Genomic DNA, 57,671 nt, shown 5'->3' with positions numbered 1-57,671 from the left:
ACAACAAGGTGGACTTTCCACCGAAGAAAAGCGTGCTGCGTTCAATGCAGTCGCACGTGATACAAGTAGTGGTTTCATCACCATCATCCGCCACTTAATGACAATTTCAGGTATCACCGCTATCGTCTTGCTGGCGACAATGTTTATCAAACCTGAGTTAGCTGATAAATTTAAGAATTTATCTCCATTTACGACACCAGAACAACTGGTCGAAGCAGAGGTTCCACCACCAAGCCTTGCAATGCTCATGGAAGCGCCTGGTAAGGCTGCCGCAGGTAACGCCCTGCACAATGCAGCATATACCGAAGAAGATGCAAAATTACTGGGCAGCGAGCGCCAGCAAAAATGGGTAACGAATTGGCTTTCCAAACGCTACCGCGTCGCTACAGATGCAACTAACATGCTGGTATCAGCCGCCTATTTGACTGCCAAGGACATCAAATTGGATCCGCTGCTGATTTTATCCGTGATGGCGATCGAATCAGGCTTAAATCCGTTCGCGGAAAGCCCAGTAGGTGCGCAAGGATTGATGCAAGTCATGTCCAAGGTACATCAGGAAAAATTCGACGAAATGGGAGGCGTTAAAGCCGCCTTAAATCCGGTTGCCAATATCAAAGTTGGAGCATTAATATTAAAAGACTACGTCTCACGTGCGGGCTCAGTCGAAGCGGGCTTAAAGATGTATGTGGGCGCAGGTGCTTTTGACAATGACTCTGGCTATGGATCTAGAGTAATGACAGAGTACAAACGCTTAAAAGACGTTTCTGCCGGTAAAAATGTTCCTACGGTATTCACCAATACCAGCCCTGCTCCGGTCGCTCGCCAGACAGAAGCTACGCATACAGTAAAAGAAGATGCGAACGAAGCGAAGGCGAAAACAGATTCTAAGGATCAAGTAGCAGCTTTATAATTTGACGTCACAAATTAAGCTTCAATTAAAAAACTGCCCGCACATCAAAATACGGGCAGTTTTTTTTCGCCTTAAGCAGGTTGCGCAAGAAATTTTCTCAACCGCACAATCGCTTCTTGTAGATTCTCCATCGAATTGGCGTACGACAATCGCACATAGGAGCTTGCCGTTGCTGGCCCAAAATCGAGACCAGGAACGATAACCACACCAGCGTCATTAAGCACTTGTTTAGCAAAGGTATCAGCATCGTTGGTGAATCGCGAACAATCCGCATATACATAAAAAGCACCATCTGGCATGACTGGAACACCGAAGCCCAGTTCACGCAGTGCCGGCACGATATAATCGCGGCGACGTTTAAACTCCGCCTTTCTTTTTTCATAGATAGTCAATGCTTCTGGGCTAAAACAAGCTAGCGCGGCATGTTGCGCAATAGATGATGGACAAATAAACAAATTCTGCGATAACTTTTCCAACTCAGGCACAATACGCTCAGGTACAACGAGCCAACCTAAGCGCCAGCCTGTCATATTAAAGTACTTGCTAAAACTATTAATGATTACCACATCATCATCCAGAGAAAGCGCAGAAAAAGGCGGAGCATCATACGACAACCCCTGGTAAATTTCGTCGACAATCGTAAAGCCCCCGCGCTCTTTGACGCTGGCGATAATTTTTACCAACTCGCCAACCGCTATCGAAGTACCGGTAGGATTCGATGGCGAAGCTAGCAAGACACCCGCAGTATCGGAGGTCCAATGTTCACGTACCATTTGATCGGAAAGTTGGAAGCGGTGCTCTGGACCACTCGCGACCAGTTTGGCCTTACCTTCAAATGCGGCAACAAAATGACGGTTACATGGGTAGCAAGGATCTGGCATGAGTACTTCGCGTCCTGCCTCTACCAGCGCCGCGCAAGCCAACAATAAGGCAGCCGATGCGCCTGCGGTCACAATGATGCGCGAAGCGGGAACATTTAAACCAAATTTTTCGGCATAATGGTTAGAAATTGCCTCACGCAATGCCGGCACACCAAGTGCTGACGTATATTGCAAACGACCATCAGCCATCGCCTTCGCAGCAGCGTCGATCACGATTTGTGGTGCTGTAAAATCAGGTTCGCCGATACCCATATGTATCAAGTGGCGACCTTGTGACTCCAGCGCAGCAGCCATCTTCATGAGCTCCATTACATGAAAAGGAGCGATATGAGCCAACCGAGACGCGAGATTATTTTCCATATTTACCTGCCAAAGACGTAAGTCAACAACTATTCTGTCGTAAAAAAACCGCCTGATTTCCTATATAGAAAAAGGCGGTTAAATTATGTTCATTCATCTGCACTTATTTTGCAGCAACCTCATTCGGGCGTAACTTTACAGCTAACTTATCCAACACGCCATTGACGTATTTATGACCATCGATACCACCAAATGACTTGGTTAATTCAACGGCTTCATTAATTACAACGCGGTAAGGAATCTCGATATGATTTTTTAACTCATATGTGCCGATCAACAAAGCGGCGTGTTCAATCGGTGACAGCTCTTTAATACCGCGATCAATCAGAGGCGCAAACTCTTCACGCAATTCGATGGAGTGATTGATAGCGCCATGCAACAGCGCGTCAAAATGTTCACGGTCAGCCTTATCGAAACCGTGTGCCTGACGGATATGGGCGTCAATCACACCGGAATCTTCATTATTGAGCAGCCATTGATACAGGCCTTGCAGCGCAAACTCACGAGCACGGTGGCGCGGAGAGCGGCTTTTACTAGGATTGGCGTGTTGCGTTTTATTATTCATATTCTTCTCTTACTTGATTTTGCTTTTTTGTGCTGTTGATGGCCTGAAATACAATGACCCCAGGCACACTTTGTTTCTTAATATCTTGAAGTTAAGCCTGAACTGGTCGTGGCTTACCTTCAACTGTGCCTAATCAGGCGTCGTAGTCGACGTCTTCGGTTGCTTCTGCTAACTCTTCGAGAGCCAATGTCAGATTCGCCATCTCAACCGCTACGCGAGCTGCATCTGCACCTTTTTCTTGCATACGGACTTCAGCTTGCTCGTCGTTTTCTGTAGTCAATATCGCATTTGCAATCGGAATGCCTGCATCCAGGCCGACGCGGGTGATGCCAGCGCCAGATTCGTTGGAGACCAATTCAAAGTGATAAGTTTCACCACGGATTACAGCCCCCAAAGCGATAAGCGCATCAAACTGATTGGTTTCAGCCATTTTTTGCAGTGCCAATGGAACTTCCAGAGCACCTGGCACAGTGACGTGCAGAATATCTTCATTCAACACGCCAAGACGTGACAATTCTGCCAAGCAGGAAGACAACAGGCCATTACCTACTGTTTCGTTAAAACGGGCTTGTACGATACCGACGCGTACGCCCGCGCCATCCAGATTTGATTCATAGTGTCCAACTGTCATGATATTCCCTCTTGCGCCAAGGCGCTCCGTCAATTCTAAAATATTCAATATTATTTGATGCTAGAAATTTTTAAAGCTTAAAAAATTCTCAGCATTTTTCACGCGATGTATTCATCACACTGCATTCCTGCTACTGCACAACAACTTACTTTAAGCTTTATTCTGCGCAGGGTTTATCCAGGTAGCCAACAACCTCGAGGTTAAAACCAGTCATGGACGGCATCTTTCGTGGATTTGCCAGAAGTTTCATTTTACCAACGCCTACGTCTTTCAATATCTGCGCACCGATACCGTAATTGCGTAAATCCATACTTGCAGCACGACCAACAGGGCGTGTTTCCGGTGCATTCAGCGCTTTAAACTGATCAAACATTTGCTCCGCAGTTTCCTCGCAATTCAATAAAACGATAACGCCCGAATCGGCTGCCTGTACCGCTTTCATTGCGGCAGCAACGTTCCATGAATGCGTCGTTGCCTTACTTTCCAGCAAATCCAGGATCGATACCGGTTGATGTACGCGAACCAAGGCTTCTTTTTCGGGCGTAATGTTTCCGTGCACCAAGGCCAAATGCGCAGAGCCACTAGGTTTATCACGATAAACAACTGCCTTAAAGCTACCATGCACGGTATGCATATCGCGCTCCGCAACGCGGTCTACGATACTCTCGGTTTGGCTACGATAGTGAATTAAATCGGCAATCGTGCCAATTTTTAAGTTATGTTCTTTGGCGAACTCAAGCAAGTCTGGCAAACGTGCCATCGTGCCGTCATCCTTCATAATTTCGCAAATCACGGATGCAGGCGTCAGACCAGCCAACTCCGCCAAATCACAACCAGCTTCAGTATGCCCTGCACGCATCAGAACGCCACCTTTTTGCGCTTTCAATGGAAACACATGACCTGGTTGAACGATATCGTTAGCAGTTGACTTTTTGCTGACCGCAACCTGCACTGTATGCGCACGGTCCGCCGCTGAAATACCGGTCGTAACACCTTCAGCTGCTTCAATAGAGACCGTAAAATTAGTGCCGTACGAAGTGCCATTACGGGTTGTCATCATTGCCAGATTCAACTCGTCGCAACGCTCTTCTGTCAAAGTCAGGCAAATCAGGCCACGGCCAAATTTTGCCATAAAGTTAATGGCTTCCGGTGTTACAAATTCTGCCGCCATAATCAGATCGCCTTCGTTTTCGCGATCTTCTTCGTCAACCAGGATGACCATGCGGCCAGCACGCAATTCTGCGACGATTTCTAGGGTATTAGACATGCTCATAGGGGGTATCCTGAAGGGTTGGGCTCCGGCGCTTAGCGCGAGCACCACCAACTGCATTTGAATGAAGCCGCTATTTTAAAGGATTTCGCCCTACACTTCCCGTGCTTTCTGCGGTTTTGAAGCGTTTTTACTAGATTTGGATCACACCACGTCCAATTTCTTGCACCTTACCACCGACTTTAATGGTCATATCTTCAAGTATATCCAGATAGAGGTGACTTGGTCTTTGCATTTGCCCACCCTGACTTATGTGCAAACTCGCAGGGACATTTCGCTTTTGCGCGATCCACCAACCACCGAGGTTGGCACATGCAGATCCAGTGGCAGGATCTTCACCTACGCCACCACCCGGACGCGCAAAAAAATAACGAGCCTTTACTTGAACTCGAGTTGCATTTGCCCGCCGAATCTGATCAAACGTAAAAAGATAGACGGTCTTACGACCCAGACTATTTTTTGGCCAACCATCAAGCAAAGCACTATTCAACTTAGCACGGTAAAGTGCGTCCTCATCCACCAATGGGACAAGCAATTGATCAGACCCAGTGTTGACCCACAGCGGCTCGCCGGAAAAATCCTTCATATCCAACCCGAGAATACGTGCAATTTCTGCACTATCTGTCTCACAAGCAGATACTTTTGGCGCTTGTGGAGCTGCAAAAGTCCACACATTTTCATGTAACTGCAAGGGCACGATGCCAGCCTTACATTCCAGCGTGAGGTGCGCCGGGGCTTTGTACAATTCCTGCACCAACTGAGCCGTACCTAAGCTTGGATGTCCTGCAAATGCCATTTCTGTATCTGGCGTAAAGATCCGCATTCTTGCAGTCGCCTTATCGGATGGCAAAATAAAACAAGTTTCAGACAAATTAAATTGTAAAGCCAAGGCCTGCATTTCGGCATCCGACAATCCATCAGCATGCTCAAAAACACATAAAGGGTTACCGCCAAAAGTAGACTCTGCGAAGACATTAAAAATACGAAAAGGATAAGATCTCATAGGACAATAAAATTTAAGAACCCACTACAAGTATTACGACTATTTCAGAATATCGCGAGGTATTGTTTTGACCTCTGCCTTTGCCTATTCAGAGGCAAAGCCATCCAAGGCATTTTGATCAAAACGGCTCCATTTCGATAAGTTTTTTCAATAAGATTTGATGTCGATTACCGACCTTCCCTGTATATCATGCATCAGTGCTAAATTAAATAAAAGCGCAATATTTTCTGTGAGTTTGAACGCAGAGCAGCGAGGCTGTAGCGCGGCGTGTCGGCTAAAACGCGCAAGTAAAGCTGTTTAACACAATGTGATTCTCTATTTCTTACGAGCATTTCAACAGGGGTAGAAACAGGGGCAGACACAATAAGCAGGGTAACATCTTGCAAAGACAGCAGATCATGCGTACGCTTAGAAAACGAAATTACTAACAATTCTGTCATGTCCCCCTGTTCGATGACATGATTAAAAACAGCAAAACGTTACGTGAATTTAAAGACGCGTAACCGGCACAGCACAAACGAAGCCAACTCAGAACAAAGCACACGCATTTTTCATCAATATCAACATACAATTGCCCCATGCCAGAACAAACTCTTAGTCCACGCCACATTCTGACAGCTAGTATCGTTATTCTTTTGTGGGGTATGAATTTCGTTGTCATCAAGATCGGGCTCAAGGGCATACCACCTTTTTTGCTGGGCGCATTGCGATTTGCAATGGTCGCTATTCCTTCGATATTTTTTATACCCAGACCCAAAGTACCCCTACGCCTTTTTATTGCCTACGCAATGACCATCAGTCTTGGGCAGTTCGCATTTTTGTTTTCAGCCATGGCGGTTGGCATGCCAGCCGGACTCGCATCGTTAGTACTGCAAGCACAGGCTTTTTTTACCGTCGGTTTCTCAGCCTTGGTTTTTGGTGAAAAATTTCGGGTAAGTAATCTCATCGGCATGCTCACGGCCAGCCTTGGACTAATTTTACTTGGCAGCGCTAGCATCAATGGCGGCGTAAGTCAGGTCACCCTCGCTGGGTTTGGATTAACAATTTGCGCCGCAGCGTCGTGGGCAACAGGGAACGTGATCAATAAAAAAATAGGTCAAACTGCCGTACTGAGTCTGGTTTCATGGAGCGCCCTGATTCCAATTATTCCATTCTTTCTTCTCTCAATTTGCTTTGAAGGAATGGATGCCATAAAACATAGCCTGATCAACATGAGCATATCCTCCGGACTAACGATCGTTTATCTGGCATTTGCTGCAACCTTGATTGGATATACCCTATGGGGGAAATTATTGTCTTCTTTGCCGACGCATACGGTAGCTCCTTTGACTTTGCTTGTACCGGTTGTTGGATTAACTGCGGCATGGATTCTTCTGGGTGAAGCGTTAAAACCACTGCAAATTATCGGTGCCATTGTGGTGATGTGCGGATTATTGATCAATGTTTTCGGTCAAAAAATTTTTCAGAAGCTGCGTTTAAGCCTCGCATGAAACTTGTCCCACACAACCAAAACACGATGCAATAGAAGAGATTGATCTAGAATTAAATGAATAATTAAACGAATATTTAAACGAATAACATCAACAAAACCACATAAAAAAACGAGAAAAAATCCAACGACCAAAGAGGGATATTGCATGCAAGCCATCAGTTTAAGTCACGATACAGGCAGTACTGAACAACCTTTGATTGAACGAACTCTGGGACAGTTTTTTGATGAAATGGTGACGCGCTTTCCGGACCAGCCAGCACTGGTCTCATGTCACGAAAATATTCGCTGGAATTACCAAGAACTACAAACCGAATCAAATCGCCTCGCAAGCGCTTTGCTAGAACTAGGGTTACAGGTCGGAGACCGGCTCGCCATTTGGTCTAACAATAATTCGCAATGGTTGCTGACCCAAATTGCCACTGCAAAGATTGGCGTAATACTGGTCAATATTAATCCGGCGTATCGGGTGTCAGAATTGGAATATGCGCTCAACAAAGTCGGCTGCAAAGCACTCATCAGCATGTGCGAATTCAAAGGCAGCGATTACCTTGGAATGATCTCTGAACTCGCGCCAGAATTAAACCAATGCCCGCCGGCACAATTAAACTCGTCCAAATTGCCACAGCTTAAAATCGCTATCCATCTGGGCGAACATCAAGTTGCAGGTATGCTGCGCTTCACCGATGTCATGGCGCTTGGACGTGCTGACGATCAGCGTATTACAAGCACAGAACAAGCTCTGCATCAGAACGATGCTATCAATATCCAATTTACCAGCGGTACAACGGGCTTTCCCAAAGGCGCTACACTCACTCACCGCAATATCCTTAACAACGGCTTTTTTGTTGGTGAGGCGATGCACCTGAGTGCTGCAGACCGCTTGTGCATTCCTGTTCCTTTGTACCATTGTTTTGGAATGGTGCTGGGCAATTTCGCGTGCCTGACGCACGGCGCTTGCATCGTCTATCCAAATGCCTCATTCGATCCACTGCTAGTGCTTGAGGCAGTACAGAACGAAAAATGTACTGGCTTACACGGTGTGCCGACGATGTTTATTGCTGAACTTGACCATCCTCGCTTTGCTGAATTTGATTTAACCAGCTTACGTACCGGAATCATGGCGGGATCGCCCTGCCCGATTGAAATCATGAAGCGCGTCGTCAAGGACATGCACATCAGTGAAATCACCATTGCCTATGGCATGACAGAAACGAGCCCGGTCAGTTGTCAGAGCAATACCCAAACCTCATTAGAAAAACGTGTTTCTACCGTTGGTCAGGTGCAACCGCATCTGCAAGTGAAAATTGTCGATCCTAATTCTGGCGAGACAGTCTCACGTGGAGAAACGGGTGAACTTTGCACCTTAGGATATTCCGTAATGAAAGGCTATTGGGGCGATGTCGAAAAAACTGCTGAGGCCATTGATACCGAAGGCTGGATGCATACAGGCGATCTGGCGACAATGGATAGCGAGGGCTATGTCAATATCGTCGGCCGTATCAAAGACATGGTGATTCGTGGCGGCGAAAACGTCTACCCACGTGAGATTGAAGAATTTTTATACCGACACCCCAAAATTCAGGACGTACAAGTCATCGGCGTACCCGATCAAAAGTACGGTGAAGAATTGTGTGCCCTGATTATCATTCGACCGGGTGAACAATTGGCAGAGCAAGAAATAAGGGACTTTTGCAAAGGTCAGATTGCCCATTACAAAGTGCCGCGTTATCTGCGTTTCGTCAGTGAATTTCCGATGACGATAACTGGCAAAGTGCAAAAATTTAAAATGCGGGAAATGATGCGCGAATTGCTGAATTTAAAGGAAAGCAAAACAGCATAAGTCTGCGTTTTCGTAGGGTGGGTGCAACCCGCGATGTGATTACAATTGCAATTACACCAGCTTAGCGGGTTGCACCAGACCCTACCGACCGACATACACAATACTACTGATTGTTTTCACAAGGGACCACATTTTCCCAGGCCATAGAAAAGGCGCCGGGATGGATCTTGGCGCAAATGTGGCCACCTTGCTGCATGCTGTCATACAACTCACGAGAAACTTTGAATGAGGTATCTCCGGGATACTCCGCATCAGAGCTACTTACATCAAGATAATTTGCCGCACCCTTCCCCGTCGTCATATGTTTACCGATCACAGTTAAACGATAGCTGGTAGATTCTTTGTGGTCCAGTTCAGCATTGAGCAAAACAGAAACACCGCCCGCATAGACGACTAATGGCGGCAGGATAGCAAAAATACCTGCCCACGTGATTTTAGCTCCGCGTGAAAAATTAATCACGAAGAGTGTCAGCAAGATGCCGCAGACCAATGCCAACACCAAAGGCTTTTGCCAATGCAAAGGCAAACTCGCCAGACCTGGGCGAATACCTAGCAATACAGGATAAAAAGCAACCGAGGAAAACATCAATAACGGCTGCAAATTCAGCTTACGCAACAAACTCGCTTTATCTAACTCGATGATCGTGAAATGCCTGGAGTACGCAAGTAGACCAATACATATTAAAGGGCCCGCCATCAGGCAAATGATCAGGATGCTCTTAGACGCAGGCATAAAGAACAGCAGTATGATCACGGCAAAATAACTATACGTCACTACATTGAGCATCTGGCGCCAACATTTTATTCTGGCAGTACGCTCTTCCGGAGTAGCGCCCAGACTGACGTCTTGTTCAATTTCTTTAGCGGCTGCCAGCTCGTCAATTTCATCCAGATTACGGAGGCCGTTGAGCCATTCGATGAACTGTGCATCATCCACATACTGTCTGGATACCGTGATCTTTTTTTGTTCAGGGCGATGCGGCAGCAAATCAATCATCGTCGCATTTTTAACTATCCGACGCCGGTAACCTAGAATCTCATGCCGATATAGTGAACGACTGCTAAACAGATTAGCCTGCTCAATTTTATCCTCATACAAAACCAGTTTCGTGCTAAGCACAAAGATTGGCAATAACAAGCCTAGCAATAAAAAAAACAGCCCAAAAGGTATGAGCGACTCAGCACCACCAAACGCTGTTGTGAGCAGCATCGCACTGAGAAAACAAAAGAAGAGTCCAAAGCCCGTAATCAGCAATCGTTGCCACACAGGTGTGCGATATGTTTTAGGGTAAAGGAAATGGTTCATAGCTTTGTCAGAATGAGGCAAGCAAAAAGTTAAGCACAGACCCAACATTTATAGGATGGGCGCAACCCGCCAAATTCATTGTCGCCGTCATTCATGAAAAAGAGCGGATCGCACCCGCCCTACGCGGTAAGCCAAAACCATCACGGGATAAAATTCACAACCCCGTTTTTTCAGCGATAAATGCCTTCATTTTCGTCACATCTGTCGACATCACTGTAAATCGCTGCGGCAAAGATTCGATGTTTTCAAAACCCACCGGACGCTCAGCATCACGTCCCAGCGCTTCTTTGATTGTCTCGTTAAACTTGGCTGGCAAAGCAGTTTCCAGCACGATCATAGGCACACCTGGTTCAGTGTGTTCTAACGCGACTTTAATACCATCTGCGGTGTGTGTATCAATTGTGATGCCATAATTTTTTTCCACTGCGCGTATAGTTTGCAGACGATCTACATGCACGGATTTTCCAGATACAAAACCGAATTGTGCGATTTTTTGAAATTCGTCACCGTCGCTACCCGGCTGACCAGATAAGTCAAATCCGCCTTGGGTTTCCACTTTGTTGAAAAGCGCTTTGACGCGAGCAGCGTCACCGCCCAATAAATCAAACACAAAACGTTCAAAATTAGAGGCTTTTGAAATATCCATCGATGGGCTGGTGGTATGCCAGGTTTCTGCCGATTTGCGCACGCGATAAATGCCGGTGCGGAAAAATTCATCAAGCACGTCATTTTCATTGGTTGCCACGACCAATTTTGCAATCGGCAACCCCATCATGCGCGCGATGTGGCCTGCACAAATATTTCCAAAATTGCCGGATGGAACAGTGAATGACACTTTTTGGTTATTACTTGTCGTTGCGCTCAGATAGCCGCGGAAATAGTAGACAACCTGCGCCACAACACGAGCCCAGTTGATGGAATTGACTGTGCCAATTTTTTGTTGCTGTTTATATCCCAAATCATTCGAGACGGCCTTGACCATATCCTGACAATCGTCAAAGACGCCTTCGACTGCGATATTAAAAATATTCGGGTCTTGCAAACTAAACATTTGCGCTGTTTGAAATGCGCTCATTTTTTTGTGCGGAGAGAGCATGAAAACGCGGATACCTTTTTTGCCACGCATCGCGTATTCAGCGGCGCTGCCGGTATCGCCGGAAGTCGCACCGAAAATATTTAACTCAGCATTGTTTTTTGCCAAGGTATATTCAAACAAATTGCCCAACAATTGCATCGCCATGTCTTTAAATGCCAGCGTTGGGCCATTTGATAAAGCCTGCAATAGCAAACTTCTTTGCTCTGATGACTCTAACACGCGCAAAGGTGTTATCTGTGCAGCATCCTCGCCAGTTCGAGCATTGCAATACACGACTGAGGTATAGGTCTTATCAGTAATTGCTTTTAAATCGACGGCAGGAATATCGGTCGCAAATTTACTCAACACTGCAAAAGCCAGATCAGCATAAGACAATTTACGCCAAGTATTGAGTTCATCAGCGCTGACCTGCGGGTACTCGCAAGGAAGATACAAGCCACCATCCGGCGCCAGCCCACCTAACAGGATTTCAGAAAAAGTTTGTTCTGCGGCATGCCCGCGAGTAGAAGCGTATTGCATAAAATGACAGAAAAAGTTTGAGTAGTTAGACGAATAATCTTTCCATTATATCGCCCTTAACAGCCTCAAACCAACGCTAATTCGGTGAAAACCCAGAAATTTATGAGTTTCGTTCGGCAATCAGGTATTACAACTACATATACACAACAGTAGCGGATTGTAGTGAGATCCTTTACCCTACGACCGAATCTATCGTCATCGAACAGACTCATCTGCCTGAGCCGCATTATCATCGCACACAGAGCGACCCCGATCTGACAAACTCAACAGCAGACGATCGTCATCCTGATGCAATAACACCCATCCCAAGCCACGCTGTCCATCGATTTCTGCGTCACCAAGATATGCCAAACAGCGCATCAGCGTGCTCATTCTGATCTTGAGACGTTTAGCAATACTCAGCGCTGATTGTGGTCGTGAATGGTGATGCAATTCAGTTACGACCATATCAGCAAGCTTTAGCATAGCCAGTTCTGCCTCATCCGGATTGCTTGTCATTGCAATTTCCATCTTTTAAGCCGGACACTCTTCAATATGCGCACTGAGCATGACAGGAATCGATTTGGACGTTGGTGTTCTTGCATTATCTGCAAAACTGGACAATGGCACCAAGCCATTCGTTTCAGGAAAATACGCAGCCAGACACCCAAGAGGAATATTGTACTCAACCAGCATAAAACGCTTTGCCTCACGCCTAGTCCCGTCTTCTGCGAGACTGACTAAGTCTACCCAGTCACCGGCTTGCATAGACAACTGTGCGATATCTTCTTTATTGATAAACAATACTCTGCGCTCACCAAATACGCCGCGATAACGATCATTTAATCCATACACGGTCGTATTGTACTGGTCATGAGAACGTATCGTCGCCAAATTAAAGACTGGTGCGACTTGAGTCTGGCGTGCCTTGTGTATCGGCAAATCGCGTGGTACCTGATATGCATAAAAATTTGCTTTACCAGTCGCCGTGACCCAGATTCGTTCACTTGCTGTATTACGCAAATGAAAGCCACCCGGCACTTTGACACGCTGATTAAAATCAGAAAAATCAATAAATACTTCAGCAATTTTTTCGCGGATTTTATCGTAATTAGCAACTAAACCCATCCAGTCAGTTTTTGATTTTTGCTTTAAGGTCGCATGCGCCAAGCGGGCGACTATCATCGGTTCTGACAAAAGATGCGGCGATGCTGGCGGATTAATCCCAGAAGAGAGATGCACCATGCTCATAGAGTCTTCAACGCTCACTGCTTGTGGCCCGCTGGCTTGAACATCAATTTCAGTCCGCCCAAGACAAGGCAAAATTAACGCATCGCGACCACAAATCAGATGACTGCGGTTTAATTTCGTCGTGACATGAACGGTTAATGCACATTGTTTTAAAGCGCGATGGGTTAATTCTGTATCTGGCGTAGCGGTAGCAAAATTCCCACCCATGGCAAAGAAGACTTTGCTTTTGTCAACGAGCATTGCTTCAATCGCACCAACCGTATCATAGCCATGTTCGGCAGGTGGCACAAAATCAAATACCTCGCCCAGGCGTTTCAAAAAGCTGGCGCTTGGTTTTTCATTAATCCCCATGGTACGATCACCCTGAACGTTGCTATGTCCACGTACCGGACATGGGCCCGCACCAGGTCGACCAATATTTCCGCGCAACAGCAACAAATTAACGATCATCCGTATCGTGGCAACAGAATGCTTGTGCTGTGTAATACCCATACCCCAACAGGCAATCACACTCTTTGCCGACATATAGGTATTTGCCACGGCCTGTAGTTGGGTTTTACTCAAACCGGATTCGGTCGTGATCGCATCCCAAGATTCGGCCTCAACATCTGCAGCAAAAGCATCGAAGTGCGATGTATGTTCATCGATAAATGCCGCGTCAATGATGCGCGGCAGGCCGTTACGAAGCGCAGCACTATCAGCCTCCATTACAGCTTTAATAATTCCTTTGACAGCGGCAAGATCACCACCAATTTTCAATTGCACGTAATCAGAAGAAATGGAGGTCGCTTGCCCGCTCAACATTTCCCCCATTGCTTGCGGATCCTGAAATTTCTCCAGGCCGCGCTCACGCAATGGATTAAACGACACGATTGCCGCTCCGCGTTTTGATGCGGCTCGCAATTCACCCAGCATGCGTGGATGATTCGTCCCTGGATTTTGTCCAAAGATAAAAATCGCGTCAGTTTTTTGAAAATCGCTTAACAGTACGGTGCCCTTACCTATACCAATCGCCTCACGCATCGCAAAACCCGATGGTTCATGGCACATATTCGAACAGTCAGGGAAATTATTGGTGCCAAATTCGCGCACAAATAGCTGGTATAAAAACGCCGCTTCATTACTGGTCCGACCGGAAGTATAAAAAATCGCGTCATTGGGTGACGGCAAGGTATTCAAATGTTCCGCGATCAAATCAAACGCAGCATCCCAGGCAATTGGCTTATATTTATCGCTGGCTTTGTCGTACTGGAGCGGATGTGTCAGGCGCCCCTGAGCCTCCAACCAATGGTCAGATTTTTCGCTTAGTTGTTGTACCGTGTAATCAGAAAAAAATTCAGGTGTGGCCCGACGAGCGGTAGATTCAGCGGCGACTGCTTTAGCGCCATTCTCACAAAATTCAAAGGTCGACGTATGGTCAGCATCCGGCCACGCACATCCAGGGCAATCGAAACCATCGGGCTGGTTTGCAGACAATAAAGTTCGAGCACCTTTTCCAGGTATTCCTTGCTCAAATATTTGTTGTGCAACACTTTTTAGAGCCCCCCAGCCACCTGCAGGACGATCATAAACCTGAATTACCTTTTTACTCATTACTTCTCCTGCTATTTTTAATGCATTACACCATCAGTGACGATCAAAACGGCGAGAGGCGTTATTGGTTTGAAATACGTCCTTCATTCCCAATTTCAGCCTACCCGCCGCTTTTGTATTATTTCTACCTTTATTTTGTTTCTATTCGTTGCTAGGCAGCGATTTATTTAAACAAAACTTGCGCCTTTTGGAACGTAAGCCAAATACCTATCAACATTGGAATACCCACACCCGCCCACGATAAACTCAATAGAACCGGACTACTTGAAAAAGCTGATTGTGCGCTACCAACTTTAATCTGCGATACAGATTCTTGCGTACGGACCAATTGACGCTCAGCAGCCAATTCTGACTCACTCATAAATTTATCACTCGCCACAGGTTTGACCAATAAATTACAAATAAATCCCAGCAATAACATACCAGCAAGAATATACATCGTCACATCATAAGCTTGCGCTTTGGCGACGCCATGCGCAATTTGGTATTCGCGAATATAGGTAATAAGCAAGGGCCCCAATACGCCGGCTGTAGCCCAGGCCGTCAATAAGCGCCCATGGATGGCACCCACCATTTGCGAACCAAACATATCTGCCAGATAGGCAGGAACAGTCGCGAAACCACCGCCATACATTGACAAAATAATGCAGAAAGAAAGAACAAACAACGCGAGATGACCAGCTTTACCAACACTAGGAATCGCAGCATACAAAGCGAAACCGAGTACGAAGAAAATAAAGTATGTCGCTTTTCGTCCCAGGTAATCGGAGCATGAAGCCCAAAAAAAGCGCCCACCAATATTAAATAATGACAAAAGACCAGTAAAGCCAGCAGCAATTGTAGCAACCTGCGCTTTTTGTTCCGTGCTTAAATCATTAAAAGCAAGATCGACCCCTAACAGCTTCCCGGCAAAAATTTCTTGTAACAGTGGCGAAGCCATACCAAGAATACCGATACCAGCAGAAACGTTCAGACACAACACGCCCCAAATGAGCCAAAACTGCGGAGTCTTCCATGCGGTCGCAAGATCAACATGACGTGAGGAGATCATTGCATTTTTTGACTTAGCAACTGGCGGAATCCATCCTGCAGGAACCCATCCAGCAGGCGGCACACGATAAGCAAAAGCACCGGCCATCATAAACACGAAGTACACGGCGGCCATACACAAAAACGTTTGCCAGACACCGACCGAACTTGGCGTTGCGAACATTCGCATCAAATAGTCTGCCATTGGTGCACCGACCATCGCGCCACCGCCGAAACCCATGATTGCCATACCTGTCGCCATACCACGACGATCTGGGAACCATTTAATCAGCGTCGACACTGGTGAGATATAACCCAACCCCAAGCCAATACCACCAATGACACCGGAACCTAGCCACATCAGCCACATCTGGTGAATATAAACACCATATGCTGAAAGCACCAATCCTCCACACCAGCAAAGTGCAGAAACCACTCCGGCTTTTCGCGGTCCAGCATGTTCAAGCCATTTGCCGAACAAGGCTGCAGAACTACCCAGAAAAACAAAGAACAGGGTGTAGATCCACGTCAGAGAAGAAATCTTCCAATCGCAATTATTCGCAAACAGCTCCTCTAACAAGCCCATTTCTTTTGGACATGCGAGCGGGTTCTTGATTCCAATCGCCCTTGACAGCGGCAACCAAAAAACTGAAAAGCCATATGCCATACCAATGCACAAATGAATTGCCAGGGCTGCCGGTGGCACTAGCCACCGGTTGAAATGATTGCTCGCTATGGTGCGCTCTTTCGACAACAAACTATACTGAGACATGCGTACTGCCCTTTAAAATAAATCAGGGCCTCTCACAATAGTTTCAACCGTCTTTTGAAATACCGATTGAAACAATTGCAGACAAGCCCTGGAGGTCACTAAGATTTAAAACCAATTACCACTGCAAAATAAACTAAAAGAAAAACTAATTTATCTTATCTGCAAGATGCAAAAAAATTACACATAAACACTAACAAAGAATAACTTTCTATTGTGTAAGTATTATTTACAAATTGCAACAATTGAAACAACGAAATATGTTCATTAAGCAACAAAAATGAGGGATTTGGCTTCTTTTTTAGTAAGCAAATGTTTCAAGGAGAAAGTTAATCGCTGGAGTTGACTACTAAAATAACAAAGAAAAAGCGAAAAACTATGGCTCTGTCGAGCACATCGAGAATTTAAAAATTAAATGGAAGGCACAATAGTGAGAGCTAGAGAAACATGCGACCATCCCCGCCGCAATAGGCCAGAATTACATGAGGCCTATTTTTATCAGGGATAATTTATTGGGGATAAAATAAGATACAGAAAGTTTTCAGTAAACCCTATCTGTGTCAACTGTTAACGATGGATAACAACTAACAAGGCCTTTGCTTCAGTTTTACCGACGTTCTTGATCGCATGATTTTTATCGGCATCGTAGCGGGCAGTTGCCCCTACTTTGACTTTTCTGCGACTCGTCTCCACTTCGACCTCAACGCTGCCATGCAAGACCGTCAAATGCTCACTGGCGCCGGGATCGTGCGAATTCGAGACCAACGCACCGCCTGGAGCCAGCGTGAGCTCATACCATTCATATTTGCCAGCTAATTCCATAGGACCCAATATACGCAAGGTATAGCCAGCATGCTCTCCAGGTAAAGTTGGTGTTTCATGAGACTCCAATAAACGTATCTCGTCTAATTTTGGCCCTTCAGAAGATAATAATTCCGCAATAGAAACACCCAAAGCATTGGCTAAGCGCCAGGTCACAGCAATGGTGGGATTGGCTTTTTCACGTTCTATTTGTGACAACATCGACTTAGAGACACCTGCCGTACGCGACAGGTCTTCCAGAGTCAATCCACGTTCCAGACGCATTTTTTGCAAAGTAGCGCCAACTTCAGGAGGCGTATTCAACAAAACTTTTTTCATACAGACTATTGCACCATTAAAAAAGTACGATTAATATTCGATATATTGAACTTTAGTTCTCAATATCGAAATTTCAAGATGTTTGGGAAATAATTTAGCATAAGTTTAACAGCTTTAGTTTAGCTTCCCTTATATTCCGGAGACAATCATGGGCACCAACACTTCCAGACAACACTTCATCAGCAATCTTGCTGGCAATCTTGATAACTTACGCGAACAAGGCTTGTTCAAAAAAGAACGCATTATTGCTTCACGCCAAGGCGCAGAAGTCGTCTGTGATGATGGCCGCACACTGATTAACCTATGTGCCAACAACTATTTAGGTTTATCTGGCGATGAATCCATGGTGCAGGCATCGATAGAAGCGACTGAAAAATTTGGCTATGGCCTGTCTTCGGTGCGCTTCATCTGCGGCACACAAACCGTACACAAGCAACTAGAGCAAGCCATTGCCAGCTTCCTCGGTACAGAAGATTGCATTTTGTATGCAGCGGCATTCGATGCCAACGGCGGTGTATTTGAACCTCTGTTCGATGAAAATGACGCGATTATCTCTGACGCATTGAATCATGCGTCCATTATTGATGGCATTCGCTTGTGCAAAGCAGCGCGTTATCGCTATGCGCACAACGACATGGCCGATCTGGAAGTGCAATTACAAGCAGCTGCCGACAAACGTCATCGCATCATCGTGACTGATGGCGTGTTCTCAATGGATGGCACGATTGCCCAGCTCGACAAGATTTGCGAACTGGCAGACAAATATGATGCTTTAGTCATGATCGATGAATGCCACGCGTCTGGCTTCATGGGCGCGACAGGTCGTGGTACGCATGAACATCACAATGTCATCGGCAAAATTGACATCATCACCGGCACGCTGGGCAAAGCATTAGGTGGAGCTATGGGTGGCTTTACTGCTGGCCGCAAAGAAGTGATTGATACGCTGCGCCAAAAATCACGCCCTTACCTGTTCTCGAATACTTTAGCTCCATCCATCGCCGGCGCATCTCTGTCCGTCTTGCAGCGTTTGTCTTCGTCAACAGAATTGCGTGATCGCCTGCATGCCAACACCGAACACTTCCGCCGTGAGATCGTCGCTTTAGGTTTCACCATCAAACCCGGCACGCATCCAGTTGTTCCAGTAATGCTATTTGACGCACCTGTGGCGCAAAAATTCGCTGCGCGTCTTTATGAGCTCGGTGTTTTTGTCACCGGTTTCTTTTATCCGGTCGTACCAATGGGACAAGCGCGTGTGCGCGTGCAATTGTCCGCAGCACATAGCATAGAACAACTCAATACCGCTCTCGCCGCCTTTGCTCAAGCTGGTCGTGAATTGGGCTTAATTAAGTAAATACAATCAGATTCGTTATATTCGTTATTACAGATTATCAGGAAACACCATGGAAAAAATTTTAGTTATCGGCGCTAACGGCCAAATCGGTAGCGAGCTGGTTGAAGCATTAGCCAACCAACATGGCGCCGCAAATGTAATCGCGGCAGACATCACACAAAACAGCTTGTATGGCGCAGCAATCTACGAAGTAATTGACGTTCTGAACGCGGAACGTATTGCTGAAGTTGTTGAGAAATACGAAGTCACACAGGTCTATCAATTGGCGGCTTTGTTGTCGGCAACTGGTGAAAAAGCGCCATTGAAAGCCTGGGAACTGAATATGGATGGCCTGCTCAACATCCTTGAGTTGGCGCGCATCCGTGGCGAAGCTGGCAAACCATTGAAAGTATTCTGGCCTTCTTCAATTGCCGCTTTTGGTCCAAACACACCAGCAGTCAACACACCGCAATACACGGTGATGGATCCAAGCACCATTTACGGCATCAGCAAATTAGCGGGTGAACGTTTGTGCGAATATTATTTTGAAAAATATGGCGTTGATGTACGCAGTATCCGCTATCCAGGCATTATCAGCTTCAAATCTCCTCCGGGCGGTGGAACGACTGATTACGCGATTGCAATCTTCCATTCCGCATTACGTGGTGAAGCATACAGTTGCTTCCTGGAAGCGGAAACAACATTGCCTATGATCTACATGCCAGATGCGATTCACGCCACGATTTCTTTGATGGATGCACCTGCCACCAAACTTTCTATACGTTCTTCGTATAATGTTGCGGGTTTAAGTTTCAATCCACGTGAATTAGCCGCTGCAATCAAACAAAATTTGCCCGCATTTGAAATACACTACGCACCAGACAGCCGCCAGGCGATCGCTGCGTCCTGGCCACAAAGTCTGGACGACAATCAAGCGCGTGCAGACTGGGGCTGGCAAGCAAAGGTAGGCTTACAACACTTAGTAGAAGACATGTTGAAAAACGTGCGTATAGAAACTAAGGAGTTGAATAAGGCAGCATAAATAGCGATACATAATAAATTTAATATTTGAGACAAAGAGGAACAAACGATGGACATGCGTGTATTCGATTTATTTAAAATAGGCGTGGGTCCATCCAGTTCCCATACGGTTGGCCCTATGCTGGCGGCGCGCCGTTTTTTGCTGGAATCAAAAAATCTGTTCCAGGCTGAAAAAGTCCAGGTTGCGCTTTACGGCTCTTTAGCCCTAACAGGAACTGGTCATGCCACAGATAAAGCAGTCATGTTGGGTTTGATGGGCGAAACCCCGCAAGAAGTCGCACCAGAAAGCGTTGAAGAAAAACTGGCGCAACTCACTAGCACGCATAAAATGCATTTGCTCGGTGAATATCCGGTCACATTCGATCCTGCCGTCGATATTCTCTGGCATAAACAAGAAGTATTGCCCGGTCATCCAAATGGCATGAAGTTCATCCTGACGCACAAAGACGGTAGCGTCGAAGAAAAAGCCTACTACTCAACTGGCGGCGGCTTTATCTATTCAGCAGAAGAATTAGAAAATCCTGATGCGGGTAAAGATGTCGATAGCAAACCTGTACCTTTCCCATTTTCAACGATGGCGGATTTATTGGCACACGGCCAGCGCACTGGACTGTCCATCACGACCATGCTGCGCGGTAATGAAATCGTCCATTGCAGCGACGATGAATTAAATGCAGGCCTGGATAAAATCTGGAATGTCATGAAAGGCTGTATTTCACGCGGCCTGCAACTCACAGGTGAATTGCCCGGTGGCCTGCATGTACAACGCCGCGCCGCCAAATTGTGGCGCACTGCGAATGAAACGACCGACGTGTTGCCACACGATGGCTTGCACCGTGTGAGCTTGTATGCCATGGCAGTCAACGAAGAAAATGCTGCAGGTGGCCGTGTCGTCACAGCACCAACCAACGGTGCAGCAGGGATTATTCCTGCCGTATTGCGCTACTACGCTGAAGACTGCAAACCAAGCAATCCGGAACAAGGAATTCGAAATTTCCTGCTCGCCGCTTCCGCGATTGGCATGCTGTGCAAAAAGAATGCATCTATCTCCGGTGCTGAAATTGGTTGCCAGGGAGAAGTCGGTGTCGCTTGCGCGATGGCAGCTGCCGGATTGACTGCCGCATTAGGTGGCACCAATGAACAAATTGAAGCGGCAGCAGAGATAGGTATCGAGCACCACCTTGGCATGACGTGCGACCCTATCGGTGGATTGGTACAAATTCCCTGCATAGAACGCAATGGCATGGGGGCGGTTAAAGCGATCACTGCAGCATCCTTGTCACTACGCAGTGATGGCACACATAAAGTAACCCTCGATGATGCGATTGAAACAATGCGTCAAACAGGTTACGACATGCAGGCAAAGTATAAAGAAACTTCATTGGGCGGCTTAGCTATTCACGTCGTCACAGTCAATTACGCGGCTTGCTAAACCAAGCTGAGGTTTGATGTGAATGAAAGTGGCTCCCAGGACGAACCGCGGGAGCCATTTAATTCAGATCAATACATACTAAGCTAATTCCCAGCCGGAATATTTAACCGGCAAACGCACAATCGGTTTGCCTCCGGCAGCTAGTAGCGCATTTGCCACGGCAGCAATGATAGATGGCGGCCCTTCCTCGCCAACGCCTGCTATTTCAGTTCCCTGACTCATGACCAGCACGTCGATGGTTGGTGTTTTGGACATCTGCATAAGTCGGTAAGTATCAAAATTCCCCTGCTCAACCATACCATCCTTAAAGCTAATTTCACTGAATAGCACAGCACTCAATCCAAAAAAAGTGCCGCCTTGCATCTGCGCTTCAACCATTTTGGGGTTAGCCACGATTCCCGGATCGATTGCTGCAAATATTTTTGATAATTTGAATTTACCCGGCGCAAGTACTTCAATTTCGACGATATGAGCGCTGTATAAATCTTCTCCAGTTCCATTCATTGCAAAACCGCGAAAACTATTTGGCATCAGCGGCGCATCCCATTTCGCATGCGTGGCGAACTGATTAATAAAACCCAAAGCACGCGGATGATTACGCAATAAACGACGACGATAAGCAATCGAATCTTCCCCAGCGGCACGTGCAGCCAATTCCAAGGTTTGCTCAATGAAAAGCGTGTTCTGAGAATTGCCCACCGAGCGCCAATATCCACAAGGTACGCCAAAATCGATGTTATCCCAGCGCGTATCCATTGTAGGAATCGGGTAGGCCAGACCAAACAGCCCCATGATTGTGCTCCAGTCAAAACCTTTATCGCGGGGCCATTAGTTACCTTACTATAGGCCAATAAGGACGGACTTGCCATATCGGTTCGCAGTGCCATCGGCATAAACTGCTCATCTAAAGCGAGGCGCAAACGTGCTGTCGTCATTGGTCGATAATAACCGGCTCGTGTATCGTTTTCGCGCGACCAAATTGTTTTCACAGGTACACCGATGTCTTTTGCAATCAACGCAGCTTCGATTGCAAAATCGTGCTCTAAGCGGCGACCAAAACCGCCACCGACATGTTGCGAATGCAAAGTGACTTGCTCAACCTTCAAACCCAAGGCTTCTGCGATACCGCGTTGTGTATCGGATTGACTTTGTGTGGATATCCATACTTGAACGCGATTTCGACTCACTTCGATGGTTGCGTTCATAGGTTCCATCGTCGCATGTGCCAAAAACGGCGCCTCAAAAGTTGTATCGATTATATGTGCCGCTTTTGTTAATGCAGCTGCAGTGCCATCAACGTTTTGTCGACGTGCGCTTGGGAATGGCAAGCCATCCCCCTTCGTTACAGCATCCAACAATGCCGCACTCATTTGCTCAGAATCGAGAACAGGTTTATTGCTTGCACGCCATACCGGTTTCAATAATTTCAAAGCGACAGTTGCCGTCCAATAACTATCCGCCACCACTGCAACTGCGTTAAACAACACGACAACCTTGTGCACACTTTTCAACTTGAGTGCCGGGCGCTGATCAACACCAACAAGACTCTCGCCAAAACGCGGTGCATGCATCACTGCTGCATAAAGCAAGCCCTGAGGCATAACATCTATACCAAAAATTGCAGAACCATTAACCCGCGAAGGTATGTCCGCACGGGGCGTCGATTTGCCTAACACTTGCCAATCCTTCGGTTCTTTCACTTTAGGTTTTTGGGGCACAGGAAGTGTCGCAGCAATGTCAAAAAGCTGACTAAACGCAAGCAGTCGTCGGGTTGATTGATGATAAACAGTGCCAGATTGCAAAATACATTCTTCAAGTGGCACCTGCCAAAGCTGAGCAGCTGCAAGCAACAACATGTCACGCGCCGCAGCGCAAGCTGATCCAATCGTAATGCGCGCAGCGATGAATCCCCTGCTACCGAAAGTCGTTATACCTGGTGGTACACCACCACGATTTTGATGAAATTCAGCAATCACGGGAGCGTGTTCGACATGAATTTTCTCCATAGACAGCGTCAATTCTTCGGCAACAATTTGTGCGATCGACGTAAAAGTACCCTGTCCTAAACTTGTCACGGTTGTATAGGCAATAACTTCGTCGCTGGCGGTAAATTTCAACCAAAAATCAAACGGCGATTTGACAGGCTCTACCTTTAATTCTTGTGCCTGTGCATCGTTGCTGGCACTTATATTTGACACACCTAAAATCCAGGCGCCAGCTACCACACTGGAGCCGATAAAAAGTCGACGTGACGGCATTGAGGGGGCGTTCATCATGTCCCCTCTGACGTTGTTTGCGCCAAAGCTGCTGCCGCGCTGTGAATTGCTGCACGTATTCTTGTGTATGTTCCACACCGACATAGATTTGTCATTGCATCATCGATTTGTGCATCGGTCGGTTGCGAGGTACGCGCCAATAATGCAGAGGCCGCCATGATCATTCCTGATTGACAGTAGCCACACTGTGGCACCTGATGTGCGATCCACGCTTGCTGCACAACATGAGTGCAATCAGGCGAGAGCCCTTCGATGGTGGTAACCTTACGCTTTTGAATTGCTTGCAATGGCAGTACGCAACTTCTGACTGCCTCGCCGTTGACATGCACAGTACATGCACCGCACAAAGCGGCGCCACAACCAAATTTGGTGCCTGTCAAACCCAAATCTTCGCGTAAAGCCCACAGCAAAGGTTTATCTGCAGCGGCTTGAATGCGCCGCTCTTTTCCATTGACATGAATAGCAATCATCGTTAGCCGTCTCACATTTTGATTATTAATAAAAACGACCTATTTGATAATTGCAGCAGGGATCGCTGCATAATCGACGGGTACCCAAATGTATTTACCACCTAAATCACGGACTCGGCCTATCCCTGGAAAAGAGAAATGCGCACCACCAATTAAATACGCTTGTTGTGCTGCCTCGGCAAACAGTTGCTTACGCAGCGCGATACCTTTGGCTGGGTCGGCTTCGCCTGGTGGGATCGCATCTAACAGCTCGAATTGAACCTTATCATTGACAACAAAGTCACCCCAAAATACCATTATTTGGCCTTCACTTTCGAGGGCATAAAAACTGTGCCCCTCGGTATGACCGTGACTTGCAATTGCTCTAAAGCCAGAGAAAAATTCCGTGTCGCCGTCAAAGGTTTGATATTTTTTGGCGTCGATGTATGGTTTCAGCAAGGCGACTACCGTTTTTGCGCCTTCGTTACCTTTTTTTGCTAATTTTTCCCATTGCACCAGTTCGCGGTAATCAGCGTGCACGATGGCATTTGGAAATGAACGCACTCCGTTTTCTGACAAGCCACCAATATGATCACCATGCATATGGGTAATGTAGATATCATCAACCTGTTCCGGACGATATCCGGCGGCTTTCATATTGTTAAAAAGTTGTCCGTAAGTTGGCGCGGAACCACGCCCCCCGGCATCAATCAAAATCAATTTCGTACCTGTGTTAATTAAGTAAGCAATCGTTGAAAAATCATTCTGTGGCTGTAAATGTGTTTTTGCTCGCAACGCTTGTTTTTGCTCCTTACTCAAATCAGGGAACAGGACCTCAAGGCTTTCTGACCAGGGTGAGTTTTCGTCAAGCAGTGCTGTTACCTCCGACGTTCCCACTAACGTCCGATAAAACGCGGGGGCTTGAATACGTACCAAGGGCGCCTCAGCATGAGCGACGTCCATGACGCCGACGGCACTGCCTAACACGCCGAGAGCACAAACGATGTTCAAACCAAATCTCATCGATCTAGAAACCTTGTTATTCATTTTGAACCTCAATGATCAGATAAAAATCCAATTATGCAAATTGATCAGAGTCAGGTTAAGCGTGATGTGATGAAGCAGGAAAAGCGTGTGATGAGAGGGTGGAGTTGGCTATATTCAAACCCAATTAGCCACTGCTATACTGCTTCTCGAGCATGGGTGAGTCCATGCACCATGTACCGTTCACCATAACGTCAAACAAATGCCAACATTAACCGCAGTGCCGACAACAAGAATGTCCTCAACACAGATATTCAACGCGCTTCTCATTAACTTAACGATTTGGTTTGGTATCTGCACCGTAGGTGCTGCCGGCAACTTTCAAGACTTACTTAAAGAAGGGCGAAACTTAGATTTCTATCGACTATGGCTCAGTTGGGTAGATAACCACGTACCCCTTATCCTGATGAGTAGCATTTTGTTCATCACATTGAGTAATCGTTTGTCGATCATTAATAGTGCGCAAAAAATTGCTCGTCTTTATGTTGCGCTTGCGCTTTGCTTCTACCCTCTGCACATGTTCTACAATGCTGCCTCAAAAACCTTGCGGCAATCTGAAGAATTAAATTTGTACAACTGGATGCAATCGCTGGCCACGTATGATCATTTCACTTGGTTTCTCGAATTTGCTTGGTTTACTGGTACTTTTGCGGTCATAACTGCCATCTGTATATGGCATCAAGGTCAAGAACGTGCTGCAACACTGCAGAAAGCGGAAACGGCCAATTTAAATCTACATCTGGCGTTGGAACAACAACGCTTACGCTCAATAAGGCAGCAATTAGAACCGCATTTCATTTTCAATGCGCTCAACGCTATCAGTGCTCTGGTACGTTCAAATGAAAAACCAATAGCACTTTCCGGAATACGACAACTCAGCGATTTACTGCGCTACGCACTCAATGCCAGCAGCAAAGATTGGGTGCGCTTTAGCGATGAATTGCAATTTGTTCGCGACTATCTGGCGCTACAAAATCTGCGCTATGGAGAGCGCTTACAAATGCATATACAAGGAGATAGCGACACCGTCATGCATGGCGATTGCCCTCCACTTCTGTTACAACCCTTAATTGAAAATGCATTGCGTCATGACCTGGATTGCCATGAACAACAATGCAGCATTTTTTTGCAATTCTCACTCCATGGCGAACAACTACACATACATTTAAAAAATAGCCTGGGACAACAAAGTACGCCAAATCCTGGCTTAGGCATAGGACTTGCGCAGACGAAGACGCGTTTAGATTTACTGTACGCGGGTCAGGCTATACTGCATACAAAAAAAACTCAGGAGTATTTTGAATTGACTATTCATATACCACTTCAAAAGCCTGAAAGGATTCTATGAGCTCCTCGGAAAATGCCATACGCACCCTGATCGTCGATGATGAAGAGTTGGGTCGTAAGAATCTCTACTATGCACTAAGTGAACATGCTGACTGGCACGTCGTCGCTCAAGTCGGCAATGTTGCCAATGCGCGTTTAGTCTTAGCGACCGAGGAAATCGATGTGATTTTCCTCGATATTCAAATGCCACGTGAATCAGGACTGGATTTGGCACGCGAACTGGCGTCAAAAGAAAAAACCCCCTTGATTATTTTTATTACGGCATTCAATGAGCATGCTATCGAAGCTTTCGATTTGCATGCGCTCGACTATTTACTTAAGCCGCTAGATGATCACCGCCTGCAACTTGCATTAGAACGTGCGTCGACGATGCTGCAACTCAAGCAACAAGCCAACTACGCCAAATCGCTGCGCGCCTATGCAAATAGCGAAGCTATTCTTACTACCAAGCAAACCACAGATTATTGGCAATTTATCAGCGTACGGTCGATAGGCAGCATCGAGCGTATTGCACTCAAAGACGTGTTCTGGATAGAAGCACAAGGAAATTACATGCAGCTTCATTTGAAGGATAAAAAGACACTATATCGGGCATCAATGAGTTTACTTGAAAAGCATTTGGATCCTGCCATCTTTTTGCGTATACATCGCAGCACTATTATTCGCAAAGATCAAATCATAAAAATGCAAGTAATGCCGGACAACAGCTATAAAATGGCGCTCCGCTGTGGCAACCAAGTCTTGGTCAGTGAACGCTATATCTCGGCTGTTAAAAATTGGATCAACGCTTGAGAACAAAAATCGATTATCGCCCAAAGCTTCCGTCCACTGCAAATTAAAGGAATACACCGCACTGGGACAAGCTTGATCTATGCTCATCCACATTGTTCTTTCCACCGTCCACGTTCAGAACAGATTTAAAATATACACTAAAAATATGCACTAAAAATATACACACTGAACTTCTCAGTTTTCCGAGCAATGTATTAAATCCTGGTCTTACATTAACAATCATTTCTGCCTTAGCGAGGCGATTTCAGTTTCAAGTGCTCTGATTCGTGCATCTTTTTCATCCAAAGCGTTTTTTACCTTCGCGCCGTCAAATCTCACCGGAATGTGTTGCGGACAATTGGCATCCCATGCAATTAGCTTAATGACGATAATCTGCTCAGGCTTTGCTGCGTAACCCTGTGGCATCAATTTCTGTAGTAATGCAACATCATCCTCAATGACTTTCGCTTCTCCCCAAATTTTAATTCGTTGCCTGTTTGCATAGTCCATTAAAAATAGATGGACCTTGGGATTTTCCGAAAGGTTACCTTGCGAAATAAATTGCTTATTACCACTAAAATCCGCAAAGGCTAAAGTGTGAGCATCCAGCACTTTAAGAAATCCCGCGGGTCCACCCCTGTGCTGAATATAGGGTTGACCATCGGCATTCACCGTCGCCATATAAAAACTGGCCTGAACAGCAATGTAGTTTTCGAGTTCAGGGGTGATGATTGACTCCCACGAGCCATTCTGTTCCATTCTCGCATAAGCGTGACGTGAGCCTTTGCGCTCTTGTATCGTTTTAACGGCAGGAGTAAACGCCACGTCGCTAATGTATTCGAATTTATTCATACCGCTATCCAAACCTTATATCGTGGAAAACAAGTCGGTCTGCGACAGCGACGCATGATCGTCCCGATTCAATGCAAATGATTGGTATCCAAAGCCTCTAAATACCCGCCTCTTTACGCAAACGCAAAAAAGAAACACCCAATTCACTCGAAGCCTTTGCATAGGATGTTCCGGCGTTAAGCAAGCGATCGGCGAGCTCAAATTGATTAGCATTTACTGCCTTAGCAACCTTACTCACTTCGCTATGGAAAAGTACGTGCTTGTGCACGCAATCAGCATGCGATGACAACTTTCCGTAGCTCGCTTTGCCTGGACCATGCAGCCATAACCCCAACTCGCAACAATCGTCTCTGGACAAGGTAGCCAAGTCCAATTGCTCACGTTTGACAATGGCCGAACGGAGCTTGGTTTTCCACTGGGCGTGGGTTTCAACAGCGTTATCGAGATTCATATCCCCCCCCTAAGCAGACTTCGTCAATGTTACGATAAGGAGCGAAATCAACGCTTAAAACATCGGTTGGTTTCGCTCCGGCATCAAGCCATTTCTTTATGCTGTTTTTGCGCGTACAACAGGGAAATCGATATCTGTCAGTGCCACGTTATTAATGTAATTGGTTAAAACATTCACAGCAACATTGGCAACGATTTCAACCACAGCAGCATCATCGAATCCGGCGAGGCGCAAAGTATCCAAATCCGCATCATTCACGCGACCATGGGACTGAGCTACACGTAAAGCAAACTGCAAAGCTGCTTCTGTGCGTGCGTCTTCAGAACGACCATCGCGCGCTGCATCGATTTCAGTGCTTGAGATTTTGGCGACATGACGTCCCAGATAATCGTGCGCCGAAAGGCAGTAATCGCATCCGTTGTATTCAGCAATCACCAATGCAATACGTTCACGCAATTGCACATTCAACGTACCCTTGGCCAGCGCCCCATTGAGGGACAAATAGCCCTCTAATGCAGCTGGACTATGACCAACCAGTTTCATCAAATTAGGCGTTACGCCCAATTGTTTTTGTACCGCAGCGAGCAATGGCTTGGATGCTTCGACGGAAGTTTCAACGCTAGGAATGGAGATACGTGACATGATAATTTCCTTTATTCGATAAAAAAATAGGTTTAGATGGCTTGGTTAAAAGCATTTTTACCCGGGCTGTCGCTGCGTTTCGAGCGAATGAGAGAACTATATTCAGTTAACAAACGATATGGAATAATCGAAAAATTGAATTCACTATTCCATTTTTAGAAATAATAATAATAATAATAATAAGAAGATCAATCGTAGCGTCCGGTGTTAGTCGCGACTTTCTTCATAAGATTCTTCTCGCAGTCTGCCAATTACTTTTCAACCTAAGCGTGTTGAAATGAGCGCTTTAGTCACGAATTGAGCTGATGATTACACAACAATTACACCTAAAAATTATTGTAATCACTGATAAAATCACTGAATCATTTCATTTATCAGAATAAATTGAGGCGCAATGAGCAAATTTCACCTGATCACTGTTTTTGTCGCCGTGGTTGACACCCATGGTTTTGCAGCTGCAGCGCGCAAACTTAATATGTCACCACCAGCTGTTACCAGAGCCATTAACGATTTAGAGACGCAGCTTGGGCTTCGACTTTTGACGCGAACCACTCGCACCATTCGCATCACCGAAGCAGGTGAAAGGTATGTTCAAGATTGCCGTAGAATTCTTGCAGAAATGGCTGAAGCAGACGAATCTGTCAGCGGCATGCACAGCGCCCCCAGAGGTCGGCTCAGCATCACAGCACCGGTCTTGTTCGGCAACAAATACATTACGCCGATCATCACGGAATATTTAAACCTTTATCCCGAAGTCAGTGCCTCATGCCTGTTTTTAGATCGCGTTGTAAATCTGTTAGATGAAGGAGTTGATGTGGCAATTCGCATCGGTGATTTACCAGATTCCAGTATGCAAGCAATTCGCGTGGGGCACGTTAGAAGGGTGATTTGCGCAGCACCAGGCTACCTCGCTCGGTATGGGATTCCAAGCTCTCCGGACGATTTGCATCGACACAGCATCATTTCAGCCAGCAGTATTACACCTAATCTCGAGTGGCAATTAAACGAAAACGGCGCACTGCGAACCATAAAACTACAGGCGAGAATGACCACCACCACCAATGATTCAGCGATCACCGCGGCCCTCAGCGGATTTGGATTAGCGCGCCTGCTCTCCTACCAAGTCGCAGAACATCTGCAATCGGGTAATTTAAAAACGGTGCTACCGGAATTCGAACCGGCCGCATTGCCCGTCCATATCGTTCACCGCGAAGGACGGCGAGCACCACAGCGCGTGCGTGCATTTTTAGACTTGGCGGTGGAACGCTTGCGTGAAAAAGTGATGCCGTAGTATATAACTCACACAAATTAGTATATCTCGCCGTCATTGAATATTTTCACGACCAGTTCGATGACCGATCAACAATATCATCTGGTAAAAATTTGCTGGGGTTTTAAAGAAAATTCCTGCACTCCTGTTTGCCATAAAAAGAATGCCCAACGATTCGCTTTTTGCGTAAGCGCGTCTTCCGTCGTCGTACTTTGGGCCATTGTTTGCAGCAACACTGGTTTATTTTTATTCGTGCTTAAAATTTGCAAGCCTGCAGCCAATTTGGCTGTCATCCAGATTGGTGCCTTCGTACTTTTTGCATCTGCCGTCAACAAAATCGCAGGATAGGCAACCTCTGCACGCAATTCCGCGTAGGCCGTTCTTGGTGTGTTTATTTTCGGCTTTATCAGTCCGGGCGCCTTTGGCAATTCCTCGCTGGCAACATCGTGCGCGGCCACGGCTGCGAACAAATCTGGCTGACGCAACATCGCTTTGATGAGCGCACTGTTGCCGGATTGCATTTCTTCTGCCACTAATTTTTTAGGTGAAGCGTAGTTCTCCTTGACCAGATAGCGCGCAACAGTTGCGATATCGCTGACAGCATCGACGACTTTTGCAGACTGTGTTCCAGCGACATTGATATTCAGATTTGCTATCACGCCACCCTTCTCTAGCCATGCCATATCTCCAAATTCCGTGGCGACATCCGTGCCAGGCGCAATCCGCAATAAAACCGGATGTTCGGCATTCTTTTCGAAACCACGCAGATAGCTCAGATCCACGCTAAGACTCCGTCCATCCGCAGCAGGAATCAATAAAGGTCTCCTCTCAACCGGATTTCCCTCTTTAACGACTTCACGTTGCATGGGCACCGCAGCAGTGACGACTGTGGTTTTTCCTTGCGGCGTCATTGTGTAGGCACCAGCACTCGCGTTTGCAGTTTTCAAATTAAAACTCAGTAATTCAGTATCATGATCCACATGTAATTGTGTCAAAACACCACTTTCTGGCAACGTGAGCTCAGCAAGTGCGCCATTGGTGAGATCAAGCTTAAACAGTTTGCTTCTGCTATCGTCAGCGGCAAGCGCATGCCAAAACAAATGAGTTTTACTGACAGCAATGTCTTTAATTTCAGTTGCGCTCGCTTTGACCAGCTCTTTAAATTGACTCAACTGCAGCTTGTCACTTGCCTTACTTAAATCCATTTTGAGTATTTCACCGCTAGCAGATTTTTTATTGGTGAGCAAAAATAACTGCTCACCTTCCTGTATCAGCGACTGAACTTTATCGACGGGCATTGCGAAATTTTTCCAGGGAATCTCTGTTGTTCTTATTTCAGATTGATTGACATAGAAATAGCTACGCTCCTTTCCACCCGCTCTACCCTCTGTTTTTTCCTCAGACTGCGAAATGGAAAGCAATAGTAACGGGGTTCCTGTCAACGCAGTAATCACTGGTACGTCCAGCGAACTCATCTTCAGTTTTTTTGCAAACGTTCCAGTCGCTTGCGCTCCTATAATGATTTTGTCGTTTTTTTGTGGCTGACCAATCACATGCAGCCAGATATCCGTTTTATTGAGGCTGCTTGCAGCCAGGCTTTGACTATAAATGAGCGCGCTACTATCAGCAGTCCAGATCATCGATGGTTCTGCAACGCTTCCTGCTGACGCACAGAAAATATTATCGTCCGATAGTTCGCCATCCAGCACACTGACAACACGGATCAACACTTCACCAGATGGCTGCTCTAACATGAGTGCAAGATGCTTGGCATCTGGCGCAGCTGCCACGCGTAACAGATGTTCGCCGGGATTTTCAACATATAGCACACGCTCACTGCCTATGATTTCATTACGAATAATCAGACGGGTGCGCTGATCACTAGCCGACTGAGTATAAATCTCAGCACCAGTGACTTTTAATTCTATACGTGCCGATTTTTTTGCCATGGGAGGCACTATTGTTTTCATCACCAACGGCGTGGTGGCCACGTTCTTTTGGACACGCGAAGCAATATCAAGATCTTGTAGCCGGGCAAGCAATTCATCACGAGCATTAATACGGCTTAATAACCGGCCGGTTAAATCGTTTTGCTTTCTCAGCCAGGACTGCACCTCGATCTCATCTAAATTTTGTAAGGCACGTAAGGGATCAATCTGACTTAAATCACGATTCCCGTTAGTAACTGAATTCGGCATTAGGCGTGGCACGTCCGGATACTCACCCCAGGTTTGAAGTTGAGCACGCGCTGGGAACGCCATCGATCCCATCAGCAAGCAGCCAAGCAAAGATTTTTTTAGCATTCACATTCCATTTGAAATTCTGCATATCAACAAACGATTAGTCATCGATTTTATCCGGATGAGCGGACATTTCAGGAGGTATTTAATGAAGTTCATGCCTCAAATCCCGCATTTCATCGCAATCTGGTCGCACCCTTGGTTCTTTTTCCCTAAAGTGATGACATCGCAACTGACTTAACACTCACTGAAAGAACATCGGAGAAAATCATGAAAACCTTGAATAAAGCCACTATCAGCCTCGCAACTCTGGCAGCCATTGCTGTTACGGTCATCGCTAGCGCCAACGTCCGTCCATTGAATGCAGCTTCAGTCGCCGCTATCCCAAGCGTGACAATTAGCGCGCACAAGATGTCTGAACAAGAGAAAATCGCCTACGATATCGCGCAATCAGGATTGGCAATGCAAACCGTAGTCATTGAAGCAAAACGCTTAAATCTTGAACAAAAACTTGTAATGAACCAAGTTGATAGTAAAATCTTGCAGAATAAGCTTAACGCACACAAAAAGTCAGCTTTAGTTATTTAATTAATATAATTAAAATTAGCTGTCATTTTATCAATATCGACATTATGATGTTGTCGGACACGTAAAATTTTTCTGCAGCACGCTTATTTGTTGGTTTCACTTAGAATAACCGCAGGCAATCATGTTAAATAAAACTATACTTCGCAGCTTGTTTTCCATCAGCGTTCTGTCCGCCTTAATGTGCGGCAATGCCTATGCAGTGGCGTCTTTGTCAATTCCACAAGGGCAGTCAGAGAAAGTTCAACCAGAAAGCGCACAAGCTGCACCTGCCAATTCTGAAAATGCACAACTATCGTCATTATTAGACAGAAGCGGCGTTGACCGCGCCTCAATTCATTTACAGGTATTAATGCAGTCTAACACGCACTTCTCTGACAATTTGACACCAAAAAAGCCCAGTGTTGTGGCTAAAAAAAACCAGGTTAAACCCGCCAGCAACTCTTGATGATCAGATCTGATCCAGTCAATTTTAGATTGCACTACGATCAATGCGTTTGCTCAAAATAATGGATGTCGAGGTTTGACGCACGCCATCCATGGCGCCGATCTGATCCAATAAGCGATCGAGTGTATCAGTGGTATCACAACGCAAAGTCAGCATATAGTCGATAGCACCGCTAACGGCACATAATGTCTCAGTTTCCGGCAAATGCTGTAAATACTTAATCAATCCTGCCGCATAGCGCGCCTCTACCGATAGACCTACGTAAGCTCGAACTGCCGGTTGCACCAGTTTTTGACTTAATTTAACGCCATATCCGGCAATGACCCCGCGTTTTTCCAAAGCCGCAATCCGTGCAATAACGGTTGTTCTGGCAATCCCAACTAGCTTTGCAATCGTAGTAACAGGCAAGCGTGCATCATCCATCAGCAATGCCAATACTTTATTATCCACTTCATCGAGTTCTGGTCTCATCTTGTCATTTTGTATTAAATCATAGTCAGATTGTATTACCTTCATGCAGTATGACGATAACTTAGACACTATTATCTGACAAAACTTAAGCCTAGACTTATCTCAGGAACAAAATTAACAACACTTTGAGTGTGAATAAAATTCAGCCCAGCTGCATTTTTTCAAACATCAAATAACCACAACTTTCCGGAGACAAATCATGGCAACGAAACTCATTCTGTTGGGCGCAGGTAAAATCGGTGATGCAATTCTGAATTTATTGTCACACACTGGTGACTATGAAATAACCGTTGCGGACCGTGATCCGGAACGTCTCAAGTACGTAGAACAAGCAGGTTTTCCTCATACCCGTGTAGTCCACGCTGATCTTGGCGACAAAGCTGTAGTGACTGAGTTGATTCGCGGTCACAAAGTGACGTTGTCAGCTTGTCCGTATTTCCTCACCCCAATCATCGCTGGTGCTGCGCGCGAAGCAAATTCTCACTACTTTGATCTGACTGAAGACGTAGAAAGCACACGTGTAGTCAAACAGCTTGCTGAAGGCGCAGATTGCGCATTTGTTCCACAATGCGGTTTGGCTCCGGGCTTTATCTCCATCGTAGCGAATGACGTGGCAAAAAAATTCGGAACACTGCGCGATGTCAGCATGCGCGTCGGTGCCCTGCCAACTTTCCCTAACAACGCGCTGAAATACAATCTGACCTGGAGCACTGACGGCCTGATCAACGAATATTGCAATCCTTGCGAAGCCATCGTTGATGGTCAGTTACGTGAAACCGCAGCACTGGAAGAAATCGAACACTTCTCCCTCGACGGTATCGACTATGAAGCCTTTAACACGTCTGGCGGTTTAGGCACATTGTGTGAAAGTCTTGAAGGCAAAGTGCAAAACCTGAACTACAAAACTGTACGCTACCCTGGCCACCGCGACATCGTGAAAATGCTGATTCGCGACCTGGAATTGGGTAAATTAGAACGCCGTCCTATCCTAAAAGATGTGTTAGAAACCTCGATTCCAATGACCAAACAGGACGTGGTATTGGTTTTCGTCAGCGTAGTCGGTATGCGCGCTGGCCGTCTGGAGCAAGAATCCTACGCGAAAAAAATCTACGCCCAAAACGTTAACGGACAACTGTTGTCAGCGATTCAATTGACCACAGCGTCAGGCATCTGCGCGATGGTGGATCTGGTGGTTACTGGCAAATTGCCACAGCATGGCCTGGTACGTCAGGAACAGACCAATTTATCTGATTTCCTCGCCAATCGCTTTGGTAAATATTACGCCGTATAATTAGACGGTACGTTGACCCGTACTTAAAAAGTACTGGAATAGTATTACCGGCCAAAAACCAGACTTAGTTAAACCAGCCTTTTTTATTTTTGTATGGCGGACTCCTTGATGGATCGTATCCGCCATCTCACTTTCCGAAGCGATGATCATGGATAATTCCACACTTCAAACACTACTCGCGGACCTCGGCGTTCAATTAAACGACTATCAGGGTTCCGACATATTCAGTATTTCACCGATTGACGGAAAGACTTTAGCCAGCTTACGCGCCGACAATGCAGAGGAAGTCCAAGCGCGCATCGCGCGTGCTCAAAGTGCATTTCAACACTGGCGCCAAGTGCCAGCGCCACGTCGTGGCGAACTGGTACGCTTGTTCGGCGAAGAACTGCGCACACACAAAGAAGCGCTGGGCAAAATAGTTACCCTTGAAGCAGGAAAAATTTTGCAAGAGGGTTTAGGCGAAGTACAAGAAATGATCGACATCTGCGATTTCGCCGTCGGCCTGTCTCGACAACTCTACGGTCTGACAATCGCCTCCGAACGGCCAGGTCACCGCATGATGGAACAATGGCATCCAATCGGCGTTGTTGGCGTCATTTCTGCATTCAATTTCCCGGTAGCGGTGTGGGCCTGGAATGCAGCACTAGCCTTTGTTTGTGGCAATAGCGTGACCTGGAAGCCATCTGAAAAAACACCATTAACCGCGATCGCTACCCACGCCCTGTTTATGAAAGCGGTAGCAAAATTTGGCAACGATGCACCAGCCGGGTTAGCAGAATTGATTATTGGCGGCCGTGAAACCGGCGCACAAATGGTTGAAGATAAGCGCGTCGCTCTGGTCAGTGCAACGGGATCAACACGTATGGGGCGCCAGGTCGCCGAAGTATGCGCCAAACGCCTTACCCGTACTATCCTTGAACTTGGTGGCAACAATGCGATGATCGTAGCACCAAGTGCCGATCTTGAAATGGCTGTAAGGGGAATTACATTCTCAGCAGTCGGTACCGCCGGGCAACGTTGCACAACATTGCGCCGTCTGTTTGTTCACGACAGCATTTATGATACGCTGGTACCACGTCTGAAGAAAATTTATGCTGGCCTGCCAATTGGCAATCCACTCGATAAGTCCACTTTGGTCGGACCACTCATTGATAGCGCCTCCTTCGATGCGATGCAGACTGCATTAGCAGCCGCAAAAAATGAACAGGGACAAGTGTTTGGTGGTGAACGTACCAGTGTTTCCGGATGTGAAGCCGGTTATTACGTACGTCCTGCATTAGTTGAAATGCCGACACAAACCCAATCGATGCACCATGAAACCTTCGCACCCATCATGTACATCGTACGCTACACCGATTTGCAACAAGCGATTGAATGGAACAATGAAGTGCCGCAAGGTTTATCTTCCTCCATTTTCACGACAGATATGCGTGAAGCTGAGCGTTTTGTTTCTGCTGTTGGAAGTGACTGTGGTATCGCCAACGTCAACATTGGCCCTTCTGGCGCAGAAATCGGTGGTGCTTTTGGGGGTGAAAAAGATACGGGTGGTGGTCGCGAATCAGGTTCCGACGCGTGGAAAGCATATATGCGTCGTTCTACAAATACATTCAACTACAGCAACGCATTACCGTTAGCACAGGGAATTAGTTTCGATATTTGAATTAGCCAGACAATCAACTTCATCTACTAGCTGCCAGATCGATCTGGCAGCTTTTTTTATTTATCACTCAATCGTATGATTTGTGGCATTTTCAGCTAAAATTCATTTAACATTTTACCGAAACTTGCATACCAGTTACTAATGCCCAAACGTTTCCTGCCATATTGCTTTCTCGTCTTATCATTTTTCATTTTGGGAATGAGTAACGTCTACAGCAGTGAAACCATCTACTATCCGCGCTCGACGGCCAAAATAGACCCCCACATTGACTACGTCCTTGATGTGTTAAAAGCTGCACTGCAAATATTTCCAGGCAAATACCAGCTAACGCCAAGCAGCATGGCCTACCCGCAAACACGTGCCATCAATGAGACCATTTCGCCAACGGGTGAACTAGATTTAGTTTGGACGATGTCGACCAATGAACGCGAATCCAAGTTAATTCCCATCCGAATTCCTCTCGACAAAGGAATGCTCGGCTGGCGCATCTCATTTGTCAGTAGCAAAAATAAAGATATACTAAAACCAATAAAATCATTGAGTGATTTGAATAAACTCGATGCTGGTCAAGTACACGATTGGCCAGATACAGATATTTTGCAAAGCAACAAAATCAATGTCATCACCTCATCTACCTATGAGGCACTATTCAAAATGTTAGAAGTGAATCGTTTTGATTATTTTCCAAGAGCAATATTTGAAATATGGGGTGAGCAGACCAGTCATTCCGATTTGAAGATAGCGATCGATGATCATATCGTCTTGCATTACCCAACGGCCTATTACTTTTTTGTTTCGCCGCGCCGAGCCGGTCTTGCCAAAGATCTCAAAAATGGCATGGAACATATTTTGGCTAGCGGACAATTTGAAAACATTTTCCAAAAATATCACAAGGAATCGACACGTAAAGCCGATATTCGACATCGGAACATCATAGAATTGAATAATCCGCTCTTAGACAGCAATAAATTGCCACTGAATCGACCAGAACTTTGGTTCAGTCCATAAAAAATAGCAACAAAATACCAAATGCAAAAAAAATCGCTCGACGGCATCACCCTCGAAAATATCCTTATTCACTTAGTTGATCAATATGGGTGGGACGGTTTAGCCGAAAAAATTCAGATCCGCTGCTTCATTTCCGATCCCAGTGTAAAATCCAGCCTGAAATTTTTACGCAAGACGGCTTGGGCGAGAGAAAAAGTGGAAAAACTGTATCTTGAATCCGAATAATCAAGATCATTGGTCAACTTCTACAGATTCTGAACCGCCTCGACGCAGCTCTTTCCCTCTGAAAAATCCAAAATCTGGCAGTACCTGACAAGATCACTCAAGTTTGCTATACTTGACCAAAATGCTCAACAACTCAGGGCATACAGAATTTTGTACCACAGGCACCGGAGCAACAGTATGCGCCTCACCACCAAAGGACGATTTGCCGTTACGGCCATGATAGATCTGGCATTGCGCCAGGACAAAGGTCCAGTCACGCTCGCTGGAATTAGTCAGCGGCAAGATATCTCTTTGTCTTATCTAGAGCAGTTATTTGGAAAATTGCGCCGCCATGAAATCGTAGAATCTGTACGAGGACCAGGAGGCGGCTACAATCTCGCCCGCAAAGCACAAAACGTCACCGTCGCCGATATTATCATCGCTGTCGACGAACCTCTTGATGCAACGCAATGCGGCGGCAAGGGTAACTGCCACGGCAGTGACCTGAGCAATGGACTGCACTGCATGACCCATGACTTATGGGCTACCCTCAACGCTAAAATGGTTGACTACCTTGATTCAGTTTCACTACAGGATCTGGTCAATCAACAAAAACAGAAAATCTCGGAAAACCAAGTCATTGTCGTGCATCAGTCGCATGTCAATCACACAGCTTCTTGAAAATTTGGAGTCTTGAATGAACGCACCACTGGAACAAAGTCTGCTGGACACACTGAAGTCACCACACTTCCCTATTTACATGGATTACTCCGCGACGACGCCTGTTGATCCGCGTGTTGCTGACAAAATGATCCCATTTTTACGCGCGCAATTTGGCAATCCAGCGTCACGCAGTCATATGTACGGCTGGGATGCGGAAGCAGCGGTTGAAGAAGCGCGCGGCAATGTTGCAGCGCTGGTCAACGCTGACCCACGCGAAATCGTCTGGACTTCCGGCGCGACTGAAAGTAATAACCTGGCATTAAAAGGTGCAGCCAATTTCTACAAGGCTAAAGGCAAGCACATAATTACAGTAAAAACTGAGCACAAAGCAGTGCTCGATACTGTGCGTGAACTCGAACGCCAAGGCTTTGAAGCGACCTATCTGCAGCCACAAGACAATGGCCTGATCACGATTGAACAGTTAAAAGAAGCAATTCGCCCTGACACTATTCTGGTTTCCGTCATGTGGGTCAATAACGAGATCGGCGTCATTCAGCCTATCGCTGAAATCGGCGAATTGTGTCGTGAACGCGGCATCGTCTTCCATTCCGACGCAGCGCAAGCAACAGGTAAAGTAGAAATCGATCTGGAAAAAGTAAAAGTTGATCTGGTTTCTTTCTCTGCCCACAAATCTTACGGACCTAAAGGCATTGGCGCTCTGTACATTCGCCGCAAGCCACGCGTACGCCTGGAGGCGCAAATGCACGGCGGCGGTCATGAACGCGGCTTCCGCTCCGGCACATTGGCTCCACATCAATGCGTGGGCATGGGCGAAGCCTTTCGCCTGGCAAAAGAAGAGATGGAAAGCGAGTTAAGCCACATTCGCGCCATGCGCGATCGTCTGGCGAATGGACTCAAAGAAATTGAAGAAACCTATGTCAATGGCGACATGGACCATCGTGTTCCGCATAATTTGAATGTCAGTTTCAACTATGTTGAAGGCGAATCACTGATCATGGCAATTAAAGACATCGCTGTCTCTTCTGGATCTGCATGTACTTCTGCCAGTTTGGAACCGTCGTACGTTTTACGTGCTTTAGGTCGCAGTGATGAATTAGCCCATAGCTCCATTCGCTTCACGATTGGCCGTTTCACAACAGAAGAAGACATCGACTTCTCCATCAATTTATTGAAAACTAAAGTCGAGAAATTGCGCGCTTTATCGCCACTGTGGGACATGTATAAAGACGGCATCGATATTTCGACCATTCAGTGGGCGGCACATTAATTAATTTCTGACTGAAAATAGTTTCATCAGAAGGCACAGAGCACAAATATTCAGGAGCATCAAAATGGCATACTCAGACAAAGTTTTAGATCACTACGAAAATCCACGTAACGTCGGCGCCTTTGAAAAAGGTGATGACAGCGTCGGTACTGGTATGGTTGGCGCACCAGCTTGCGGCGACGTCATGAAATTGCAGATCAAGGTTGGCGCAGATGGCGTAATCGAAGACGCTAAGTTCAAAACTTACGGCTGCGGTTCAGCAATTGCATCCTCCTCTTTGGTGACGGAATGGGTCAAAGGCAAAACGCTGGATCAAGCACTGGAAATCAAAAATACAGCCATCGCTGAAGAGTTGGCATTGCCACCGGTCAAAATCCACTGCTCCATTCTGGCAGAAGATGCGATCAAAGCAGCAGTACTTGATTACAAAAACAAGCATAGCGCAGCTTAAAAAAGTAGCGCGAAAACGCAGCGAAGAATTGATGTAGTAAAGATGGGGAGCAGCATGGCAATTACACTCACAGAAAAAGCAGCAAAACACGTGACTCGCTACATGGAACGTCGCGGCAAAGGCATAGGCCTACGCTTTGGCGTACGTACCACAGGCTGCTCAGGCATGGCGTATAAACTTGAATATGTAGACGAAGTAGGATCGGATGATTCAGTATTTGAATCACACGGCGTAAAAGTATTCGTTGATCCTAAAAGCTTGCCATACATCGATGGCACTGAACTTGACTTCGCACGCGAAGGGTTGAATGAAGGTTTTAAATTTTACAACCCTAATGTCAAAGACGAATGCGGCTGCGGCGAAAGTTTCCGCATCTAGCCCGTCAGAAGATTGTTATGCAAAACCATTTTGAGCTATTCCAGTTACCTCAACAATTTTCGCTGGACATGAATCAGCTCGATCGTGCGTATCACGAAGTGCAAAATCAAGTTCACCCTGATAAATTTGTACAAGCCAGTGACGCTGAGAAACGGGTTGCCATGCAATGGGCAACCCGCGCTAACGAAGCCTATCAGACACTCAAAAAACCGCTTAAGCGTGCAACTTATCTGTGTGAATTGCAAGGTGTAGATCTACAAACTGAATCCAACACCAGCATGCCTGCAAGTTTTTTAATGCAGCAAATGGAATGGCGCGAGGCATTCGACGATGCACGCCAGGCGAATGACCAAAATGCACTTTACGCACTGGAAAAAGAACTACGTAACGCTTTAAAAGCAAAATTACTGCAAGTCGGGAGCACACTGGACAAACCAGACTTTACCGCCGCTGCGCAAGAGATTCGCACTTGCATGTTTTTAGAAAAATTCATTGCTGATATCGCTGCACTGGAAGAGTAATTTCGATTAACCTTGCGCATCTTTTTGCGCCCATTTGATGGCTCGCCATCCTCCTCAGATACCATGGCTTTATTGCAGATTTCCGAACCAGGCATGTCCACCGCACCTCACCAACATCGTTTGGCGGTAGGCATAGATCTGGGCACGACCAATTCATTAGTTGCGACCGTACGCAATAGTATCCCCGAAGTTTTGAACGACGAAGAGGGCCGCCCACTATTGCCTTCAGTCGTTCGCTATTTACCGAATGGTCATGCGCACATAGGCTTTAAAGCTCAGGCAGAGCAAAGCAACGATCCAAAAAACACCATCGTCTCCGTCAAGCGTTTCATGGGGCGCGGCTTAAAAGATATCGCTTACACTGAGAATCTGCCTTACGATTTTCATGATGAGCCTGGTATGGTGCAGTTAAAAACGATTGCTGGTATTAAAAGCCCGGTAGAAATTTCCGCTCAGATTTTGTCGACGCTACGTCAACAAGCCGAAGACGCCTTAGGCGATGATCTGGTCGGCGCAGTCATCACAGTCCCGGCCTATTTTGACGACGCGCAACGTCAAGCGACCAAAGACGCTGCCAAACTCGCTGGTCTCAATGTACTACGTTTGCTGAATGAACCTACCGCTGCGGCGATTGCCTATGGCCTGGACAATGCCTCAGAGGGCACTTACGCTGTTTACGATTTAGGCGGCGGCACCTTTGACATCTCTATTTTAAAGATGAGCAAAGGCGTATTTGAGGTGTTGTCTACTGGTGGCGATTCTGCATTAGGCGGAGATGATTTTGACCATCGTCTGTTTTGCTGGATTTTACAAGAATCCAAATTGGCGCCACTATCCGACGAAGATACTAGCCTACTAATGGTCAAAGCACGTGAAGCCAAGGAAATTTTATCCAGCAAACCAAGCACCTTCATTGATGCCAAGCTCAATTCCGGTGAAACAGTGCATTTGCAAATTACTGCCAGCGTATTCGCAGAAATGACGCAAAATCTGGTCGTTAAAACCATTACACCGTGCCGCAAAGCCTTACGCGACGCAGGCTTATCCAGCGACGATATTGATGGCGTTGTGCTGGTTGGTGGTGCAACACGTATGCCACACGTACGCAAAGCGGTTGGTGAGTTCTTTGAAACCACCCCGCTCGCCAATATCGATCCAGATAAAGTCGTCGCACTTGGCGCAGCAATTCAAGCTAACTTATTGGCTGGCAACCGCGCACCGGGCGACGATTGGTTATTGCTGGATGTAATTCCACTGTCACTTGGTGTAGAAACCATGGGTGGATTAGTAGAAAAAGTAATTCCACGCAACTCAACAATTCCGTGTGCCCGTGCCCAGGAATTTACCACCTTCAAAGATGGTCAGACAGCAATGGCAATTCATGTGGTTCAGGGTGAACGGGAATTAGTCAGCGATTGCCGTTCATTAGCACGCTTTGAACTACGTGGAATTCCAGCAATGGCCGCAGGCGCTGCACGTATCCGCATCACTTATCAGGTTGATGCCGATGGTTTGCTTTCTGTCTCAGCAAGAGAACTGCGTTCTGGTGTCGAAGCGACAATTAATGTTAAACCGTCTTACGGCCTCGCCGATGACGATATCACACGTATGCTGCAAGATTCCTTCAGTTCTGCGGATGCCGACATGCAAATGCGCGCGCTGCGCGAAGAACAAGTCGAAGCAGAAAGAATATTGCTCGCCACACAATCTGCGCTAGACGCCGACCGTCATTTGATTTCAGAGGCGGAATTTGCAGTGATTGCACAGCTCATGCAAACAATCAGAATACAAATGCAGCAAGACAACCATGAGATGTTACACACTGCAATTTCCGATTTAGCAAGCGGCACGGAAGAATTTGCTGCACGCCGCATGGATCAGAGTGTCCGTAGCGCGTTGGCAGGAAAAAAATTGGATGACATTGCTTAATCAGCAAAAACAAGTACCGTTAATTCGCAGACAAATATCCAGATGCACGCAGTCTTGATCTGGGTATAAAAGCACCTACATAGACAAAAATCGAGAATAGCATGCCAAAAATTATCGTTCTACCCCACGCTCAGCTTTGCCCCGAAGGCGCGATTATTGAAGCTGATGAAGGAAAATCCTTATGCGAAGCCTTAGTTGAAAACGACGTGGAAATAGAACATGCGTGCGAAATGTCGTGCGCTTGCACCACCTGCCACGTCGTTATACGCGAGGGATTTCGATCACTAAACGGGTCAACTGACGACGAAGAGGACTTACTCGATGCTGCCTGGGGACTGGAAGCAACATCCAGACTATCTTGTCAGGTTAAATTAGGTCAACAAGACATCACCATCGAAATTCCGAAGTACACTATCAACCATGCGCGAGAAAATCACTAATGTGAGCTTCGAAGAGGTTCATCAAGGGACAACAAATGCAATGGTCTGACATCCATGAAATTGCCGCGGCTTTGTACGACAAATACCCGGATGTCAACCCTCTGATGGTGCGCTTTACTGATTTACATAACTGGGTAGTTGATTTGGACGGTTTCGACGACGATCACTTGCGGGGCGGAGAAAAAGTATTGGAAGCAATACAAATGGCGTGGATAGAGGAGACAAAATAAACTTTGTTGTTACATGTCAGTGCACGGACTATCATCTTCTTGCTCAAAATAAGAAAAACTCTTAGTATTTCTCGATTGTCTACGCATTGATAACCAAGTTGGTTGCAACTATTGCATATTTCTGACTAGGTTCATAAAAGCGAAGCGCATAGCGTGCCTTTTAGCAGCACCCCACAGAACAGCGACGCACAAGGATATTGCAATGCGGTTTAGATACATTTTTTCTGCCATTCGCAGCCGTATCACCCTCAGACTAGCTATTATTTTAGCAGTGGTTTTTGGACTCACTGTTCCAGCGACGTTCTTAATTCCGTATCACATCAACAGCATAGAAATCGCTGCCCGCGCGCGAAACGCCGAAGATCATAATCGCCTGGTCGAAATCTTGTCAGTCATTTTGAGCGAACCGCTATGGCAAATTACGCCTGAAATAGCAAATATTTCGAGCGAGGTGGTGTATTCCGATCCACGCGTAGCAACTATTGAGGTTATCACCCTCCCCGATAGAAAAGAATTTATTAAAAATAGCGTCCGACGCCAAACCCAAAAAGGGCCATTTACAACGATGGCACGCGAAATCAAGCATGGCGGTCAAGTCATCGGCGAGGTCCGTCTGACCCTGGCAGAAGATTTGCTGCAAGAAAGCCTACGTTCGGACTTCCGACGCTACGTGACGACTGCAGTACTGTCTTTATTCATGGCAATATTCTTCATTTTGCTGGTTCTTCAGTGGCGCCTGGTACAACCCGTCAGAATGCTCATGGACGAGTCTGACCGCCTCGCTAACGGCGAACTGAATGACCCGATTGCACTCAATCGCGAAGATGAACTGGGCCACCTTGCAAATAGTTTAGAAGCAACCCGACAAGCATTAAAACGCTCGTTTGGAGAACTTGAAGTAAAAAATCACCAGCTGCTCGAATATTCCGGCACACTAGAGTCCAAAGTGCGTCAACGCACGCAAGAGCTTGAAAGTGTGAATCAAAACCTGGAGGCAGCACTTAACAACGTTAATTCCGCACAAGCCGAACTTGCCCGCGTAGAGCGCATGGCCGCTTTAGGTTCCATGGTTGCGGGTGTCGCCCACGAACTCAATACCCCTCTTGGCAACTGTTTACTGGTCGCCAGTACTCTGGAGGAAGAAACCCGTCACCTACTGCAAATGGTGGAAGGAGGACAAATTAGACGCTCGGACCTCACACGATATGCCGTCACCGCTTTGGATTCAACTAAATTATTATTACGTGGTCTGCAACAATCTGCGCATTTAGTCGGAGATTTCAAACAAGTTGCGGTCGATCAATCGAGTGCTCAAAGACGCACTTTCGGTTTACTAGTCATGTTGCAAGAGCTGACTGCACTGCTCCACTCCAGCCTACGGAAAACACCTTTTACACTAGAATTGGATATTCCAGAAGATATCCAGCTTGATAGCTACCCTGGCTTACTTGGGCAAGTTTTCACCAACCTCGTCAACAATTCGGTGATCCATGGCTTGGAAGGACGCACAGAAGGACACATGCTTTGCACAGCAGAAAAGATGGGCGATTATGTCATGGTGATCTTTACTGACGATGGAAAAGGTATTCCATCAGAGATTATCAACCGGATTTTTGAGCCATTCTTCACCACCAAGTTTGGTCAAGGTGGAAGTGGACTAGGTTTAAGTATCACATTCAATATCATCACCAATGTTCTGGGCGGAACCATCCACGTATCCAGTGTACCGAACCGCGGTTCGAGATTTGAAATCAAGTTGCCGTTGATCGCGCCTGGCGATAGGGATGGCAAAGATCCACTGCTCAACGAGGGGTAATTACACTCAAAACGTCGTCATGTTTGCAGCCAGAGGATATAGAAAAAAGAAAATACGATCCTTGCTAGCACTAAGAACAGCTTAAAGTCCCGTCAATTGAATTACCGAATACGTGAAATGCAACATGAACTTTTTTGCGCACTGCAAAAAAAAGATCGAAAAGTCGTGGTTTTTATGACCGATAGAATCAGATGAAAGACGTGCATAAGGTATACTAACGCCTCTTTTCTTTTGCAACATCTTCAATACCTCATTCACCATGCGCCAATACCTCGACTTTATGCGTCACGTCCAAGAACACGGGGCAAAAAAAACTGACCGTACTGGCACTGGCACGGTATCCGTTTTTGGATACCAGATGCGCTTCGACCTTAACGAGGGTTTTCCTCTGGTCACCACCAAGAAATTGCACTTAAAGTCCATCATTCACGAATTGATCTGGTTTTTAGCTGGCTCAACCAATATCAAGTATCTGAAAGATAACGGCGTATCTATCTGGGATGACTGGGCGGATGAAAATGGTGATCTGGGACCAGTTTACGGATCCCAATGGCGGAACTGGCCTACCCCAGACGGGAAACACATCGATCAGATCACACAATTAATCGAGCAAATTAAGTCGAATCCTGATTCACGACGCTTAATCGTTTCAGCCTGGAATGTCGCAGATATTCCACAAATGAAGCTGCCACCATGTCACGCTTTGTTTCAGTTCTATGTCGCGGATGGAAAACTTTCTTGTCAGCTCTATCAACGTAGTGCTGATATCTTTCTTGGCGTGCCTTTCAATATTGCGTCGTATGCCTTACTGACACATATGATCGCCCAACAGACTGGCCTCGGGGTTGGCGAGTTCATCTGGACTGGCGGCGATTGTCATTTATACTCAAATCACATGGAACAAGTTGCAGAGCAGTTGGCGCGCAAACCATTCCCTTTGCCGAAACTCGTCATCAAACGTCAGCCGGCAAGTTTATTCGATTACCAATTTGATGATTTTGAATTTAGCAACTACGAATTCCATCCTCATATCAAGGCACCTGTTGCAGTTTGATACAAGGAATTCACTACAATGACATCATTAAGTATTATCGTTGCCATAGATAAACAACGAGGCATAGGTATCAACAATAGCCTTCCCTGGCACTTACCAGAGGATCTCGCTCACTTCAAAAAGAGCACTAGTGGTCACCCAATCATTATGGGCAGAAATACCTATGAGTCTATCGGGCGACCATTGCCGAACAGACGTAATATTGTCATCACCAGAAATCCGGAATGGCATCATGACGGCATTGAGATAGTGAACTCTTTGGAGCAAGCGCAGTCTGTAGTGAAAAACGAGGACGCATTTATTATTGGTGGCGCACAGATTTATCTGCAAGCGATGACCATGGCAGATAGTTTGCTCGTGACGGAAATTGATCAGGAATATCCATGTGACGCTTTTTTCCCGGCGATCGACACAAAATACTGGCAAGAAGTTGCAAGAGAAAAACATTATTCAGAAGCACAAAATTTGCATTACGCATTTGTAACTTATAAGAAAATTTAGGATTTTTATGTCTAGCGATGAATTTCACGTACACGGTCCGCACGATCACGAAGTTGAACATGCAGCAGCGCATGGTAACGACCAATTTGCCAGCCGCATTGCTGTAATGACAGCAATATTGGCAACAATTGGCGCTTTATTCGGTTATGAAGGTGGTGCTACACAAAACAATGCTGCGATGTACAAAAATGAAGCTGCGATTAAAAAAACGGAAGCATCAAATCAGTGGAATTTTTACCAATCCAAGTCCAACAAGCAAAATCTGGCTGAGTTAGCAATAAGCTTGCCTGGCACGGATGCCGAAAAATATAAAACAGAGGTCGCACGCTACAAGTCCGAAAAAGAAGAAATCAAGAAAAAAGCGGAAGAGTTAGAAGCTGAATCAAGCAAATGGGAAGAAGCCTCTGAATTAGAACTGCACCAACACCATCGCTGGGCTCAAGCGATGACAGCCGTGCAGATAGCAATATCGCTTGCAGCGATCACCCTACTCACCAAGAAAAAATGGCTGAACTTCGCCTCTTACGGTGTTGCAGGTGTTGGTGTAATATTGGCTTCACTTGCTTGGTTTCATATTTAAAATAAGAAAGAGAAATCAAAATGAAAAAGCTTTTAGGGCTTATCCTAGTCGCGTGCAGTTGCAACTCGTTTGCGCAAACGTCTGAATTTGTGCAAACTATTCCTGAATTCTATCTGCCGAAAGACGTTAATTTTTCTTTAGGTGGCATTGTACTGTTTACACCAAAATATGCCGGCTCTGACGAGCGTAAAGCAAAAATCTATCCTTGGCTGGATGCACAATGGAAAAATGGAGCGTTTTTCAGCAGCATTAATGGCTTGGGTTATAACTTTTCCAAAGATCCTACCATTCAGTATGGCTTGCGATTGGGTGTAGAACCAGCACGGGACGAGTCATCTTCGTCCAAGCTACAAGGTTTAGGTGATGTGGATACCACTATTGAACCTGGCGCATTTCTTAACTACAACATCAATCAAAACTATTCCCTGCTTTCGTCTATCCGCTATGGCTCCGGCACAAATCACAATGGATTGCAAACCAGCTTGGGAGCTCGCGTCACGACAGCTATCAGCGACCAACACCGGTTAACAGCAACGATCAGAGCAAATTGGGCTAATGCTTCATACATGCAGTCCTATTTTGGCGTTAACGATCAACAGTCTTTCAACAGCGGCTACTTACCATACATGCCGAGCTCAGGCCTGACTGATGTGAAATTAAGCACCAGTTGGCACTGGACTATCGATGCGAACTGGTCCTTAACAACAGGCGCCTCGGTCAGCCGGTATTCATCTGAAGTAACTAAGAGCCCGTTTGTATTTCAAAAGACACCGGTAACAGTTTTTTCAGCAGCGAGTTATCGTTTCTGATGCAGGATAAAAATATAGTCAGACTTTAGTCCTTACTCCAATAAAAATGAGCGCATCCTGCGCTCATTTTTATTTTGACGTACAGAAACGTTTAATTTCCAAACAAAATAAAATTTGCTTGAATTTAGATTTTGCGATGCAACATACGATGAGATTGTTCACTTCATGACATTCACATGAAATTGCGTCCCGAATGAAAAAAATGACCAATTTTTTCACATAAGCTACTACTTATCTGAGAGAATTCGGTACTTTTAGGACGGGCGTAAATGTCGTCAAGGACGATTTCACGCAAACCCTATTTTGAATTTTTCGGCGCGCAAGCGGTTGATTTAACTTGCCCAGGCGTCTCCCCCGTACCAAGTCTTTTGGAGACCACCATGAAATTCCGCTTCCCCATCGTCATCATTGACGAAGATTTCCGCTCAGAAAACACTTCCGGCCTGGGCATTCGTGCGCTGGCTGATGCCATCGAAACCGAAGGTATGGAAGTTCTGGGCGTTACCAGCTACGGCGATTTATCGCAATTTGCCCAACAACAATCACGTGCGTCTGCATTTATTTTATCCATCGACGATGAAGAGTTTGGTGCCGGCACATCCGAAGAGACAGATTACGCTCTAAAATCATTACGCGCTTTTGTGGAAGAAATTCGCTATAAAAATGCGGACATTCCTATTTATCTGTACGGCGAAACCCGCACTTCACGCCATATCCCAAATGATATTTTGCGGGAACTGCATGGCTTCATTCATATGTTTGAAGATACGCCAGAATTCGTGGCACGCCATATCATCCGTGAAGCGCGTGCATACCTGGATGGTCTCGCACCACCATTTTTCCGGGCTCTGGTTCATTACGCGAATGATGGCTCTTACTCTTGGCACTGCCCTGGACACTCAGGTGGAGTCGCATTCCTGAAGTCACCAATCGGCCAGATGTTCCACCAATTTTTTGGTGAAAACATGCTGCGTGCTGACGTTTGTAACGCGGTAGAAGAACTCGGTCAATTACTGGATCACACTGGCCCTGTCGCCGCTTCAGAGCGCAATGCTGCACGTATTTTTAATGCCGATCATTGCTACTTCGTAACCAACGGCACGTCCACTTCAAACAAGATGGTGTGGCACTCTACTGTTGCTCCTGGCGACATCGTAGTCGTTGACCGCAATTGCCACAAATCGATTCTGCACTCAATTATCATGTGTGGAGCGATTCCGGTATTTCTGATGCCGACACGTAATCATCTCGGCATTATTGGCCCTATCCCGCTGGAAGAATTCAGCATGGAGAGCATTCAAAGGAAAATTGAAGCCAATCCATTTGCTCGCGAAGCAAAAAATAAAAAGCCACGCATTTTAACGATCACACAGTCCACTTACGACGGTGTTTTGTACAACGTCGAAGTATTAAAGGATTTGCTAGATGGTCAAATCGACACTTTACATTTTGATGAAGCATGGTTGCCACATGCAACGTTCCATGACTTCTACAAAGATATGCACGCTATCGGCAAAGACCGTCCACGTGCAAAAGAGTCGATGATTTTCTCTACCCAATCAACCCACAAGTTGTTGGCAGGCATTTCTCAAGCATCGCAAATTTTAGTGCGTGAATCAGAAACACGCAAACTCGATAAAGATAGCTTCAATGAAGCGTATCTGATGCACACCTCAACGTCCCCACAATACTCGATTATCGCTTCTTGCGACGTCGCTGCCGCCATGATGGAAGCACCCGGCGGCACTGCGTTGGTTGAAGAATCGATTCTGGAAGCCTTGGATTTCCGTCGTGCGATGCGTAAAGTCGACCAGGAATGGGGTAAAGATTGGTGGTTCCAGGTCTGGGGTCCTGAAGAATTTGCGGAAGACGGCATTGGCTCCCGCGAAGACTGGATTATTCGTGCCGAAGACGATTGGCATGGTTTTGGCAAATTAGCCGCTGGCTTCAACATGCTCGACCCGATCAAAGCCACCATCGTGACTCCGGGCTTGTCACTCGAAGGTAAATTTGGCGAAACTGGCATTCCCGCATCGATCGTTACTAAATATCTGGCGGAACACGGCGTTATTGTCGAAAAATGCGGTCTATACTCATTCTTCATCATGTTCACGATTGGCATCACTAAAGGTCGCTGGAATACTTTGTTGACTGCGCTTCAGCAGTTCAAAGATGACTACGACAAAAATCAACCAATCTGGCGCATTTTGCCTGAGTTTGCAGCGGCCAATCCGCGCTATGAAGGTGCTGGCTTGAAAGACTTGTGCCAAGGCATCCATGAAGCCTACAAAGGCCACGATGTTGCACGCCTGACGACCGAGATGTATTTATCTGACATGCAACCAGCAATGAAGCCATCAGATGCTTTTGCGATGATGGCGCACCGTGAAATTGAACGTGTTTCAATCGATGAATTAGAGGGACGCGTTACTGCGATCTTGTTGACGCCATACCCACCAGGTATTCCACTCTTGATTCCTGGCGAACGCTTCAACCGTACCATTGTTGACTACTTGCGTTTTGTGCGCGATTTCAATGAGAAATTCCCTGGCTTTGAAACTGACTGCCATGGCTTGGTCAAGGCTGAAGTGGATGGCAAACGCGGATATTTTGTTGATTGCGTAAAGGCAACCGCAGCAAGTAATAAATAAATACGTTCGTCATGGCGATTTAGTGTTGCAAAAAAGACCTGAAAACAAAGAGTTTTAAGGTCTTTTTTATTTTAACCAGCAAGAAAAATCCGCATAATCTATTATTTAAAAACATAGACAATATAGACTTTGTTAATTTCGCGTCATTCTGGAGTAAGATCCACTCAGAACAAAAATATCTCACACATAAAAAATGGAAATAAAAAATGGGTGAAGTGCAAGGATTAATGCCTCTTAAGCATGCAGAGATCAGCGTCGGGCAAACCATCGATTGGACAATATATAATCAGGATGGGAAGGTATTATTTGATGCTGGCGTACACGTTGAAGACCAACAACAACTCAATCATCTGATGGAAGTTGGCTACTGTGAAGCGGATAAACTTTGGGACAGCATTCCCTCTAAAGTCGTTGTGCCAGAAAAGCTGGCGCAAGAAGTTACCCAACAAAAAGCACCAGAGGAACTCAATAAAGAATCAGTCATTGAGCTAGATAGTGTACGTTGGACGGTTGGCGAAGTTTTTTACTTACAAACCCATGATCAGGCTGCAACCCGCTATACAGTAAGACTGATCGGCTACGTCAAAGGTAAATCTTTAATGGTGACTGCACCAATGGCTCATGGTCAGGCAGTCATAATACGCGAAGGTCAAACCTTTATTATTCGTGCATTTCCAGGCAAAAAAGCCTATGCATTTACGGCATCCCTAGTGAAATATGTATATTCACCGCACGATTATTTACATCTGAGCTACCCCAAACAAGTCAGAGCAACCACAATACGTCAGGGCGCACGCGCAACCGTGAAAATCATCGCATCGGTGACAATTGGCGATCCCGAGCAAACAGCTGCTGCCACGTTAGGCGATCTGAGCATGGGTGGGACTTCCGGCATTATTAAAAAACAGCTGGGAAAAAAAGGCGACATTGGCATCATCAAATTCAAAGTTAATGCCGCCGGAACCGACGAATACTTAACCTTAAAAACGATACTCCGCTCAATTGCTCCGACGGAGAACAGCGCTGAGTTTCGCCATGGGTTTGAATTCGTCGAAGTGACACCGCAAGCGAAGCTAATTTTATCCGCGTTCGTGCATCAAACTTTAGCCGAAATGGATTAATTCCCGGGAACCAAAACCCACCAAGGCCAGCGGTGTTTACTCCTCTTTGTCCGTCGACATGCTCTGTTGCGCAGCGAGAGCCCTCAGCTTATCCTTTTTGCTCGGGCGACGGCCTTTGACGCCGCCGTTCACATCCGAAACCTTCGCCGCCTGTATTGGCAACTCCAGCGCCTCAAAACCAGGAATCGATTCCAGTCTGACATCCACTCCCTGCTTACGCCCGATCAAAGAAAAATGTGAATGAGAATCAGCTGTAACAAAACTCAATGCCAAGCCATTTGCACCAGCCCGTCCTGTGCGCCCTATTCTATGCGTGTAATCATCACTGGATCGTGGCAAGTCAAAATTGACGACCACCGGTAAGTCTTCGATATCAATACCCCTCGCAGCAACGTCCGTTGCAACCACTACTTTAACTCGGGACGCCTTAAAATCGGCCAACACCTGCGTTCGCTTACCTTGACTCAATTCACCATGAAACGGCTCGGCAGAAATATCTAATCTTCGTAATTTGGTCGCGATTAACTCCGCAGAGTATTTAGTCGCCACAAATACCAACACCCTTTTCCAGCCTTCCATCTTAATCAAATGTCGTAGCAACTGCGTGCGACGCGACGCATCCACCGAAATTGCTCGCTGAAGAATATCAGGCTTAGCCGTTTCTGTTGCCGGAACCTGAATACGTACCGGCGATTGACATAGTTTTGTCGCCAACTCGTTCAGTAGTGGCGCAAATGTGGCTGAGAATAAGAGATTCTGGCGTGCGACGGGCAACAGATTTAATATACGTTGCAACTCTTCTGCAAAACCCAATTCCAATAAACGATCCGCCTCATCCAACACCAAGGAGCGGACGAAAGACAATGACAGCGCATTATGATCGATTAAATCAAGTAAGCGCCCTGGTGTCGCAATCACAATATCTGCACCACCACGCAAATGCAGCATTTGCGGATTGATTGAGACCCCACCAAACAAGACTGCTAATTTGACAGATGGCGTACTATTTTTAATTAAGGCTTCCAACGTTGCGGCAACTTGTGTCGCTAACTCTCTGGTTGGCACCAAAATCAAATGCTGAATCACTCTCGGCCGTACCGATTTCTTCAAAGACTGTACCAACGGAGCACAAAACGCTAAAGTCTTACCAGAACCAGTTTGCGCTTCAGCAATGACGTCATGCCCTTGGAGGATATGTGGAATCGCCGCACTTTGAATAGGCGTAGGATCAGAGTAGTGTTGCCCACCAATAGCGAGCAAGATTTCGGGCGAAAGCCCCAGGGTAGAAAATGACATGGAAAAAAACTTTACTGGAGGAGAGCGATATTATGCCGCATTCCATGGTGAGGGTCTCGATTCACCAACATGGCAAATCGACCAAACAGAAAACGAACTTTTTATTTAGACGGAGTATCGAAATTGTATGCGACGCCACATGACTTATCGATTATTGGGAATCCCCGTCTATACATCTGCAATTACTTTGCTTGTTTTTGAGCCGTTTCGCGATCACGCTCCATCACTTTGAGCAAACGCTGCAAAGCCTGAGACTCCAAAGAAATACGTTGCAGTGTCGGCAAATATTCTCTTCGTTCAACCTTTATCCGCTTTAGGCAATCATTCACAAAGAAGGTGTTATAACAGTGATGTTCCGAAACCACATACCAGTTTTCCAGACGATCCTCTGCGGACTGACTTTCCTTGATGGCAATCTCTGCTACTTCATTACTTTGAATACTACCCGCAGGATAACGTTCATCGAGTGCATGAACCAGTTGCGCAATTTCAACCAACTCCTGCTTACCATCTTCTGCGAGTACATTTGCACTGGCGTTAAGCATGCCTATGGCAAATAAACATCTGGCCATATTATTATAAGAAATTTTTGAAAGTATTTTCATCAAGTCAATGAGTCAGTGAATCAGCAAGTTGGCGTTGATCGGCATCCATATACTCTTTGGATTGCATCTCAATAATACGCGATACAGTTCGGTGAAATTCGTTAGATAAGGTACCTTGAGTATATAACAACTCCGGTGCTACTTCAGCCGACATAATTAGTTTTACTTTATTATCGTAAAACACGTCAATCAACCAGGTAAAACGGCGTGCTTCAGACGACATGGCGGCCGACATCGCAGGAATCGACGACAAGATAACAGTATGAAAACGACTGGCGATTTCAAGATAATCATTTTGCGAACGGGGCCCGCCACACAAAGTATGAAAATCAAACCAAATAACACCCCCGGCACGTCTTAAAGACTTTAAATTGCGGCCTTCAATATCGACGAGTGGATCTTCATCTTTAGTGTCAGCAATGCGTGCAAAACTGTCACGCAGTGCTTTGTCCGTCGCAGCATTAAGTGGCGTCAGATAAGCCTGCACCTGTTCCAAAGCGCGCTTGCGATAGTCATTCCCCGAATCGACGTTCAAAATATCAAGACGCTCGTTGAGCAATGCAATCGTCGGCAACATGCGATCACGATGCAAACCCTCGGGATATAAAGTCTCAGGTTGATAATTAGAGGTCATCACAAAGGAGACACCATTATCAAATAAGGCTTTAAGTAAGTTATAGAGCAACATCGCATCAGCTACGTCTGACACATGGAACTCGTCGAAGCATATCAGGCGATATTTTTTTGCAATTTGACGCGCCACTTCGTCAAGTGGATTGGCAACACCTTTCAACTCATCTAATTGACGGTGAACCGAGCGCATAAACTCATGAAAATGCAGACGCGTTTTACGAACCACCGGCACTACAGAATAAAAGCTATCCATCAAGAATGACTTGCCGCGCCCCACCCCACCCCACATATAAACGCCACGGGGAACTTCCGGACGGGTAATCATGCGCGTCAGTTTATTGGCACGCTTTCCTTTGTAATACACCCAATCCTCATAGGATTTTTGCAGGCGATCAACGGCACGTTTCTGCGCCTCATCGGCTGTGAAACCGCGTTGTGTTAACGCATCCTGATAAAACTCTTGAACATCCATAGTCTGTTTTTTCAAGTTACCTTGACGAGCGAACAATGCCGATCGCTTCAGGTCTCATTATTCTGCGCAAAGCGCGTAATTTTACTTAAGCCACTTTAACTAATTACAGTGGCAATGGTGAATCATTTCAAGCACTTAATCGACGCTATCGAAGATCCGTTCCCGGGCTAATGGCTTTGAAACAAAAATGGACGAGTACCCGACTCGTCCATTTCGCTAAGGCTTACTTACGCGCACTCAGCATATATTGCCACATTAAATCAGAAATTCAATGAACGCTTATCGACGGCCAAAGCCGCTTCTTTCGTCGCTTCAGACAACGATGGATGTGCGTGGCAAATACGTGCAATATCTTCAGAAGAAGCACGGAACTCCATTGCAACCACTGCTTCGGAAATCAATTCAGACGCCATTGGACCAACAATATGTACGCCCAAAATTTCATCGGTTGTCGCATCAGCCAGGAATTTCACCATACCTGATGTATCGCCCAAAGCACGTGCACGACCATTCGCCATAAATGGGAAAATGCCTGCTTTGTATGCAACGCCATCAGCCTTCAATTGCTGTTCAGTACGACCAACCCAAGCAATTTCCGGCGACGTGTAAATGACCCAAGGAATCGTGTTGAAGTTGACATGGCCGTGTTGACCAGCGATACGTTCAGCGACCGCAACACCCTCTTCTTCCGCTTTATGTGCCAGCATAGGACCGCGTACCACGTCACCCACCGCCCAAACGTTAGGCAGATTTGTTTTGCAATCACCATCAACAGCAATGAAACCACGCTCGTCCAGTTCCAAACCAACGCCTTCGGCATTTAAACCGTTTGTATTTGGTGTACGACCGATAGAGATAATCAGCTTATCGAACACCGCTTTGTGTTCAGCGCCTTTATCATCGGTGTAATTAACAGTAACGTCTTTACCGCTATTAACGATTTCGCCAATTTTTACGCCAAGGTTGATCGACAAACCTTGTTTCACAAACAGTTTGTGCGCTTCTTTAGCGATTTGCTCATCGACTGCGCCCAGGAAAGTTGGCAGAGCTTCGAGGACTGTCACTTCGGAACCCAAACGACGCCATACGCTACCCATTTCCAGACCGATAACGCCCGCGCCAATCACACCGAGTTTTTTCGGTGTTTCAGCAATATTCAGCGCGCCCTCGTTGGACAACACGTTGACCTCATCAAACGGCGTACCTGGCAGAGCACGTGCGTTAGAACCAGTCGCAACGATGATGTGCTTACCTGTAATTGTTTCTTCGGTTTTGCCAGCAACTTTGATTTCGTAACCGGCAGCATCGGCCTTAACGAAAGAACCGTGACCATGGAAGAAAGTTACTTTATTCTTTTTGAATAAGAACAAAATACCGTCATTGTTTTGCTTAACGATGGTGTTCTTGCGACCCAACATTTTCGCCACGTCCATACCCAGACCCGAGACCTGAATACCATGATCAGCAAATGCATGACCAGCGTGCTCAAAGTGTTCGGAAGATTGCAACAATGCTTTTGATGGAATGCAACCTACGTTGGTGCAAGTACCACCAGGTGCCGGACCACCTTTTTCGTTAGTCCACGCATCGATACATGCAGTAGAAAAACCGAGTTGTGCGGCACGAATTGCCGCAATATAGCCACCAGGACCACCGCCGATAACGACGACATCAAATTGTTTACTCATGAAATTTTCCTGAATTTATTTATAGCCGACTATCTTTACATGTAGATCTTCAGCAAATATTACTCTTCTTCGGGCACAAAAATCCATGCCAGTAGG

Annotated in this window: 55 protein-coding genes (2 of these 55 running past the window's edge); 30 read left to right on the top strand and 25 right to left on the bottom strand. The window is 46.2% G+C overall.

The features are described 5' to 3' along the window. Nucleotides 1-910 carry the 3' portion of a transglycosylase SLT domain-containing protein gene (locus ACO0KY_RS09760; protein WP_390312379.1) on the top strand. It extends 77 nt beyond the left edge of the window, so 910 of the gene's 987 nt are visible here — the last part of the coding sequence; its start codon lies off the left edge, out of view; the stop codon is at nt 908-910. A gap of 71 nt (nt 911-981) precedes the next feature. On the opposite strand, the gene ACO0KY_RS09755 is transcribed toward ACO0KY_RS09760, so the two are convergent. From ACO0KY_RS09755 to ACO0KY_RS09735, 5 genes are all read right to left on the bottom strand, one after another. After that, the gene (locus tag ACO0KY_RS09755) at nt 982-2,151 is read right to left on the bottom strand and encodes a pyridoxal phosphate-dependent aminotransferase (protein WP_423045619.1); all 1,170 of its coding nucleotides are present in this window, start codon (nt 2,149-2,151) and stop codon (nt 982-984) included. Nucleotides 2,152-2,254: 103 nt separating this feature from the next. Continuing rightward, complete coding sequence (gene nusB / locus ACO0KY_RS09750; RefSeq protein WP_186910763.1) at nt 2,255-2,716, bottom strand: transcription antitermination factor NusB; 462 nt, start codon at nt 2,714-2,716, stop codon at nt 2,255-2,257. Nucleotides 2,717-2,849: 133 nt separating this feature from the next. Further along, nucleotides 2,850-3,347: a 6,7-dimethyl-8-ribityllumazine synthase gene (ribH, locus tag ACO0KY_RS09745; RefSeq protein WP_423045617.1), complete on the bottom strand. Its 498-nt coding sequence runs from the start codon at nt 3,345-3,347 to the stop codon at nt 2,850-2,852. Nucleotides 3,348-3,504: 157 nt separating this feature from the next. Then, the gene (gene ribBA, locus ACO0KY_RS09740; protein ID WP_186910761.1) at nt 3,505-4,620 is read right to left on the bottom strand and encodes a bifunctional 3,4-dihydroxy-2-butanone-4-phosphate synthase/GTP cyclohydrolase II; all 1,116 of its coding nucleotides are present in this window, start codon (nt 4,618-4,620) and stop codon (nt 3,505-3,507) included. A 130-nt stretch (nt 4,621-4,750) separates the two neighbouring features. Further along, a complete protein-coding gene (locus ACO0KY_RS09735) occupies nt 4,751-5,620 on the bottom strand; it encodes a PhzF family phenazine biosynthesis protein (protein WP_423045614.1) in 870 nt (289 codons plus the stop codon). 578 nt (nt 5,621-6,198) lie between these two features. On the opposite strand from ACO0KY_RS09735, the gene ACO0KY_RS09730 reads away from it, so the two are divergent. Both ACO0KY_RS09730 and ACO0KY_RS09725 read left to right on the top strand, forming a co-directional pair. Further along, nucleotides 6,199-7,110, top strand: coding sequence for an EamA family transporter (locus ACO0KY_RS09730; protein ID WP_186910759.1), 912 nt, complete (start codon nt 6,199-6,201; stop codon nt 7,108-7,110). A 147-nt stretch (nt 7,111-7,257) separates the two neighbouring features. Beyond that, entirely contained in the window at nt 7,258-8,952 is a 1,695-nt protein-coding gene (locus ACO0KY_RS09725; RefSeq protein WP_423045612.1) for an AMP-binding protein, read from the top strand. Nucleotides 8,953-9,055: 103 nt separating this feature from the next. Here ACO0KY_RS09725 and ACO0KY_RS09720 read toward each other — a convergent pair whose 3' ends face one another. The 6 genes from ACO0KY_RS09720 to ACO0KY_RS09695 form a co-directional block, all read right to left on the bottom strand. Continuing rightward, on the bottom strand, nt 9,056-10,258 hold the full coding sequence (locus ACO0KY_RS09720) for a hypothetical protein (protein WP_423045610.1): 1,203 nt from the start codon (nt 10,256-10,258) through the stop codon (nt 9,056-9,058). Nucleotides 10,259-10,412: 154 nt separating this feature from the next. Continuing rightward, nucleotides 10,413-11,873 carry a threonine synthase gene (thrC, locus tag ACO0KY_RS09715; RefSeq protein ID WP_423045608.1) on the bottom strand — a complete coding sequence of 487 codons (1,461 nt, stop codon included), beginning with the start codon at nt 11,871-11,873 and terminating at the stop codon, nt 10,413-10,415. A gap of 195 nt (nt 11,874-12,068) precedes the next feature. Next, a complete protein-coding gene (locus ACO0KY_RS09710) occupies nt 12,069-12,371 on the bottom strand; it encodes a hypothetical protein (protein WP_186910755.1) in 303 nt (100 codons plus the stop codon). Nucleotides 12,372-12,386: 15 nt separating this feature from the next. Then, entirely contained in the window at nt 12,387-14,696 is a 2,310-nt protein-coding gene (locus tag ACO0KY_RS09705) for an FdhF/YdeP family oxidoreductase (RefSeq protein WP_423045605.1), read from the bottom strand. Between the two features lie 163 nt (nt 14,697-14,859). Then, nucleotides 14,860-16,497, bottom strand: a complete 1,638-nt coding sequence (locus ACO0KY_RS09700; RefSeq protein WP_423045603.1) for an OFA family MFS transporter — start codon at nt 16,495-16,497, stop codon at nt 14,860-14,862. 564 nt (nt 16,498-17,061) lie between these two features. Beyond that, nucleotides 17,062-17,634: a helix-turn-helix domain-containing protein gene (locus tag ACO0KY_RS09695; RefSeq protein ID WP_186910752.1), complete on the bottom strand. Its 573-nt coding sequence runs from the start codon at nt 17,632-17,634 to the stop codon at nt 17,062-17,064. Nucleotides 17,635-17,782: 148 nt separating this feature from the next. Between ACO0KY_RS09695 and kbl the strand changes: the two genes are divergently transcribed. From kbl to ACO0KY_RS09680, 3 genes are read left to right on the top strand one after another with little or no spacing between them, the layout of a single operon-like run. Further along, the gene (kbl, locus tag ACO0KY_RS09690; RefSeq protein WP_423045601.1) at nt 17,783-18,988 is read left to right on the top strand and encodes a glycine C-acetyltransferase; all 1,206 of its coding nucleotides are present in this window, start codon (nt 17,783-17,785) and stop codon (nt 18,986-18,988) included. A 49-nt stretch (nt 18,989-19,037) separates the two neighbouring features. Continuing rightward, nucleotides 19,038-20,009 (top strand): NAD-dependent epimerase/dehydratase family protein, encoded by a 972-nt coding sequence (locus ACO0KY_RS09685; RefSeq protein WP_186910750.1) that lies wholly within the window; start codon nt 19,038-19,040, stop codon nt 20,007-20,009. 48 nt (nt 20,010-20,057) lie between these two features. After that, complete coding sequence (locus tag ACO0KY_RS09680; RefSeq protein WP_422989015.1) at nt 20,058-21,440, top strand: L-serine ammonia-lyase; 1,383 nt, start codon at nt 20,058-20,060, stop codon at nt 21,438-21,440. 78 nt (nt 21,441-21,518) lie between these two features. Here ACO0KY_RS09680 and ACO0KY_RS09675 read toward each other — a convergent pair whose 3' ends face one another. From ACO0KY_RS09675 to ACO0KY_RS09660, 4 genes are read right to left on the bottom strand one after another with little or no spacing between them, the layout of a single operon-like run. Then, a complete protein-coding gene (locus ACO0KY_RS09675; protein ID WP_423045598.1) occupies nt 21,519-21,971 on the bottom strand; it encodes a molybdopterin cofactor-binding domain-containing protein in 453 nt (150 codons plus the stop codon). Beyond that, nucleotides 21,971-23,713, bottom strand: coding sequence for a molybdopterin cofactor-binding domain-containing protein (locus tag ACO0KY_RS09670; protein ID WP_423045596.1), 1,743 nt, complete (start codon nt 23,711-23,713; stop codon nt 21,971-21,973). Before ACO0KY_RS09670 ends, ACO0KY_RS09675 begins: the two co-directional genes overlap by 1 nt. Continuing rightward, the gene (locus tag ACO0KY_RS09665) at nt 23,713-24,186 is read right to left on the bottom strand and encodes a (2Fe-2S)-binding protein (RefSeq protein WP_423045594.1); all 474 of its coding nucleotides are present in this window, start codon (nt 24,184-24,186) and stop codon (nt 23,713-23,715) included. Before ACO0KY_RS09665 ends, ACO0KY_RS09670 begins: the two co-directional genes overlap by 1 nt. Before the next feature lie 39 nt (nt 24,187-24,225). Further along, nucleotides 24,226-25,212 (bottom strand): MBL fold metallo-hydrolase, encoded by a 987-nt coding sequence (locus ACO0KY_RS09660; RefSeq protein WP_423045592.1) that lies wholly within the window; start codon nt 25,210-25,212, stop codon nt 24,226-24,228. Nucleotides 25,213-25,411: 199 nt separating this feature from the next. Here ACO0KY_RS09660 and ACO0KY_RS09655 point away from each other — a divergent pair, with 199 nt between their 5' ends. Together ACO0KY_RS09655 and ACO0KY_RS09650 are read left to right on the top strand one after the other, a co-directional pair. Then, nucleotides 25,412-26,557 carry a sensor histidine kinase gene (locus tag ACO0KY_RS09655; RefSeq protein ID WP_423045590.1) on the top strand — a complete coding sequence of 382 codons (1,146 nt, stop codon included), beginning with the start codon at nt 25,412-25,414 and terminating at the stop codon, nt 26,555-26,557. Further along, entirely contained in the window at nt 26,554-27,348 is a 795-nt protein-coding gene (locus tag ACO0KY_RS09650; protein WP_423045588.1) for a LytR/AlgR family response regulator transcription factor, read from the top strand. The genes ACO0KY_RS09655 and ACO0KY_RS09650 overlap by 4 nt, the downstream gene beginning before the upstream one ends. A 219-nt stretch (nt 27,349-27,567) precedes the next feature. Here ACO0KY_RS09650 and ACO0KY_RS09645 read toward each other — a convergent pair whose 3' ends face one another. From ACO0KY_RS09645 to ACO0KY_RS09635, 3 genes are all read right to left on the bottom strand, one after another. Then, nucleotides 27,568-28,179: a pyridoxamine 5'-phosphate oxidase family protein gene (locus ACO0KY_RS09645; protein ID WP_423045586.1), complete on the bottom strand. Its 612-nt coding sequence runs from the start codon at nt 28,177-28,179 to the stop codon at nt 27,568-27,570. Nucleotides 28,180-28,276: 97 nt separating this feature from the next. Then, the gene (locus ACO0KY_RS09640) at nt 28,277-28,630 is read right to left on the bottom strand and encodes a CZB domain-containing protein (RefSeq protein ID WP_186910744.1); all 354 of its coding nucleotides are present in this window, start codon (nt 28,628-28,630) and stop codon (nt 28,277-28,279) included. Nucleotides 28,631-28,726: 96 nt separating this feature from the next. Then, nucleotides 28,727-29,272, bottom strand: a complete 546-nt coding sequence (locus ACO0KY_RS09635; protein WP_186910743.1) for a carboxymuconolactone decarboxylase family protein — start codon at nt 29,270-29,272, stop codon at nt 28,727-28,729. Nucleotides 29,273-29,666: 394 nt separating this feature from the next. Here ACO0KY_RS09635 and ACO0KY_RS09630 point away from each other — a divergent pair, with 394 nt between their 5' ends. Next, nucleotides 29,667-30,563, top strand: coding sequence for a LysR family transcriptional regulator (locus ACO0KY_RS09630; RefSeq protein WP_423045583.1), 897 nt, complete (start codon nt 29,667-29,669; stop codon nt 30,561-30,563). Between the two features lie 77 nt (nt 30,564-30,640). Here ACO0KY_RS09630 and ACO0KY_RS09625 read toward each other — a convergent pair whose 3' ends face one another. After that, entirely contained in the window at nt 30,641-32,845 is a 2,205-nt protein-coding gene (locus ACO0KY_RS09625) for a hypothetical protein (protein WP_423045581.1), read from the bottom strand. Between the two features lie 207 nt (nt 32,846-33,052). Between ACO0KY_RS09625 and ACO0KY_RS09620 the strand changes: the two genes are divergently transcribed. Then, nucleotides 33,053-33,370 carry a hypothetical protein gene (locus ACO0KY_RS09620; RefSeq protein WP_423045579.1) on the top strand — a complete coding sequence of 106 codons (318 nt, stop codon included), beginning with the start codon at nt 33,053-33,055 and terminating at the stop codon, nt 33,368-33,370. A 121-nt stretch (nt 33,371-33,491) separates the two neighbouring features. Continuing rightward, a complete protein-coding gene (locus tag ACO0KY_RS09615) occupies nt 33,492-33,815 on the top strand; it encodes a hypothetical protein (protein WP_423045577.1) in 324 nt (107 codons plus the stop codon). 24 nt (nt 33,816-33,839) lie between these two features. Here the strand turns inward: ACO0KY_RS09615 and ACO0KY_RS09610 are convergent, their stop codons facing one another. Continuing rightward, nucleotides 33,840-34,286 (bottom strand): Lrp/AsnC family transcriptional regulator, encoded by a 447-nt coding sequence (locus ACO0KY_RS09610; protein ID WP_186910738.1) that lies wholly within the window; start codon nt 34,284-34,286, stop codon nt 33,840-33,842. A 199-nt stretch (nt 34,287-34,485) separates the two neighbouring features. Between ACO0KY_RS09610 and ACO0KY_RS09605 the strand changes: the two genes are divergently transcribed. The 19 genes from ACO0KY_RS09605 (at nt 34,486) to ACO0KY_RS09515 (ending at nt 52,881) form a co-directional block, all read left to right on the top strand. Next, entirely contained in the window at nt 34,486-35,577 is a 1,092-nt protein-coding gene (locus ACO0KY_RS09605; RefSeq protein WP_423045575.1) for a saccharopine dehydrogenase C-terminal domain-containing protein, read from the top strand. Between the two features lie 148 nt (nt 35,578-35,725). Continuing rightward, nucleotides 35,726-37,237: an aldehyde dehydrogenase family protein gene (locus ACO0KY_RS09600; RefSeq protein WP_423045573.1), complete on the top strand. Its 1,512-nt coding sequence runs from the start codon at nt 35,726-35,728 to the stop codon at nt 37,235-37,237. A gap of 198 nt (nt 37,238-37,435) precedes the next feature. Then, nucleotides 37,436-38,245 carry a hypothetical protein gene (locus ACO0KY_RS09595; protein ID WP_423045571.1) on the top strand — a complete coding sequence of 270 codons (810 nt, stop codon included), beginning with the start codon at nt 37,436-37,438 and terminating at the stop codon, nt 38,243-38,245. Nucleotides 38,246-38,266: 21 nt separating this feature from the next. Then, nucleotides 38,267-38,470: a VF530 family DNA-binding protein gene (locus ACO0KY_RS09590; RefSeq protein ID WP_423045569.1), complete on the top strand. Its 204-nt coding sequence runs from the start codon at nt 38,267-38,269 to the stop codon at nt 38,468-38,470. A 177-nt stretch (nt 38,471-38,647) separates the two neighbouring features. After that, entirely contained in the window at nt 38,648-39,130 is a 483-nt protein-coding gene (iscR, locus tag ACO0KY_RS09585) for a Fe-S cluster assembly transcriptional regulator IscR (RefSeq protein WP_186910733.1), read from the top strand. A gap of 16 nt (nt 39,131-39,146) precedes the next feature. Continuing rightward, nucleotides 39,147-40,400 carry an IscS subfamily cysteine desulfurase gene (locus ACO0KY_RS09580; protein ID WP_186910732.1) on the top strand — a complete coding sequence of 418 codons (1,254 nt, stop codon included), beginning with the start codon at nt 39,147-39,149 and terminating at the stop codon, nt 40,398-40,400. A gap of 64 nt (nt 40,401-40,464) precedes the next feature. Beyond that, a complete protein-coding gene (iscU, locus tag ACO0KY_RS09575) occupies nt 40,465-40,851 on the top strand; it encodes a Fe-S cluster assembly scaffold IscU (RefSeq protein ID WP_186910731.1) in 387 nt (128 codons plus the stop codon). Nucleotides 40,852-40,905: 54 nt separating this feature from the next. Beyond that, nucleotides 40,906-41,229, top strand: a complete 324-nt coding sequence (gene iscA, locus ACO0KY_RS09570; protein WP_186910730.1) for an iron-sulfur cluster assembly protein IscA — start codon at nt 40,906-40,908, stop codon at nt 41,227-41,229. Between the two features lie 17 nt (nt 41,230-41,246). After that, nucleotides 41,247-41,750, top strand: a complete 504-nt coding sequence (gene hscB / locus ACO0KY_RS09565; RefSeq protein WP_423045565.1) for a Fe-S protein assembly co-chaperone HscB — start codon at nt 41,247-41,249, stop codon at nt 41,748-41,750. A gap of 63 nt (nt 41,751-41,813) precedes the next feature. Next, nucleotides 41,814-43,679, top strand: coding sequence for a Fe-S protein assembly chaperone HscA (hscA, locus tag ACO0KY_RS09560; protein ID WP_423045657.1), 1,866 nt, complete (start codon nt 41,814-41,816; stop codon nt 43,677-43,679). A 101-nt stretch (nt 43,680-43,780) separates the two neighbouring features. Then, complete coding sequence (fdx, locus tag ACO0KY_RS09555) at nt 43,781-44,119, top strand: ISC system 2Fe-2S type ferredoxin (protein ID WP_423045563.1); 339 nt, start codon at nt 43,781-43,783, stop codon at nt 44,117-44,119. A 35-nt stretch (nt 44,120-44,154) separates the two neighbouring features. Then, nucleotides 44,155-44,349: a Fe-S cluster assembly protein IscX gene (gene iscX, locus ACO0KY_RS09550; RefSeq protein ID WP_423045561.1), complete on the top strand. Its 195-nt coding sequence runs from the start codon at nt 44,155-44,157 to the stop codon at nt 44,347-44,349. A 202-nt stretch (nt 44,350-44,551) separates the two neighbouring features. After that, nucleotides 44,552-46,165, top strand: a complete 1,614-nt coding sequence (locus ACO0KY_RS09545; protein ID WP_186910726.1) for a sensor histidine kinase — start codon at nt 44,552-44,554, stop codon at nt 46,163-46,165. A gap of 259 nt (nt 46,166-46,424) precedes the next feature. Continuing rightward, a complete protein-coding gene (locus ACO0KY_RS09540; RefSeq protein ID WP_423045558.1) occupies nt 46,425-47,219 on the top strand; it encodes a thymidylate synthase in 795 nt (264 codons plus the stop codon). Nucleotides 47,220-47,237: 18 nt separating this feature from the next. Then, a complete protein-coding gene (locus ACO0KY_RS09535) occupies nt 47,238-47,720 on the top strand; it encodes a dihydrofolate reductase (protein WP_186910724.1) in 483 nt (160 codons plus the stop codon). A gap of 7 nt (nt 47,721-47,727) precedes the next feature. Continuing rightward, the gene (locus tag ACO0KY_RS09530) at nt 47,728-48,300 is read left to right on the top strand and encodes a DUF4337 domain-containing protein (RefSeq protein WP_186910723.1); all 573 of its coding nucleotides are present in this window, start codon (nt 47,728-47,730) and stop codon (nt 48,298-48,300) included. 20 nt (nt 48,301-48,320) lie between these two features. Further along, nucleotides 48,321-49,109: a MipA/OmpV family protein gene (locus tag ACO0KY_RS09525; RefSeq protein ID WP_423045555.1), complete on the top strand. Its 789-nt coding sequence runs from the start codon at nt 48,321-48,323 to the stop codon at nt 49,107-49,109. A gap of 380 nt (nt 49,110-49,489) precedes the next feature. Further along, nucleotides 49,490-51,760, top strand: coding sequence for an Orn/Lys/Arg decarboxylase N-terminal domain-containing protein (locus ACO0KY_RS09520; protein WP_423045553.1), 2,271 nt, complete (start codon nt 49,490-49,492; stop codon nt 51,758-51,760). 206 nt (nt 51,761-51,966) lie between these two features. After that, nucleotides 51,967-52,881 (top strand): flagellar brake protein, encoded by a 915-nt coding sequence (locus ACO0KY_RS09515; RefSeq protein ID WP_423045551.1) that lies wholly within the window; start codon nt 51,967-51,969, stop codon nt 52,879-52,881. A 36-nt stretch (nt 52,882-52,917) separates the two neighbouring features. Here ACO0KY_RS09515 and ACO0KY_RS09510 read toward each other — a convergent pair whose 3' ends face one another. The 5 genes from ACO0KY_RS09510 to ACO0KY_RS09490 all read right to left on the bottom strand — a co-directional run. Then, nucleotides 52,918-54,177 carry a DEAD/DEAH box helicase gene (locus ACO0KY_RS09510; protein ID WP_423045549.1) on the bottom strand — a complete coding sequence of 420 codons (1,260 nt, stop codon included), beginning with the start codon at nt 54,175-54,177 and terminating at the stop codon, nt 52,918-52,920. 182 nt (nt 54,178-54,359) lie between these two features. Then, the gene (locus tag ACO0KY_RS09505; protein WP_423045547.1) at nt 54,360-54,749 is read right to left on the bottom strand and encodes a hypothetical protein; all 390 of its coding nucleotides are present in this window, start codon (nt 54,747-54,749) and stop codon (nt 54,360-54,362) included. 37 nt (nt 54,750-54,786) lie between these two features. After that, the gene (gene zapE, locus ACO0KY_RS09500; RefSeq protein ID WP_186910717.1) at nt 54,787-55,887 is read right to left on the bottom strand and encodes a cell division protein ZapE; all 1,101 of its coding nucleotides are present in this window, start codon (nt 55,885-55,887) and stop codon (nt 54,787-54,789) included. A gap of 260 nt (nt 55,888-56,147) precedes the next feature. After that, the gene (gene lpdA, locus ACO0KY_RS09495; RefSeq protein WP_423045544.1) at nt 56,148-57,575 is read right to left on the bottom strand and encodes a dihydrolipoyl dehydrogenase; all 1,428 of its coding nucleotides are present in this window, start codon (nt 57,573-57,575) and stop codon (nt 56,148-56,150) included. A 59-nt stretch (nt 57,576-57,634) separates the two neighbouring features. Then, nucleotides 57,635-57,671, bottom strand: partial view of a PspC domain-containing protein gene (locus ACO0KY_RS09490; protein ID WP_186910715.1) — the end only. The gene runs 332 nt beyond the window's last position; only the last 37 of its 369 coding nucleotides appear in the window; the start codon falls outside the window, past its right edge; the stop codon is at nt 57,635-57,637.

This window comes from Undibacterium sp. Dicai25W (genome assembly GCF_049340505.1).
In the GTDB taxonomy this organism is placed as follows: Bacteria; Pseudomonadota; Gammaproteobacteria; order Burkholderiales; family Burkholderiaceae_D; genus Undibacterium; species Undibacterium jejuense.
Note: the sequence above shows the minus strand (reverse complement) of the source record. Positions and strands in the feature narration are given on the sequence as shown.

Excerpts from the sequence above, each read along its gene's own strand:
- ACO0KY_RS09755 (WP_423045619.1), bottom strand. The coding sequence starts at position 2,151 with ATGGAAAATAATCTCGCGTCTCGGTTGGCTCATATCGCTCCTTTTCAT.
- nusB (WP_186910763.1), bottom strand. The coding sequence starts at position 2,716 with ATGAATAATAAAACGCAACACGCCAATCCTAGTAAAAGCCGCTCTCCG.
- ribH (WP_423045617.1), bottom strand. The coding sequence starts at position 3,347 with ATGACAGTTGGACACTATGAATCAAATCTGGATGGCGCGGGCGTACGC.
- ribBA (WP_186910761.1), bottom strand. The coding sequence starts at position 4,620 with ATGAGCATGTCTAATACCCTAGAAATCGTCGCAGAATTGCGTGCTGGC.
- ACO0KY_RS09735 (WP_423045614.1), bottom strand. The coding sequence starts at position 5,620 with ATGAGATCTTATCCTTTTCGTATTTTTAATGTCTTCGCAGAGTCTACT.
- ACO0KY_RS09730 (WP_186910759.1), top strand. The coding sequence starts at position 6,199 with ATGCCAGAACAAACTCTTAGTCCACGCCACATTCTGACAGCTAGTATC.
- ACO0KY_RS09725 (WP_423045612.1), top strand. The coding sequence starts at position 7,258 with ATGCAAGCCATCAGTTTAAGTCACGATACAGGCAGTACTGAACAACCT.
- ACO0KY_RS09720 (WP_423045610.1), bottom strand. The coding sequence starts at position 10,258 with ATGAACCATTTCCTTTACCCTAAAACATATCGCACACCTGTGTGGCAA.
- thrC (WP_423045608.1), bottom strand. The coding sequence starts at position 11,873 with ATGCAATACGCTTCTACTCGCGGGCATGCCGCAGAACAAACTTTTTCT.
- ACO0KY_RS09710 (WP_186910755.1), bottom strand. The coding sequence starts at position 12,371 with ATGACAAGCAATCCGGATGAGGCAGAACTGGCTATGCTAAAGCTTGCT.
- ACO0KY_RS09705 (WP_423045605.1), bottom strand. The coding sequence starts at position 14,696 with ATGAGTAAAAAGGTAATTCAGGTTTATGATCGTCCTGCAGGTGGCTGG.
- ACO0KY_RS09700 (WP_423045603.1), bottom strand. The coding sequence starts at position 16,497 with ATGTCTCAGTATAGTTTGTTGTCGAAAGAGCGCACCATAGCGAGCAAT.
- ACO0KY_RS09695 (WP_186910752.1), bottom strand. The coding sequence starts at position 17,634 with ATGAAAAAAGTTTTGTTGAATACGCCTCCTGAAGTTGGCGCTACTTTG.
- kbl (WP_423045601.1), top strand. The coding sequence starts at position 17,783 with ATGGGCACCAACACTTCCAGACAACACTTCATCAGCAATCTTGCTGGC.
- ACO0KY_RS09685 (WP_186910750.1), top strand. The coding sequence starts at position 19,038 with ATGGAAAAAATTTTAGTTATCGGCGCTAACGGCCAAATCGGTAGCGAG.
- ACO0KY_RS09680 (WP_422989015.1), top strand. The coding sequence starts at position 20,058 with ATGGACATGCGTGTATTCGATTTATTTAAAATAGGCGTGGGTCCATCC.
- ACO0KY_RS09675 (WP_423045598.1), bottom strand. The coding sequence starts at position 21,971 with ATGCCAAATAGTTTTCGCGGTTTTGCAATGAATGGAACTGGAGAAGAT.
- ACO0KY_RS09670 (WP_423045596.1), bottom strand. The coding sequence starts at position 23,713 with ATGAACGCCCCCTCAATGCCGTCACGTCGACTTTTTATCGGCTCCAGT.
- ACO0KY_RS09665 (WP_423045594.1), bottom strand. The coding sequence starts at position 24,186 with ATGATTGCTATTCATGTCAATGGAAAAGAGCGGCGCATTCAAGCCGCT.
- ACO0KY_RS09660 (WP_423045592.1), bottom strand. The coding sequence starts at position 25,212 with ATGAATAACAAGGTTTCTAGATCGATGAGATTTGGTTTGAACATCGTT.
- ACO0KY_RS09655 (WP_423045590.1), top strand. The coding sequence starts at position 25,412 with ATGCCAACATTAACCGCAGTGCCGACAACAAGAATGTCCTCAACACAG.
- ACO0KY_RS09650 (WP_423045588.1), top strand. The coding sequence starts at position 26,554 with ATGAGCTCCTCGGAAAATGCCATACGCACCCTGATCGTCGATGATGAA.
- ACO0KY_RS09645 (WP_423045586.1), bottom strand. The coding sequence starts at position 28,179 with ATGAATAAATTCGAATACATTAGCGACGTGGCGTTTACTCCTGCCGTT.
- ACO0KY_RS09640 (WP_186910744.1), bottom strand. The coding sequence starts at position 28,630 with ATGAATCTCGATAACGCTGTTGAAACCCACGCCCAGTGGAAAACCAAG.
- ACO0KY_RS09635 (WP_186910743.1), bottom strand. The coding sequence starts at position 29,272 with ATGTCACGTATCTCCATTCCTAGCGTTGAAACTTCCGTCGAAGCATCC.
- ACO0KY_RS09630 (WP_423045583.1), top strand. The coding sequence starts at position 29,667 with ATGAGCAAATTTCACCTGATCACTGTTTTTGTCGCCGTGGTTGACACC.
- ACO0KY_RS09625 (WP_423045581.1), bottom strand. The coding sequence starts at position 32,845 with ATGCTAAAAAAATCTTTGCTTGGCTGCTTGCTGATGGGATCGATGGCG.
- ACO0KY_RS09620 (WP_423045579.1), top strand. The coding sequence starts at position 33,053 with ATGAAAACCTTGAATAAAGCCACTATCAGCCTCGCAACTCTGGCAGCC.
- ACO0KY_RS09615 (WP_423045577.1), top strand. The coding sequence starts at position 33,492 with ATGTTAAATAAAACTATACTTCGCAGCTTGTTTTCCATCAGCGTTCTG.
- ACO0KY_RS09610 (WP_186910738.1), bottom strand. The coding sequence starts at position 34,286 with ATGAGACCAGAACTCGATGAAGTGGATAATAAAGTATTGGCATTGCTG.
- ACO0KY_RS09605 (WP_423045575.1), top strand. The coding sequence starts at position 34,486 with ATGGCAACGAAACTCATTCTGTTGGGCGCAGGTAAAATCGGTGATGCA.
- ACO0KY_RS09600 (WP_423045573.1), top strand. The coding sequence starts at position 35,726 with ATGGATAATTCCACACTTCAAACACTACTCGCGGACCTCGGCGTTCAA.
- ACO0KY_RS09595 (WP_423045571.1), top strand. The coding sequence starts at position 37,436 with ATGAGTAACGTCTACAGCAGTGAAACCATCTACTATCCGCGCTCGACG.
- ACO0KY_RS09590 (WP_423045569.1), top strand. The coding sequence starts at position 38,267 with ATGCAAAAAAAATCGCTCGACGGCATCACCCTCGAAAATATCCTTATT.
- iscR (WP_186910733.1), top strand. The coding sequence starts at position 38,648 with ATGCGCCTCACCACCAAAGGACGATTTGCCGTTACGGCCATGATAGAT.
- ACO0KY_RS09580 (WP_186910732.1), top strand. The coding sequence starts at position 39,147 with ATGAACGCACCACTGGAACAAAGTCTGCTGGACACACTGAAGTCACCA.
- iscU (WP_186910731.1), top strand. The coding sequence starts at position 40,465 with ATGGCATACTCAGACAAAGTTTTAGATCACTACGAAAATCCACGTAAC.
- iscA (WP_186910730.1), top strand. The coding sequence starts at position 40,906 with ATGGCAATTACACTCACAGAAAAAGCAGCAAAACACGTGACTCGCTAC.
- hscB (WP_423045565.1), top strand. The coding sequence starts at position 41,247 with ATGCAAAACCATTTTGAGCTATTCCAGTTACCTCAACAATTTTCGCTG.
- hscA (WP_423045657.1), top strand. The coding sequence starts at position 41,814 with ATGGCTTTATTGCAGATTTCCGAACCAGGCATGTCCACCGCACCTCAC.
- fdx (WP_423045563.1), top strand. The coding sequence starts at position 43,781 with ATGCCAAAAATTATCGTTCTACCCCACGCTCAGCTTTGCCCCGAAGGC.
- iscX (WP_423045561.1), top strand. The coding sequence starts at position 44,155 with ATGCAATGGTCTGACATCCATGAAATTGCCGCGGCTTTGTACGACAAA.
- ACO0KY_RS09545 (WP_186910726.1), top strand. The coding sequence starts at position 44,552 with ATGCGGTTTAGATACATTTTTTCTGCCATTCGCAGCCGTATCACCCTC.
- ACO0KY_RS09540 (WP_423045558.1), top strand. The coding sequence starts at position 46,425 with ATGCGCCAATACCTCGACTTTATGCGTCACGTCCAAGAACACGGGGCA.
- ACO0KY_RS09535 (WP_186910724.1), top strand. The coding sequence starts at position 47,238 with ATGACATCATTAAGTATTATCGTTGCCATAGATAAACAACGAGGCATA.
- ACO0KY_RS09530 (WP_186910723.1), top strand. The coding sequence starts at position 47,728 with ATGTCTAGCGATGAATTTCACGTACACGGTCCGCACGATCACGAAGTT.
- ACO0KY_RS09525 (WP_423045555.1), top strand. The coding sequence starts at position 48,321 with ATGAAAAAGCTTTTAGGGCTTATCCTAGTCGCGTGCAGTTGCAACTCG.
- ACO0KY_RS09520 (WP_423045553.1), top strand. The coding sequence starts at position 49,490 with ATGAAATTCCGCTTCCCCATCGTCATCATTGACGAAGATTTCCGCTCA.
- ACO0KY_RS09515 (WP_423045551.1), top strand. The coding sequence starts at position 51,967 with ATGGGTGAAGTGCAAGGATTAATGCCTCTTAAGCATGCAGAGATCAGC.
- ACO0KY_RS09510 (WP_423045549.1), bottom strand. The coding sequence starts at position 54,177 with ATGTCATTTTCTACCCTGGGGCTTTCGCCCGAAATCTTGCTCGCTATT.
- ACO0KY_RS09505 (WP_423045547.1), bottom strand. The coding sequence starts at position 54,749 with ATGGCCAGATGTTTATTTGCCATAGGCATGCTTAACGCCAGTGCAAAT.
- zapE (WP_186910717.1), bottom strand. The coding sequence starts at position 55,887 with ATGGATGTTCAAGAGTTTTATCAGGATGCGTTAACACAACGCGGTTTC.
- lpdA (WP_423045544.1), bottom strand. The coding sequence starts at position 57,575 with ATGAGTAAACAATTTGATGTCGTCGTTATCGGCGGTGGTCCTGGTGGC.